The sequence below is a fragment of the Clostridium sp. AF22-10 genome (assembly GCF_003478725.1).
Classification (GTDB): Bacteria; Bacillota; Clostridia; order Lachnospirales; family Lachnospiraceae; genus Otoolea; species Otoolea fessa.
Window position 1 is genome coordinate 1 of record NZ_QUFZ01000020.1, and the last position, 53,321, is coordinate 53,321.

The window sequence follows — 53,321 nt, forward strand, 5'->3', positions numbered from 1 at the left end:
ATCATAAATATTTCCTTCGGTTTTCATACACAGAGGAAGTAAGCTTATCAAAAACAGATGTAAAAGAGCAGGTGATATGCAGCGTTGATTTAGGAATCAATACGGATGCAGTCTGCAGCATCATGCGTGCAGATGGCACTATCCTGGGACGTAAATTTATAAATTTCTCCAGTGATAAAGACCATTTGTATCATGTGCTTGGCAGAATCCGCCGTTTTCAGAGAGAACATTCCTCCAGACCGGTCCAACGCCGATGGAATTATGCAAAAAGGCTGAATATGGAGCTGTCCCGCAAAATAGCTGCGGAGATCACGAAATATGCCGCAGAGTATCAGGTAGATGTAATTGTGTTTGAGTATCTGGAAATGCAGGGAAAAATATCCGGAAAAAAGAAGCAAAAGCTTCATTTATGGAGAAAGCGGGATATTCAGAAACTGTGTGAACATCAGGCACATCGGAACAGAATTCGTGTGTTCAGGGTCAGTGCCCGGAACACCAGCAGGCTGGCCTGTGACGGAAGCGGAGTGGTAGTAAGAAACCAGGAGAACCATAGCCTATGTACCTTCCGGACCGGAAAACAGTATAACTGCGACCTGTCAGCATCCTATAATATCGGAGCGAGATATTTTATACGGGAACTTTTAAAACCCTTGCCGGAAACGGAAAGGTCTTCACTGGAGGCAAAAGTACCTGCAGTGAAGCGTAGAACCTCCTGTGTTTATGCAGATTTAAGAAAGCTTTATGTGGAAGTAAACAACTTAAAAGCGGCATAAACGCAGGCAGATATACAGCGGACTACCTGTAATGTGGAAACCAGCCGTATCCGGCATGGGAAAAGTGCGTATCCGCACAAATTCTAAGTTACTGGCGTATCCGCCGATATTTAGTCTTGCCGTTTAAAACGGCTGAGAAGCACGTGACTTTAGCCATGTGAGGTTCACTGTGGGATGGTTTAGATTTACGGCATATTTGGTGTCGGCGGTCAAGCGTCGCAGAAAAGATTATTTGCTCCAGCTTTATAAACGCAGCAGTATCGTACTGAAATAGTTGATCTCGCCCCGCTCGTTGTTCAGCACTTTCCGGGCTTTTTGAAATAGAATAGAACCCACCACCTTTACTGAAATTGACAACAGCCGCTCCAAACCGGAGCGGCTGCTATGCAAAGTTTTGACTGTACCAAGTATAACAGATATGGATTTACGGCGAAAGGGCAGGACTGTGCCAATGTAGAGACAATTTTGTGCCACCCATGTTTCTTTGAAACATTATAGCAGTGATTCCACCAGCTGATGGATGTCGGTAAATGGATTGACAGCAATTCCAAACGGTTTGCTGCTGTCATTTTGAAGATGGTATTCCACGGCTTTCCGGATCAGGCTGAGATAATCTGTTTCACCTCCGCTGGTGCGGCTTCCTACCACACGAATATCAATGTTTGTCTGACGGTTGCGGTAGTGTTAAAAATACTTAGGCTCAGTTTGAGAACCCTCCGTTACAATCAGAATGACAGGCTTTATTTTTCTGCGTCGCTGTCCACGCTTTTCAATTTTTCCACGTGCCATTTTACAGCCCTCCCTTGATAAAGGGGATCGCACCATAACGGCCAATCAGATAGCCCTTCTCCACCTTAGCATCCTTGCGGATGGAAAAATCGTAAAGGGAGAACAGATCGGTAGCTGCTGTTTGCTCGTCTTTTTCGGTAAACCAAATCTGATCTCTCCTCAGTACATCCAGGTCAAGAAGATTGGTGTTGTGTGATGTGAAAATCAACTGGGCTCCATTTGGATTGAACTCCACACTGTTAAAAAGCGAGACCAGATGCTTTGTCAGAAGAGGATGCAGATGAGCGTCCATCTCGTCAGCGACAAGAAGGGTTCCTTCATCCAGCACCTTTTTTACAACACCGATCAGTTTGAAATAACTGTTGGTGCCATCAGATTCCTCTGCCATGTTCAGCGGGTAGGAAGAAGTATTTCCCTCTGTATCCTGTACCGTGTGAATGGCCTCAATATTGGTAAAGATATCATTACGCTGAGAAGGAGCGGATTCTGCATCACGCATCTGAAGGGATTGTATGCCAAAATCTGCAACACGCAGCATAGAGGCGATCACATGCCGGTAGTCACCCTCTTTGAGTTGTTCTGCTTCAAGGCCGTAGGCGTCTGCAACAGAATGTTTCGTGATGATCTGGCAGGAAGCAAACCATTCCAGAACTGGAATCACTTTGGAATAGCTCCAGTTTGATGCGACAGACAGATAGAGCTTGTTGGCCGAAGTGCGATCCTTGAGAGTGTTTTGTTCATCGACATCAACGGTAAAGCGAAAATCTTTTGTGTCTTTTCGCTCAAAAATGAGTGCCTGCCTGCCATTGGATAGTAATACAGATATTCTTCGATAACAGCTTTGTCTGTTACAGAAAATCCATACGCATAGCGGATGCCATTTGTGGTGAAGATGACCTCAAAGCTGCTGGGGCGAGAGGGTGTTTCCCGGTCAAACTTGAAAGGCGAACGATCAATGGTTTTGTGGAGCTGCTGGTTATGCGAAGTCAGCACATAATTTACCATGAACCAAAACGCATTCAAGACATTGGACTTTCCAGAAGCATTGGCGCCGTAAATCACAGCAGACTTCAAATGCTTTTTGTTTCCGTCCACAATCAGGTGCTCTGGATGTTCGTTATCCTTACTGGCAAGCAGGGATAACACGACATTATCTTTGATAGAGAGAAAGTTCTCTACACTAAATTGAATCAGCATAAAACAACCTCATAAATCCTTGTTATAATATATTATATCCGCATTTTTGTGAAAAATCAACGCAAATGAAAAATAAAAATCTGTATAGAGGATTTAATAGAACAGCCGTGTGGAGAGGATATGCGGGGATCTCATCTTTCTTAGGAAGAAGCGGCTCTTTGATTTCTTCCTCGGAATTTCCGTTACTGGGCACGTATGCGTAAACAGTAACAGTACTCAATTTTGGGGATTGCCTATAAGCAGGAGAAAACGGTATAATTGAGGAAGGCAGTTGGGTATAAGGGGTACAAGTGGTGGAGATGAAAAATATTGTGAAGACGGAAAGAGGGGCGGTTGTCTGGGATATGGGATGATGCGGGTGATCGATGCGGTGCATCGCCGTTTACATAAATAGATAGAGGAAATACGATGGAACTGAATTTAAGCGAACCGGGACAGAGCCGGTATCTGAGAGTATATGAATATTACAAAGAATTGATCGTGTCCGGGCAGATGAAGCCGGGAGCGAAGCTGCCGTCGATCCGCAAATGTTCCCTGCAGCTGCAGCTTTCGCGGACGACGGTGGAGACGGCGTATATGCTGCTGGCGGCGGATGGCTATATCATTTCGCGTCCGCAGAGCGGGTTTTATGTAACGGATGCGGTGCTGGCGGCTGCAAACCGGGAGGAAATAGAGCACGGTGTGCCGCGTCAGGAGGAACGCCCGGAAATCCGGTATGATTTTGCGTCTTCAAATGTGGATCGGGAGAGCTTCCAGTTTGATTTATGGCGGCGCTATGTCAAGAGCGCCCTGCGCCAGGATGAGCGGCTGCTTTCTTATGGCGAACCGCAGGGAGAGCGGGAATTCCGGGAGGCACTCTGCGCGTATCTGGGGCGCCACCGCAATGTGATCTGTACGCCGGACAGTATCGTAGTAGGGGCGGGTGTGCAGAGTCTCTTGCATATTTTGTGCCCGATGCTGCGGGAGCGGGACAGCGCATGGTTTTTTAATCCGTCGTTCCGGCAGGGACGCCAGATTTTTGAGGATTATGGGTTTCGGACCGGGGATATAAGAGAGTATTGGGAAAATAATGATAGGAGGATTGAGTCCTCAAAAAAGGATTTGTGCGGAATAGAAAAGCCAGATGTATGTGCAAGAGAGATGAAACAGGGTTATCCGAACAGATGTCAGAGGCGATGAGACATACAGGGAAAAGTGTCTGCTATCTGACCCCATCGCAGATGACAGTCTGGGGCGAGGTCATGCCGGTGGGCGACCGGATGAAGCTTTTAAAGGATGCGGCGCGCGAGGATATGCTGATTATTGAGGACGATTACAACAGTGAGTTCCGCTATTATAACCGCCCGACACCGTCCTTGCAGGGGCTTTCCGGCGGGCGGGGCGTCGTGTATCTGGGGACATTTTCAAGGCTGCTTCTGCCATCGATCCGCATGAGCTACATGGTCCTGCCGCCGGATCTGCTGAAACGGTATCAGGAGCGGGGGCGTTTTTATAACCAGACGGCGTCCAAGGCAGAGCAGATTGCCCTCTGCCAGTTTATCCGGGACGGACATCTGGAAAGCCAGATCCGAAAGTCCAAGAAATTGTACGCGGCAAAGGCAAAGTGTCTGTGTGATGCGGTGCGGCGCATTTTTGGAGAAAAAGCGCGAACGCATCTGGGCGATGCCGGTTTTCTGGTTCTCATGGAGCTTGACAGCCCGCTTACATCGGCGGAAATTGCCTGGCGTGCGGCACAGGCAGGCGTCGCCGTCCGTCCGGTGGAGTCGGTCGGGAGTCTTTTGGAAAAACAGGAGCATCATTTTCAAGAGGGATATCCGAAGCTCCTGTTGTCCTGTGCCTCGATGGGGGCAGAGCGGTATGAGGAGGCGCTGGAGGTGCTGAAAGAGGTAGTGTATAAGAAAGAAAAATAGAAGATAGATATAGAAGTTAAAATGTCCGCATAAACCACAGCCAGTATCCGGAACCATCCGGGCAGTTGTGGGTATGCGGACATTTTATGCGACATTCTTACCCGTTTTTCTCCTCATGCGGCAGCCGGTTCCGGAGCAGCCGCTTTTTTAATTCACTCCAGTGAAATGGAATTAGCGGGTAAATATAACTTTTTCCGGCGATTGTCCGGTTAAAGACAAGGCAGCCGACGGCAATGAGTGTTCCGGCGATGAAGCCCCAGAGATTGAGGAAAAAGGTCAGAATCAGGAGCAGGACGCGCATGAATTTGAGCGCGTAGCCGAGTTCGAAGCTCGTCATCGAGTAGTTGGCGATCGTGACGAACGCCATATAGAGCATCGTCTCGCTGTTGAACCAGCCGGATTTGACCGAGTATTCCCCAAGCACGATACCGGCGATGACACTGAGCGGTGTCGTCAGCATGCTGGGGGTGTTGACTGCCGCGAGCCGCAGACCATCGATGGCAAATTCCAGGATCAGGAGCTGATAGATCAGCGCCACATGGATCTCGTCGGTGACACGGATAAAAGCGAGCCATTCCGGGATCCAGCCGGGATTCTGCATAAAAAGCAGCCACAGCGGTGTCAGAAATAAGGTCAGGAAAAAGATGACCGTCCGCGACAGGCGCAGATAGGTGCCGGTCAGCGGTGGAAAATAGTAGTCGTCGGCTTCCTCGATGATATCGAAAACAGAGGATGGCAGAATCATTGCGGATGGCGAATTGTCCACCAGAATGATGATATTTCCTTCCAGAATCGAGGCAGCGGAGGTATCCGGACGCTCTGAAAAACGAAATTTTGGGAACGGATTGAACCATTTGTGCGGATAAATACATTCGGCAAGGCTTTCCTGATTCATCGAGAGGGCATCGACATGCACTTTTTGAATCCGGGTGCGGATGCGGTTTAAAAGTTCGGTGTCCACCCGGTTTTCCATGTAGCAGATGGCGATATCGGTGTGCGAACTTTCCCCAATATTCATGATTTCCATCCGCAGCTTCGGATCGCGGATGCGCCGCCGGATCAGAGCCGTGTTGAACACAAGCGTTTCGACAAAACCATCGCGCGAGCCGCGCAATACCTTATCCTTTTCAGGCTCGCTGACTCCGCGGGCGGGATAGGTGCGGCAGTCTATCGTGAGTGCCTGTGCATATCCGTCGATCAGAAGAAAAGGAACACCGGAGAGAAGCTGGATAATCAGCGCGTCCGAATCTGTTTCCAGCCCGATTTCGCCGTAGGCGAGGTAGAGGGCGGCAAAATCGTTTGCATTGTCAGGCATCTGGCGGTTTCAATGCTGCTCATCGCCTGCAGCACTTTTAAAAGCGTATCGTCCTTGGTAAAACCATCAATACAGTAGAGGCAGGCATCGCGCCCGCCGATCATCAGGTTCCGATCTACGACATCAAAACTGATGTCCGGTCGGAGCTTTTTTTGAAAAAAGTCCGGTTATTTTCAATGGATGAAGAAATCTGCATCGTGTAAATCTCCTATCAGAGAAGCCAATATCAGTGACCGCGAAGGGACTGGAATGGAACAAAATGTTTACAGATGGAGTATGTGCGAAAAGGATAAAAATATACGAAATGAAGCAAACAGAAAAAAAATCTCAAAATATGTTTTTTTAAAAATTCATGGCAAGCGAGGCAATATCAGGGAAAAAGGCGGAAAAAATCGCTGCAAAATGAGACTTAACATGTGCTGAATGGAAAAAGAAATTTGCATGTTAGTTTTAGCAACTAAAAAACCAATGCTTTATTGAGAATAAAATTCAATTAAAAAATAGATAAAAATTCTCATTTTTAAATAGATTTAAATAATTGACAGATTTTATTAGATTAGTTTATACTAACCTCCTCGGTCACCTGAGTTAGGGATGCCTAATCTGGTGCGGAGAGTAAGATATTACAAAAGATTATATGGAGGAATATGTATGAAAGGTAAGGGAAGATCCCGGCAGGCAATTCTGGCGGCGGTGACCGTGTTAGCGGCGGCGCAGGCAGGTACTGCTTATGCTTCAACCGGACCGGCATCGGAGTCCGGAGTACAGACCGGTGCCTGGATTCAGGAAGGACAGGACTGGAAATATCAGGGAACGGACGGAACGCTTAAGACTGGATGGGTCAAGACCGAGAGCGGCTGGTATTATCTGGATCCGCAGACCGGACGGATGATGACTGGATGGATCACCGTCGATGGACGCCGGTACTATATGAACACAACAGCCGATGGCGTGGAAGGACAGATGCGCCGCGGCTGGTGGAAGGACAATGCAGGAAAATGGTATTTCTTCAGCACTGCATCCGATGGAACGGAAGGTATGACTGTGACCGGATGGCAGTGGATTGATGGAAAATGCTATTATTTTGATAACTTGAGTGCAGAAAACTATGGTCAGATGCACACCGAAGGTCGGACGCCGGACGGCTACAGCGTCAATGCGGATGGACAGTGGGTCAATGAAAATGGAGAGGTCCAGACCCGTGCGGATAGAGGTTACGCGAGCAGCCCGGCAGCAGACGGCAACGGAAGCAGCATATCAGGAGGCGGTTCAGGGAATTCTGGCAGTTCCGGCGGCAGCCATTCGGGGGGCTCTGGAAGCAACAGTAATTCTGGAAATAACAGTAATTCTGGAAATAACGGTAATTCCGGGAATGACGGAAATCAGAATGGCGGAAATGCCGGAGATAACGGAAACACTGAAAATCCAGACAAGCCGCAGATGGTTTCGCTGGTAGATGAGACGAAGACAAAGCTTACCGAAGTAAATTCCCTGGGCTGGTGGCTTCCGATCGCATTTGATGAGGGATACAATGCAGGCAATACGGTCGTTAAGGTCGATGGAAAAGATGTAACCAATCTTTTAACTCCGATCACAGATGACGGACGTATGGCAAAACTGGCGCTTCTTGGCACACCGGGCAAAGTAACCGTCAGCAGCAAAGAAGATGCAGCAAAGGAAGAGACGGTGGTTCTGAGCAATGAGAGCCAGGAAGATGCTGTATATGAGGAAAACGACGGCTATCTGCCTGAGAAGATTCTGACGCATGAGCCGGTTGCTTACTGGGACTATTATCTGACCAATTACGATGAAAACGGAAATGCCCGCATTTCTCCGAAAAAGACTACGTATAACTTGAATGAAGAGAAACAGACTCATCCGAGCTATTCGCCGGATGCGGTTCTTCCAAAAAATGGAAAAGCAGCCGTTACCATTCTGTTTAACTATAATACAGATGAGGAAAAAGAGTGGTTTGACGGCATCCGCAAACTGGAACTGGTTGAATACAATGAGCAGAAGAACACAATCAATTCGAGTCTCGTATTTGACAGTGAAAAGAATGTGGCGCACGGACAGGGACGCGTTGGACAGCTGACTATCCAGACAGGACAGAGCAATTTCTTTAATAATGGACGTTATTATGTGCGGGTTGTATCGTCGGCAGGCGGTTCCGCGCTCGTCCCGATTCATGTCGTCAATGAGACAGTACCGACACTGGAGCTTAAGGAAACACCGCAGTCCGGTAAGAATCTCCATTTTGCAGTCAGCGATCTGGTATACGCAATTGAGACACCGATCGAGCGTGTGACCCTGGAAGATCCGAACGGAACAGTAAGCGACCTTAAGATGCTCGATGACTGGTATCTCTACAGCCAGGATTTATTTGTTCTGTACAATGATAATACAGACCATCTGCCATACAAGGGCAATTACAAGATCACTGTATATGCAAATGGTTTCCGGTCATTCTCCAAGAGCTTCAAGGTGAAAACGGGCGCAGAGCCGGTAAAAGAGAAGGAACAGACCAATGGTCAGAAAATGGCGGCATACGGATTCGACGGTATCAGCACCGCATCGACTGGTTCCAGCGGAAGTGGAAGCTCCAGCGGCAGCAGCTCAGGAAGCTCTGCAATTTCTGCAAACCTGATTTTTGATTCAGATCTGCTTGTAAATGCACATCTCCTAGAACAGATCAAGATGGAAAATGATGCTTCTAAGGCCGTCATGAAATGGTGGGACAATGCGATTCCGGATGCAGTCTTTGATACTGGAGATGATGAGTTCTTCAGATGGACAGACTACGTAAATAAGAGCGAGAATCAGAAATACGAAGAGAACAGAATGCTTCCATTTGCAGATTACCGTGAAAATGGAGCATTGGATCCGAACCATCCGGCAACGGCAAAAGAGGTTCTCGAAGATGGTCTGCTCGGCGATATCCAGTACAATGGAAACTTCTCCCGTCAGGATGCACCGGCGATTACAGTTGTACAGAACAAAGAGGGCGAGCCGGTAGTCCTGCAGACAGAGGATACAGAGTATATCGAGGCGGTTCAGAGTATCGTTGTCAACGGAAACTGGCAGGCACTCAGCAAGACCAAATATTTCATCGATAAAGAAGCGAGCACCATTACCATTGATGCGGATGTATTCAAGGCTGGTGAGGAGTATAAGCTGACTGTCGATGCAACGGGATATAAGAGCCAGAGTATCGCATTTACATACGATAAGGTGCTGGAAAACGATTTATCGCTGACCGTTGATTATGCGGAAGATAAAGAGGCGTTTGCAGCTGAGAAAAAAGAAGATTCTAATAAGACTTACTATTTTGCAAATGCTGAATTTACCGTTAATGGCAGCAAGGGAGATTTCCTGAAGAACCTGAAATCTGTTACCCTGCTTTCTGACGAGGAAGATGCGGTTGAGAGAAATATCTACACGAAAGGCGTGTCCAGCAGCAACGATGTTTACTATGAAGTATCCGGGGATGGCAAGAAGCTGATTCTCCATCAGGTTCAGCCGGGAACTTATAAACTGACACTTCATTCGAATTACTACACAGAGACCCTGAGATGTGAATTTGTGGTGGAGAAGGAAAAGGAAGAGATTAAAGAAGAGATGCCAGCTCCAGAAGTGGTGAAGTTCAGCAAACATAAAGCCAGCTGGTCATTTGATCCGGATTTTGGCCGTGCTTCTTTTAAGAATTCAACAAAAACAAGTGTAAAAGATTATTTGACTAAGATTACGTCTGTGAAGGTTGGAAAAACAGAGTATACGAAAGCTTCTTACAGCCTTAGTTCGTATAAGCCTACATGGAAGATGTCGGATGCAGATGATCCAGATAACAATGTACAGAATTTTGATTGCATCGATTTCACCTTAGACGGTTTCAGCACCGAAGAAAGCACCGATGTAACGATCCAGGCAGAAGGATATGAAGAGCTTACATTTACAGTTACAAAGGATATGAAGTTAGCGGGTGACGAAGAGAAACTGCTTCCGGCACCGGAACTGACAGGCAGCACTACGGTTGATACGGGAGATCCGCTGGTTCTGACTGGTGATGAAGAGTATCTGAAAGCAATTAAGTCTGTAAAAGTAACTGGCAATGATGAGGAGGAAGATGCTGCACTTGAATTTAAAGTAAATGGTACAACATTGACAATTCAGACTGGCACACTGGATAGTGGATTGAATGAGGTTGTGATCGAAGCCAAAGGTTACGATAATCAGTCGATCACGGTTACAGTTGAGAGCCAGAAAGCAGATACAGAAATTGAGGTTTCCAGTGTTGTAAAAGAGCGTAGTTGGACAGGAGATTATTATTTACTGATTCGCTTCAATGGAGTTGAGGGAGAAAAGTTAAAAACCTTCTTAAAGGAGATTGATTCGGTTGCGGTAAATGGAACAGAGTATAGCAAGGCATCCGTTTCCTCGCTCCTTAGAAGTGGTGAGTTTGCACCGCATGCAACGGATACATCTTATAGCAATGATAATTATGATTGTTTAAAGGTTTCAGCGTCCGGATTGAGTGAAGAAGAGGATAATGAAATTCTTATCTACACTAAGAATAACGGAATGATTAAGTGCAAACTTGATAAAAAATGGAAATTAATCAAGGAATCCAAAACGCTTCTTGCCGACGAAGTCCTCCCAAGCGAGATCGTCACCACCCCAACCGAGGGAGTAACCACACCGGAGCAAACACCGGAAGAGCCGAAGACGAATGACGAAAACAAGGCAGATGTACCGGATGGCGATAAGAAGAACGAGACAGACGATGCGAACAAGGCCCCGGAAGTAGACGAGGACAAGAAAGAGGATTCGGACGAGTCCAAGGATACTTCGGATGAGAAGAAAGACGAAACTTCAGATAAAGGCGATGCTGACAAGGATGATTCGAAAGATGAATCCGGCGAAACTGGTGACGATTCCAAGAAGAATGAAACGGATGAATCTAAGGACAATGATTCCAAGAAGGATGAGACCGGTGACGTAAAAGATGATACTTCTGATAAGGAAGAATCCGACGGAGGTAAAGGCGATGCTTCTGAGAAAGAAGAGTCTGTTTCTGAAGAAGAGTAGTTGTATTTAAAGGAGTAAAAATTGAAACAGAAGTGGTGGATTTTATTAACCCTGCTGCTGTGTGGCTGCGGTGCTTCATCGCAGCCGGATCAAACGGGGACGGTCCAGAATGACCGTCCTCGTTTATCTGCGTCTACGGAAGAGACGGCAGAAAATGTGGCAGCAGTAGAAAAAAACGAAAATTTAGAGAAAAATCCCTCAAATTCGAACCAGAATCCGGGAGAAGGGCAGAATTGGACAGTGTTTGCGATGGATACTGTGATGCAGTTTGACGCCTACGGCGGAAGTGCAAATTTGCAGGAAAAAGTGAAACGGCGGGTGGAAGAGCTGGAAGGGGAGCTTTCGACAACGCAGGAAAACAGCGATATTTTTCATCTGAACCAGGAGAAAACGGCGGAACTTTCAGCGGATACGCGTTATCTGATGCAGGAGGCGCTGGCACTGGGAGCGGAAACAGATGGTGCACTCGATATTTCAATTTACCCGGTTGTGCAAAGCTGGGGATTTACAACGGGAAATTACCGGGTCCCCAGTGAGAGCGAGCGGGAAAGCCTGCTTAAATCGGTCGATTATCGTCTGGTCGGTTTAGAAGCAGATACGGCATCGATCGAGCCAGGAATGATGGTGGATCTAGGCGGTGTCGGAAAGGGATTTACCGGAGATGAGGTGGTAAAGGCTATGAAGGAGGATGGCGTGACGAGCGCACTGTTCAGTCTTGGAGGCAATATCCAGACGATCGGAACAAAATCGGATGGCGAGAAATGGTATGTCGGCATCAAGGATCCGGAGAGCGACGGCTATCTGGGCGGAGTCAAGGTGCAGGATGAGGCGGTCATTACCTCCGGCGGCTATGAGCGCTATTTCACGGATGATGACGGAACAATTTACTGGCATATCATGGATCCGTCCACTGGGGCGCCGGCGCATAGCGGGCTGATTTCTGTGACAATCATCGGACCGTGCGGGCTGCGCTGCGATGGGCTTTCGACCGCCCTGTTTGTCATGGGACGGGAAAAGGCAGCGGCACATTGGGCGGCGCATCAGGACTATGAGGCAGTCCTGGTTGACGAGAGCGGCACGATCTGGCTGACACCGGGCTTAAAAGACCGATTTATTCCGGTGGATCAGGGGGAGACGCGGGAGATTCGGATATTGTGATTCTGGAACAGATCTAGTATAATGAGCAGAGAAAAGTGCATGCGAGTCAGATTTACAATTTATAACGAAGAGGTCGAAAATACCGTGAATGATAGATTGAAAAAGAAGCTTCTTTGCTTTGAGCGCGCTCTCTCCACATTGGAAGGATACGAGGGCTGGATGATAGGCACAACTACACTTCATCTGGACTGGCAGCCCAAACAGGGGGAGAATGAGTTTTGCCATACCAAATTAACTCCAGAAATCATCAAAAAAGGCCGCTCGGCAATCCGGGTCCGCATAGCGGCAGCGGAGGAGGAAAAGGAACGGGAAAATGAGGAGATGGAAGTGCTGCTGGTAAAACCGCGCCAGAGCGTCCTTGTCCCGGAAAAAGAGAAAATGCCGCTCATGAAAGCAATTACGGAACTGGGCAGTGAGGATGATGATACGCTGGTATTTAGCCGCAGCCAGATGGAAGAATATCTCCGGGAGGCGGCAGATACCAATCCGATCCATCAGGGAGAAGCGGCAGTTTTGCCGGGGTTTCTTGTTATGAATGCCTGCCTGCTTCGTCTGTGGAAGAAGGGCTGGATGAAGAGACAGACCGCTCTGGAAGTACGTTTTCTTGCCCCACTTCGTCCTGATGAGGAGGTATATCTGTCGGATTCGGGGCAGGAGGGAAGAAACGCGGTGTATCTGAGAACGAAGCAAGAGGGAAAGGAAATTCTTTCGATTACAGAAAAATAGGGATGCCGATGATAAAGTGGGTGCAGAGGAGCTATGGATGCATATGTAAACCATCTATAAAAACAAGGTTGACAATCCTCTGAAATTCCGATATACTCTTTTCTAGCAAAGATTCTCTGTGTGTGATTCATAGGAAAATGCATTACACGGCTTAGAATTTTATCACTGAGGAGGTATATATAATGAGTTCAGAGACAAGTGCAGTGAACGTACACGGCGCATGGAGCGCGAAGCGGCTTACACTTTTGGCGATGATGCTGGCTCTTATCAGTGTGTCTTCGTATATTGCGATTCCGCTTCCGTTTTCGGATGCAAAGATCACAGCGCAGACGATGATTGTCAACCTGATCGGTCTGCTGATTGCACCACAGGATACCATTTTAGTTATGGCGAGCTGGCTGCTGTTAGGCTTATGCGGCGTGCCGGTATTCAGCGGCGGAAGCGCAGGACCGGGAAAACTGCTTGGACCGAGCGGCGGTTACTATATCGGATTTCTGGTTGTAGCGTTCCTGATTTCCCTGTTTTGCCGGAAATGGAAAAATGTTGCATTCCAGACAGCGTTCCTGATTGTAGTTGGTATTCCGGTGATTTACGCATTCGGTGCAGGCTGGATGAAACACGTGACCGGACAGCCGTGGGGTGCAGTTATCGTGCAGTCGATAATTCCGTTTATTCCGCTGGACATCGTTAAGTGTGTGGCAGCGGTAGCACTTGGAAAGGCGCTGAAGCGGACGGGCTTATTTGGAAATTAGATAGAAAATAAAGATGGGATGTGGTAGTGAACAGAATCAGCCTTTTAGTGCAGAAATGCAGCCAGGAGGCATGAGGAGTCCGTTGCCGCATCCCTTTAATTTTAATTAGGAATAGAAGAAAAACAGGAGAAAAGTATGAATCACGTATATATTCTGGGCGGTTTGCGCAGTTACATCGGGGTGAAAGATGGAATGTACCGTCATATCCCGGCGGAAAAGCTGGGGGCGGAGGTGCTGCGGGAGGTGGTTTCGCGATTTGAGCTTCCAACCGATGCGATCGACTATATAATAGGAGGAAATGCGGTCGGGGGAGGCGGCAATATCACGCGTCTGGCGGCACTTTCGGCAGGGTTTCCAGAGCGGATTCCGGCGGTTACTTTGGATCTGCAGTGCGGGTCGGCGCTGGAGGCGATCAGCGCGGCAGCAGCCAAGATTGAGAGCGGGATGGCGGATCTGGTCATTGCCGGGGGAATGGAGAGTTCTTCGGTACAGCCGTACCGCATGATGTCCCCGAACCATCCGGAGTATGACGGTGGAAAGGTGTATACGGTTGCACAGTTTGTGCCGGGAAAGCGCGGCGAGCAGGTTATGTTAGAGGGCGCGGAGGAGACTGCGATCCGGGAAAATGTCTCTAAGGAAGAGATGGACACCTGGGTGCTCCGGAGCCATAAGAGGGCGGCGCAGGCGCGCAAAGAGGGAATATTGGAGGATATAACGGTTTCCATCGACGGCAGCAGCCGGGATGAGGGAATCCGTCCGACAATGAGCCAGCGTCTGATCGACCGCCTGCCGTATCTGCTTCCAAATGGCACGAAAATCACGGCGGCAAATGCGTGCCTGATGCACGATGGCGCGGCATTTGTGGTACTTTGTTCGGAACGGTTTTTGCGGGAACAGGGACGGAAAGCAGAATGCCGTTTCCGGTTTGGTACAGCGATCGGGGATGATCCGATGATGAGTCCAAAATCAGCCGTCAGCGCTGCTAAGGCGATACTTGCAAAAACGGGGCATTCTTATCAGGAGATCGATGCTTTTGAGGTCAATGAAGCGTTTGCCGTTATTGATGTTCTATTTGAACGTGCATTTCCGGGGATTGAAGACCGTTATAATATCTGGGGCGGGGCACTTGCCTATGGGCATCCATATGGAGTCTCCGGCGCAATGATTCTGCTGCATCTGATGAAAGCACTGGAACATAAAAATGGGCATTTGGGAATGTGCTGCGTGGCAGCCGCCGGAGGGATCGGAAGCAGTATTCTGGTGGAGAAAGTAATGAAGTAGATGAAGACAGTGCTTGAATGATATAAAAAGTAAATGTGGTAAATTTAAAAGCTCAAATTGGTAAAAAGTTCTATATAAAAATAAGTAAAAGACAGGAATTAATCATGAAAGAAATACAGACACAACGTATAAATACATATCTGGATGCGCTCCGGGCATACCCGCCAGAGTGGGAAGCCCTGATCACGGAGAAAGAGCGCTATACGTTCGGGGAGCTCATCGAGGCGGCAGAACGTGTAAGGAAACATCCGAAAGAGATAGAAGAAAAACAGGGAAAACGTCACATCCACTGGATCCAGGAACCGACGATCGCGCATCAGCTTATTCAGTTTCTGGCATATGGAGACGGAAATACGGTTCCGGTGATTGCACCGTCCGATGTAAAAATTTCCGATGAATTGCGTGACGTGACACCTCCGGAAGGGGCATATATGGGTGTGATGACGTCGGGAACCTCCGGTCGTCAGAAAGTATTGTTCCGCTCCTTTGAAAGCTGGCACGATTTTTTTAAGCTTCAGAATAAAATTTTCAAAATGGGAGAGGGAAGCATTACGTTTATGCAGGGAAGCCTGGCGTTTACGGGCAACCTGAACCTTTATATGGCGCAGCTTGCGTCCGGCGGAAGCGTCGTTGCGGCGGATTCCTTTGATCCGCGCCTCTGGAAGCGGATGATCGAGGCAGAACAGGCGACCTGCGTCTATCTGATTCCTGTCAAGCTGCGGGCGCTGCGGCGTATCTATGAGCGGGAACAGGCGGTCAATTATCGGATTATTTCTTTTGTCAGCGGCTCCCAGAGTATGGGCGGTGCGGAGGCAGTGCAGTTTAAAAAGGCATTTCCCGAAGCGGAGATTACATTGTATTATGGCGCCAGCGAGCTGAACTATATTACCTATATCCGTGGAAGTGAGATGAAAGAAGATACGACGCTGGTTGGCCGTGCATTTCCAGAGGTGGATGTCTGGATTGAAAACGACCATTTTCATGTAAAAACGCGGTATGGAATCCTTGGAATTGGAAATGACGCGGTGATTGGGGATTGCGGTCACACAGATGCAGAGGGACTCTTCTATTTTGATGGGCGGGATGATGATATCTGCAACATAAATGGGAGAAAAGTGTCATCCTCCGGGTCGAAGAAGCGGTGCGGACATTTCCGGGAGTGGCAGAGACGGCAGTGAAGGCAGTCCATGAGCATGGGCGCGATTATCTGAAAGTGTGGATTGTGTGGGAGAAAGAAGCTGAAAGGGAAGAAATTGCCGGAAGTGACAGCGAAAAAAGTGGTTGTACCAATAGGGCAATTCGGGAATTTTTGGCAGGAAGACTGGCAGATTATGAGATTCCACGCGAATTTGTCTTTCTAAAGGAGTTTCCAAAGACTGAAAGCGGAAAGATTCGTAAAAAAGAACTGTGAAAATTGCTTTTTCTTGTCAAAAAAGAAAATGGCTTATTGTGCAAAATGACAAAAGAAAGACATAGGGGCAGCTTATGGAGATGCACTGATGGCAGCGATTGGAGTCGGATTCTACCAAGGTTTTCAGATTTGCGCCAAGTAATCCAAAAGAAATGTATTTATAAGCCGGATTTAGGACAATAAGCGGGAATCCTCGGCAATTCAATTACCGAGATGAAAGCGCAGGAGTGTGCATATCTGCACAATGCAAATAGTATAATAATTCTCATCCTTTGAAAAGGCTTTTTGACTGTAATCATTGATATTACAATTGAAAAGCTTTTTCATTTATAGGTTCCCGATAATGTGTAAAAATGAAATTCAATCAACCGGGCAGAATATATGTTCGAAATTCCGCACTTTCCTTGCAATGAAAACTGTGCTATGGTATACTGAAAAGAAGATTTGGAGGCATTTTGAAGCGTTCTTTTTTTAGTTTGAACCAGATCTTGAACCAGTGAGAAAAGAAAGGAATTTACCGTGATTTCGTATGTAAAAGGCATCCTGGCGGAGAAGGCAAAGGACCGTATCGTGGTCGAGTCCGGCATGATGGGGATCGGGATTTTTGTCCCGATGTCGGTGCTGGAAGTTTTACCGCCGCTCGGGGAAGAGGTAAAGATATATACGCACCTGCAGGTGCGGGAGGATGATATGAGCCTGTACGGCTTTTTAAGCCGTTCGGATCTGGAGATGTTCCGCCAGCTTCTGGGGGTCAACGGCATTGGTCCGAAGGGGGCACTTGGCATCTTGTCGGCGCTGCGTCCGGAGGATCTGCGTCTTGCGGTTATGACTGGGGATGCGAAGGCGATCTCCCGTGCACCGGGCGTTGGGGCAAAGACGGCACAGCGGATCATTCTCGATTTGAAGGATAAAGTACAGGCAGAGGATCTGCTGACACCGCTGTTAGATGGCAGTGCGGCGGTTTCGCCGGCTGCGGGAAACGGGCTTTCAGGCAATGCGGCGAAGGAAGCCGTGGAGGCGCTGGTGGCGCTGGGATATACGAATGCCGAGGCGGTGAAGGCGGTCAAGAGCGCCAATGTGACGGAAGAGATGGATTCCGAGGCGGTATTGAAGGCATCGCTGAAATATCTGGCGTTTTTGTAAAACAACCTATGTGTCGGACATTCGAAATTGCAGGATCATAAAAAATAGTGATGCTTGTGCGTCAGATGAAAATTTGGAATGTGTGGCAGATATGAGAAAATGGAACTGTCATGGCTTAATTGAATGAGAGAGAAAAACAGGAAAGACAGGAAACAAGTATGAGCAGAAGGACGATTACAACCGAGGTGACGGAGGAGGATAAGCGGATTGAGGGAAGTCTCCGCCCGCAGACCTTAGACGAATATATCGGTCAGGAGCGGATCAAATCGACGTTAAAGGTATTTATCCATGCGGCGAAATCCCGCGGCGAGGCGCTTGACCATGTTCTTTTCTATGGACCGCCGGGATTGGGAAAGACGACACTCAGCGGCATTATCGCCAATGAGATGGGAACCCGTATGAAGGTTACTTCCGGTCCGGCAATCGAGAAACCAGGGGAGATTGCGGCGATTCTCAACGGGCTCCAGGAGGGAGACGTCCTCTTTGTGGATGAGATTCACCGCTTAAACCGCCAGGTGGAAGAGGTGCTTTATCCGGCGATGGAGGACTATGCGATCGATATCATGTTGGGAAAAGATTCGACGGCGCGCTCGATTCGTCTGGATCTGCCGAAATTTACGCTGGTAGGCGCGACGACACGCGCGGGGCTTCTGACGGCGCCGCTGCGCGATCGCTTCGGCATCGTGCAGAAGATGGATTTTTATACGCCTGAAGAGCTGCAGACGATTGTCCTGCGGACGGCGGGAGTTCTGAATGTGGAGATTGATAAGACGGGCGCCTATGAGATTGCGAGACGTTCGAGAGGAACGCCGCGTCTGGCAAACCGCCTGTTAAAACGTGTGAGGGACTTTGCACAGGTCAAGTACAACGGCGTGATTACGAAAGAAGTCGCGGATTTTGCACTGGATATCCTTGATGTGGACAAGCTGGGACTTGACAACAACGACCGTGCGATCTTACATATGATTATCGACAAGTTTTCCGGCGGTCCGGTCGGGCTGGAGACGCTGGCGGCAGCGCTGGGCGAGGATGCTGGGACACTGGAAGATGTGTATGAACCGTATCTTCTGATGAACGGTCTGCTCAACCGGACTCCGCGTGGGCGGATGGCGACCGAAGCAGCGTATCGGCATCTCGGGTATGCCTGGAATCAAGCAAAAAACGGTATTTCTGAGATTTGATATTTGATTGATTTGAAGGTGGTATTTCTGTGTGGGTGACGTGACAACGTCGAACCATATTTATTAATAGATAGAAAGAAGAGAATGCGATGGCAAAACAGTATATAGATGTATTAATTGATGGAAAAGTGTATAGCCTGGGCGGCAGTGAGACGGAAGGATATGTACAGCGGATTGCCACGTATCTGAATGGGAAGATTTTCCAGCTCAAGGCGCAGCCGGGATTTTTGAAAATGCCGGAAGACTACCAGAGTATTATGACTTATCTGAATCTGGCGGATGATTATTTTAAAGAAAAAGAGAGTGCGAAGGCACTTGCATCCGACAAAGAGAGCATGGAAAAAGAGACATATCGTCTGAAACATGAGATGGTCAGCACCCAGATGAAACTCGAGAGTCTCCGCAATGAGCGCACCGTCAGCGAGGAAGAACTGGAGACAGCAAAGAAGGCGGCAAAAGAGGCAGCTGAGCAGGCGGAAGCTGCTAAAAATGAGGTACAGGCGCAGATTGAGCGTGTGAAAAAAGAAGCGCAGGAGCAGATCGAGGCTGTGAAGAAAACAGCACAGGAACAGGTTGAGTCTGCAAGAAAAGAAGCGCAGGAGCAGATTGAACGTGCGAAGAGAGAGGTACAGGATCGCGTGGAATCCGCGGAAAAAGCAGCCCAGGATCGCGCTGCCAGGGCGGAGCAGACAGCCCGGGAGCAGGCAGAAGCTGCAAAGAAAGAGGCATTGGAACAGATTGCGGATGCAAAGAAGGAAGCAAACGATTTCCGTGGAGAAGCAGAGGTTTGGAAACAGGAGGCAGAAGATCAGCGTCTGGCGGTCGAGTCATCCCAGAGTGAAATCGCTTCTTTGCAGGACAAGCTGGAGATTTTCAAACAACAGCTTGAAGAAGCAAGACAGGCGGCGACAGCTGTGCAGACGGAAAAATCGCAGCTGGAAGCACGTCTGATGCAGACGGAACAGGAAAAACAAAGTGTAAAAGAGCAGCTGAGCCAGCTGGAGCAGGAAAAACAGACGATAAAGAAAGATCTGGAAGAGAGCCTCCAGGAGGCAGGGGCAGCACGTGAGGAACTGGCAGCTGTCCGTCAGGCACAGGTGGAGGCATATATGAAGCGGAAGCCATTTCCCAAGAGACAGGGAACGGTGGAACTGAAAGATGCAATTCTGCGGTTATAATGGGTGAAATGATATGAAAAAAAAGGTGGAAATTCTGGCACCGGCGGGTTCCTTCGATAGCATGAAAGCGGCGGTTGCTGCGGGGGCGGACGCAGTCTATATGGGCGGCAGCCGTTTCGGAGCCAGGGCATATGCGGAAAATCCGGATGAAACGGGGATGCTGGAAGCGATCAACTACGTGCATCTGCATGGGCGCCAGCTTTATATGACGGTCAATACGCTGGTAAAGGAAGACGAGATGGATGACTTATACGACTATCTGCTTCCGTATTACCAGGCGGGACTGGATGCCGTGATCGTGCAGGACATGGGCGTATTTTCTTATATCCGGGAGCATTTTCCGGATTTGCCGGTTCATGCGAGCACACAGATGACGATTACCGGACCGGAGGGCGCGGCGCTTATGACTAGAATGGGCGCGGTCCGCATCGTCACAGCGCGTGAACTTTCATTGGAAGAGATACGCCGCATTTATCAGGAGACGGGCGTGGAGATAGAGAGCTTTGTTCACGGGGCTCTCTGTTACTGTTATTCGGGACAATGCCTGTTCAGCAGCCTGATCGGCGGCAGAAGCGGCAACCGGGGACGATGCGCTCAGACCTGCCGGCTTCCGTTTGATGTCCTTCGGCGGCTGGATGAGAACAACCCGAATGAAAACAAAAAACAAAAGAAAGAAAATGGCGTGTTAAATCCGGGCGATTCCAAGTATGTGCTCAGTCTCAAGGATCTTTGTACGCTGGATATTTTGCCGGATATTCTGGAAGCAGGCGTTTATTCCTTGAAAATCGAGGGACGCATGAAGAGTCCGCGCTATACGGCAGGCGTGGTGCGCCTGTACCGGAAATATGTAGATTTATATTTAAAGAATGGCAGAAAAGGTTACCGGGTTGACCCGAAAGACCGGAAGGAGCTGCTGGATCTGTTTGACCGCGGCGGTCAGACGTTAGGCTATTATACCGAGCACAATGGACGCGATATGGTGGTCTGCCATGAGAAACCGGCATTCCGCCAGGAAAACCGGGAACTTTACCAGTATCTGGACAAAACGTATGTGGAAGCAGAGGTGAAAGAACCGGTTCAGGGGTTTGCGCGTGTCTGTGAAGGCGAACCGCTGCAGCTGACGCTTCAATACGAAGATCCGCTGACGGGAGAAAGCCGGATGGCAGGCGGAATCGGAGCAGTTGTCCAGACGGCAGTGAAACAGCCGATGAGCAAGGAACGGATTGAGAAACAGCTCGGAAAAACGGGAAATACGCCGTATTATTTTGAAAATCTGGATGTGGAGACAGGCGGCAGCCCCTTTGTGCCGGTGCAGGAGTTAAATGAACTCCGCCGCTCTGCGTTTGAGCAGCTGACCGAGGAGATACTGCGTCCATACCGCCGGGAGATACCGGAAAATAGGGCGTGCGGGACAGGAAAAGGATGGCAAAATCCGGAAGAAAAGAATCTGGAAGAAAATAACCAGACAGGTTCGGAATCAGAAAAAACCAGCCCGGCTCAGGACGTTGAACTCACAGCAGATTTACCTGTACAGAGCCAGAAAACGCTGTTTGAGAATAAAAAAGGGAATAAAACAGCTCTGTACCACATCCACGTTTCGGTCGAACACCCGGCACAGTTAAAAGTGGCGTTATCCGTACCGGAAGTCGGCGCCATCTATCTGGATAGTGCTGAATTTGGCGTCGAACAGTGGAACGAATGGGTATCGCGCTGCCATGAGGCAGACAAGCAGTGTCTTTTGGTAATGCCGCATATTTTCCGCGATCGGGCAAAGGAATATTTTGAAACACATCGTTCCAGGCTGGAATCGGCGGGATTTGACGGTCTTGTCATCCGGGCATGGGAAGAGCTGGAACTGGTGCGCGAGTGGAAGATTTCCATCCCGCTTGTGATGGATTATGGTATTTATACGATGAATCACCGGGCGGAGGATTTTGTGCGGGAGATGGCGCCGGAGTTTTCGATGCGTTTTACCCTTCCGGTCGAGCTCAACAGCCGGGAGTTGGAGGCGCGCGACAGCCGGGAACGGGAACTTCTCGTATATGGTTCGATCCCGGTCATGGTAACCGCCCAGTGCATCCGGAAAACAGTGGAAGGATGCAGTAAATGTCCGGAATATCTGTATCTGCGGGATCGCAAAAAGAAGGTATTTCCGGTAAGGAACCAGTGCCGTTTCTGCTGCAATACGATCTACAATTCCAGCCCCCTGTCGCTTTTGAAGGATAAAAAGCAGATAGACCGCCTGCAGCCGGAGGTGCTGCGTCTGGCATTTACGTCGGAGAGTGCGGCACAGACCGGGGAAGTGCTGGATGCCTACGTGAAGACCTTCCTCCATCAGGAACCGGTGGAGCTGGAGGGCGAATTTACAAGAGGTCATTTTAAGAGGGGCGTAGAGTAGCGTGTGTACCGGGAATCTTCCGGGTACACATGAAAAGGAGGATCACCATGATAAATCTTGTGACAACGATGTCCAGGTATCTGATGATATTGCTGATACTGATTTATACATATTATAATTTCCGCTTTTTTTCACTGCCGGATGACGAGTCGAAACTCCGGCTCTGTCGTCTGCAGAATGTACCGCTGTTTTTGATATTTCTTCTGTCGGGTACGATCATTTATCTACAAACCGAGGATGAGGCAGTTGTGCTGTTTTTCGGCGCGCAGCTTGTCTTTTTTGTCCTGTACCAGCTCTTATACCGGCTGTTTTACCGGAATGCGTCGAGACTGTTGCTGAACAACACGTGTATGCTTCTGTGCACCAGTTTTATCATGCTGACGCGCATCTCGATGGACAAGGCGGTCCGCCAGTTTATCATCATGGCAGTTGCAGCGGTTATCACAATGATTATACCATATGTGATAGATAGAACCTGGCAGCTCGCTAAGATACCGTGGATGTACGGCCTGATAGGTCTGGCGCTGCTGCTGGTTGTCTGTGTGATCGGCAATACCAGCTTCGGCGCGCAGCTTTCGATCAGTATCGGCGGATTTTCGTTCCAGCCGTCCGAGTTTGTTAAGATCAGCTTTGTATTCTTCGTGGCGACGATGTTTTACCGCTCAACGGAGTTTAAAAATGTGGCGATCACGACCGGCGTGGCGGCGGCGCACGTGTTGATTCTGGTGTTATCCAAGGATCTGGGAAGTGCGCTGATTTTTTTCCTCGCCTATGTCCTGATGCTGTTTATTGCAACCTCCAACTGGCTGTATCTGTCAGGCGGTCTTGGAAGCGGCTGTGCGGCTGCGATGCTGGCGTATAAGCTGTTTTCGCATGTGCGTGTCCGAGTGGAAGCATGGCAGGATCCGTGGAGTGACATTGCAGGAAAAGGATATCAGGTTACGCAGGCGCTCTTTGCGATCGGCACAGGCGGCTGGTTTGGCATGGGACTTTACCAGGGGATGCCGAAGAAGATACCGGTTGTCGAGAAGGACTTCATTTTTGCGGCGATCTCGGAGGAGCTGGGCGGCATCTATGCGCTCTGTATTCTCCTGATCTGTCTGGGCTGCTTCATGCAGTTCATGCTGATTGCGACCCGGATGCAGGCATTATTTTACAAGCTGATCGCGTTTGGTCTGGGAATTGAGTACGTGGTGCAGGTGTTCCTGACGATCGGCGGCGTGACCAAGTTTATCCCGTCCACCGGCGTGACGCTGCCGCTTGTCAGTTACGGAGGCAGTTCAATTCTCAGCACATTTATCCTGTTTGGCGTGATACAGGGACTATATGTCCTGAAACGGAATGAGGAAGAAGAGGAGGAGCAGCAGTTTGATGAGGCAGAAGGATGAAATGGAAAGAACTGAAAATGCGAGAGCGCGTTCAAACCGTCATATTCTGTGGCTGACCTATGGGATTGCGGCGCTCTTTATCGCGATGGCCGTTTATTTTGGCTGGTTTATCCAGTTTAAGAGTGAAAATGTGATCGGCAGCTCTTATAATGCGAGACTCGATCTCCTCTCAGACCGGGTGACCCGCGGTTCGATTATGAGCAATGATAAAACGGTGCTGGCGCAGACGAACGTTGCAAGTGACGGAAGCGAGAAACGCTATTATCCGTATGATTATCTGTTTGTCCATTCGGTCGGATATTCCGGCAAAAATGGAAAAACAGGTCTGGAGTCGCTGGCGAATTTCTACCTGCTTTCCTCCCATGTGAATCTGATTGAGAAAACGATCAATGAATTTCAGGGGAAGAAAAATCTGGGCGACAATGTGATTACGACGCTCGATGTGGATCTGCAGCAGACGGCATCCGACGCGATCGGAAAACACCGGGGCGCGGTGATCGTTATGGAACCGGATACGGGAAAGATTTTAACGATGGTTTCCCAGCCGAATTTCAATGCGAATCTCGTCGATGAGCGCTGGGCAGAGTTGATATCGCCGGACAATACGAAGGCGCAGTTAGTCAACCGCGCGACGCAGGGCTTATATCCGCCGGGATCGACGTTCAAGATGCTGACGGTGCTGGAATATATGAAAGAGAACCCGAATACCTGGCAGGACTATGTGTATAATTGTAATGGCTCTTACCAGAATGGCGATTATACGATTAAATGTTACCACGGGACGGCACACGGGGCGCAGAACCTGATTCAGGCATTTGCCAATTCCTGCAACGGTGCGTTTGCGGAGATTGGAATGCAGATTAATTCAGAAAAATTCCGGGCGCTGGCAAATCAGATGCTCTTTAATTCGGAGCTTCCGTACACACTTCCGTACAACCAGAGCACATTTTCGCTCGACGGCAGTTCGGATGACTGGGAAAAGCTTCAGACCGCGATCGGACAGGGGAAAACCCAGATTACGCCGATGCATAACCTGATGATCGTATCGGCGATCGCCAACGGCGGCACGCTGATGAAGCCATATATGATCGATCATGTTGAAAATGTGGGTGGTCAGACGGTCAAGAAGTTCCTTCCGTCCGCCTATGGAACCCTGATGTCTGCGAATGACGCACAATTTCTGACGCATCTCATGAGCCAGGTGGTCGAGATTGGTACGGGTTCCGCGATGCGGGGGGCATCCTATACGGTGGCCGGAAAAACCGGTTCCGCCGAGTTTGAGACAGGTAAGGAGACACATTCCTGGTTTGTCGGTTTCGCTCCGGCAGACAAGCCGAAGGTGGCGATCTGCGTGCTGGCAGAAGAGTCTGGTTCCGGCGGTGCGGTCGCTGCGCCGATCGCAAGACAGGTGCTGGATCGGTATTTTGCGAAATATGGGCAGTAGGACAAAAGAAAAGGGCAGGAAAGCGATTTGAAGCTTTTCCTGCCCTTTTTGTCTCAAATATGCATAGTCACATTTTATTTACACAGCCGTTCCAGATCCCCATAGAATCCCGGATAGGAGATGTTCACGCAGTCTGCATCCAGAATTTCGGTCTCGCCGGAAGCGCCGAGTGCGGCAACGGCGAAGGTCATGGCGATGCGGTGATCCTTCTTGCTGTCGATCACAGCACCGTGCAGCGGCTTGCCGCCGTGGATGATCATGCCATCCTCGGTCTCGGTCACATCCGCGCCCATAGCAGTTAAATTCTCTACCATGACAGCAATGCGGTTTGACTCTTTTACCTTCAGTTCCGCGGCATCGCGTATGACGGTGGTTCCCTCGGCATAGCACGCCATCGCAGCGATCACCGGAAGCTCGTCGATGAGAGTCGGGATGATCGCACCCTCGATCGCGGTTCCAGTCAGCTTACCGGAGCGGACGAGCAGGTCGGCGGTCGGTTCGCCGGAGGCGGTGTTTACATTGAGAAGTTCGACGTCCGCGTTCATCGCCTTGCAGACGCGCAGGATGCCGTCGCGGGTCGGGTTGATACCGACATTTTTAATTAAGATTTCTGAATCCGGTACGATGAGTCCGGCTGCGATAAAAAAGGCAGCGGAGGAGATATCGCCCGGAACCTGAATTTTCTGTCCATAGAGCTGTTTGCCGGCTGTAAAATCGCGGTGGTTCCTTCTGTGTGGATGTCTGCGCCGAATGCGGACAGCATCCGTTCACTGTGATCGCGGGAGATGTACGGTTCGGTCACGCGGGTTTCTCCGTCGGCATACAGACCTGCCAGCAGAATCGAGGATTTGACCTGGGCGGAGGCAACCGGAGAATTATAATGGATGCCGTGCAGCGGTGAGCCGGTGATATGGAGCGGCGCGCAGCCATTTCCATTGACACTCTCGATCTTTGCGCCCATCTGAGAGAGAGGATCGATGATGCGCTTCATCGGACGTTTCTGGATGGAAGCGTCGCCGGTCAGTGTTGTGTCAAATTTCTGGGCCGAGAGAATGCCGGAGATCAGGCGCGTTGTGGTGCCGCTGTTGCCGCAGTCTAAAACGGAGTCTGGGGCAGTCAGCCCGTGCAGTCCACGTCCGTGGACGAGAACGGTCTCGCCTGATTTTCGATCGAGATTCCCATTTTGGAAAAACAGGAGATCGTGGAGAGACAGTCTGCGCCCTGCAGGAAGCCGTGGATTTCGGTCAGTCCGTCCGCAAGAGCGCCGAACATGACGCTGCGGTGGGAGATGGACTTGTCTCCCGGAACGGTCAGTTCGCCCCGGAGAGAAGATGTATGGGTAAATTTCATTGAGTTCATAGTTGTACCTGCCTAAACATTAATGTTGAAAGTTAAGTTTGAAACATACATTGCAGTCTACGCGAACAGCGTGTAATTGTATTTCTTCAAACGCGCCCACGCCGCTTCCATCGAAGCCTTGTCGTAGAAGCTGATCCGCAGCGCGCCCTCGCCATGCTCACGGTTGTGGCTGATGCCGATATTTTTGATACTGATTCCTTTACCGGAGAGGATCGAGGAAATGATGGAGATAGCACCTGGCTCGTCCACCACGTCGGCGGAGAAGGCGTATTCCGGCTGTATCGATCCTTTTGGAGTTTCTGCAAACGAATTCCGGTAGTCGCGGGAGGACTCAAACAGCTGGTAGATGGCTCTAGACTGGTGGTCGGACAGTTCTTCCCGCAATGTCGTCAGGGAATCAATGTAGCGATCCAGCACCTCAGTGATATTGCCTGTGTTCGTCATGCAGATCTGTTCCCACATGACCGGAGAAGAGGAGGCAATACGGGTGATATCCTTGAAACCTCCGGCAGCCAGCCGTTTCATCATCTGATCCTCGCTGTCGCAGTCGTGTACCAGGTTGACCAGGCTGGAGGCGATGAGGTGCGGCAGATGGCTGATCGCCGCGACAATGAAATCATGACGATGGTAATCCAGCACCAGGGGCAGCGCACCGATCGCCTTTGCCACATTCACCATACGGTCAGTGTGGGAAGCTGGGGTGTGCGGTGTCGGGGTAATGATATAGTATGCATTTTCCAGCAAATGGTCGGTTGAACTCTCGTAGCCGGTCTTTTCCGAGCCAGCCATCGGGTGTCCGCCGACGAAGCAGCTTTCCATGCCAAGCGCGGCAACGGTCTCATGAATGCTGGTCTTGGTGCTTCCGACGTCAGTCACAACCGCGCCTTCCTTTAAGAACGGCCGGATCTGGCGCAGATAGGATTCATTAAATTCAACCGGTGTGCACAGGAAAATGATGTCGCACTTGCTTAAATGCTCGTCCACGCCGTCCAGAATCAGGTCAACAATGCCGTCTGCATGTGCCTGTTCCAATTTTTCGCGAGTCCGCATATAAGCCATGATCTGAATATCCGGGGCGCTGCGTTTCAAACCTCTGGCGATAGAGCCGCCGATCAGACCGAGTCCGATGAAACCGGCGGTAAGATGATTAATCGGTGTATTCATAGCAATTACGCTCTCTTTCATAGGTAGTATAGTAAAAAATGAAACTAGAAATTATTGTAGAATAGAACAAGTCACTTGTCAACGATTTTACGCGTTGAAGTGAAAAAGAATTTTTTTTACATCTGTTTATTACTAAATTTGCGAAAATGCGATTGATTTCACCGCCTTTGAACAGGGAAATTGTCGCATTTTCAATGCTTTTCAAAATAAAACGAATAAATTTTGTATAAAGGTGTTGTTTTGCTTGAAATTTTCTCTATTTTCTTGTACAATATGAACAGAGGTTAAAATACAAGAAAAAAACATCAAAATAAATAGACGGGAGGACTTAACTATGAACGTGTATGGGACAAAACAAATCCGCAATGTAGTGTTACTGGGGCACGGCGGTGCCGGCAAGACAACGGTAGCAGAGGCGCTGGCACTGGTAACAGGTACTACCAAGAGAATGGGAAAAGTTCCGGAAGGAACCACCATCAGCGATTATGATAAAGAAGAAATCAAGAGACAGTTCTCTATCTCCACCACGCTGATTCCGTTGGAGTATCAGGGAGAAGATGGACCGATCAAGATTAACCTGTTAGATACCCCTGGCTATTTTGATTTTGTGGGAGAAGTAGAGGAAGCTATCAGTGTAGCAGATGCAGCAATCATCGTTGTAAACTGCAAGGCTGGCATCGAAGTCGGAACCGAGAAGGCATGGGAACTCTGTGAAGAGTACAACCTGCCGCGCCTGTTCTTCGTTACCAACATGGATGACGATCAGGCAAGCTTCCGTGAGCTGATCTTAAAACTGGAGAAACAGTTTGGCCGTAAGATCGCGCCGTTCCAGGTGCCGATCCGTGAAAATGAAAAATTTGTCGGCTTTGTCAATGCGGTAAAGATGGAAGGCCGCCGTTTCACCCATTTAAGCGAATATGAGAAATGCGAGATTCCGGAGTACACCAAGAAGAACCTCGGCATCATCCGTGATGCGCTGATCGAGGCAGTGGCAGAGACGAGTGAAGAATATATGGAGCGCTATTTCTCCGGTGAAGAATTTACACAGGAAGAGATCGCACAGGCGCTGCGTGAGCACGTAAGTGAGGGCAACATCGTTCCGGTTATGATGGGTTCCGGTGTCAATGCACAGGGCTTCGCATATTTGTTGCAGGCGATCGATAAATACTTCCCGTCACCGGACAAGTTCGAGTGTGTCGGTGTCGATGTATCGACCGCAGAGCGCTTTACCGCTAAATATAATGACGATGTATCCCTATCGGCACGTGTTTTCAAGACTGTGGTTGACCCGTTCATCGGCAAATACTCCCTGATGAAGATTTGTACCGGTACCTTAAAACCAGATACCGTTATCTACAATGTAAACAAAGATGCTGAAGAGAAAGTTCAGAAAGTATATGTTCTCCGCGGCAAGGATGTCATCGAGGTTCCGGAATTAAAGGCGGGCGATATCGGCGCGGTTGCCAAATTAAACGTTACTCAGACCGGCGATACCATCGCAGTCCGCACGGCTCCGATTGTATACCACAAACCGAAGATTTCTACCCCGTATACCTACATGGCATACGCAGCTAAGACCAAAGGCGATGAGGACAAGATCTCCAGTGCACTGGCGAAGATGATGGACGAAGATCTGACACTCAGAAGCGTCAGCGATACCGAGAACCGTCAGACCTTACTTTACGGCATCGGCGAGCAGCAGCTCGAAGTTGTTGTCAGCAAGTTGCAGGCAAGATATAAAGTAGACATTGTGCTCAGCAAACCGAAATTTGCATTCCGCGAGACACTTCGCAAGAAAGTAGAAGCACAGGGCAAATATAAGAAACAGTCTGGTGGACATGGACAGTACGGCGATGTTAAGATGTCCTTCGAGCCGTCCGGCGATCTGGAGACACCGTATGTATCGAAGAAAAGGTATTTGGCGGTGCCGTTCCAAAGAACTACTTCCCGGCAGTTGAGAAAGGTGTTCAGGAATGCGTACAGAAGGGTCCGTTGGCTGGATATCCGGTTGTCGGTGTGAAAGCAACCCTGTTAGATGGTTCCTATCATCCGGTTGATTCCTCCGAGATGGCATTCAAGATGGCAGCGACGCTGGCATTCAAGAAAGCGTTCATGGAAGCGAATCCAGTTCTCCTTGAGCCGATCGCATCTCTGAAAGTAACCGTTCCGGATAAATTCACCGGCGACGTTATGGGCGATCTGAACCGCAGAAGAGGTCGTGTTCTCGGTATGAACTCCAACCATCACGGCAAACAGATCATCGAGGCAGATATCCCGATGTCCGAGCTGTTTGGTTATAATACCGACCTTCGTTCCATGACCGGCGGTATCGGTGAATTCTCCTATGAGTTCAGCCGCTACGAGCAGGCTCCGGGCGATGTACAGAAGAGAGAAGTGGAGGCGAGAGCAGCAGAAGCTGAATAATGGCAGATGAAGCGCTTACCGTTTCGGTCAGAAATATGATATTCTTATATAAATAAGCAGAAAACCGCCGCAGGCGGCTGAGTGGATCGATACCGATTCATCAAGGCTGTCAGCGGCGGCTTTCTCTTTCTGTAAGGTCTTTCGGATCGATATGGTTATAGGCTGTGCTTGAATTGAACAAAGCGCTGCGAATGTTATCGATGGGACAGGCGAGAAGTTAAGGCAGTGAATGCGGATGCCAAATTGCTACGAATTGCGTTCTTTTGCAATTTTCAAAAAGAAGGCTATAAATTGTAAGAAAATAGAAAAGACTACCCACCTGTAAAAAGGTATAATGTTGCAAAGAGAACAACTTATACAGACAGGTGGGTGGCCTTTTTATGATAGAGAAAAATGAGAAAAGCGGGGAACTCATGGAAGTAAAAGAACAGGCAAAAACAGTTCGGAAACATCCGGAGCGGATGATCGTGCGTATCTGGCTGGTGCTGGCGCTTATTTGTCTGCTGGCGGGTCTGATCGCCCAGTATACGTTCCGGCTGAAAGAACCGCTGTTTCTGCACTACAGCCAGTCGGCCTATCTGGGCTGTGGGCTGGACGGAGTAGAAACTTCGGAGGATGGAATCGTTCCATCTGTGTCAAGTGAGGCGCTTGAAGAAGAAAGTACCGATTCCGATGTGAAAGTTGGAGTTTTAGACAAAGGTGTGAAAGACCTGAATGCGAATATGGAATTGGAGAATACAGTGTCCTTATATGCACTAGGGGAAGAAAGTGTGGATGAGACAGATGAAACTTCGGATGTATGGTATACACAGGTAAATTTTGCCTATCTGACGGATGTGACGGATGAGATCTGTGTGAGAGAAATTCGTTTTTCAGAGTTGCCTGAACTTCAAATGCAGGAAATGCGGGAGACAGTCCAGTCAGCGGGACAGTATGCGCTTCATCGCCTGGATGCTACGCTTTCGATTGAAGATCCGCAGCATAACGGGATCCGTCAGTGGAGAATCCTGACGCGGGCGCAGGTGCTCTATTCAGATGGAAACACAGCGGACGTAAAAATTGGTAATCTGGTACTGATTGCAAATCCGGAGGGCGGGAGCGCCCTGGAAAATCCAAGTTCCAGCGCCAATTCAGATGGAACGGCCACACAGGTTTACACCGTTCAGAAAGATGGAACCATCGAAGTAAAAGGCTGCATTGCGTCAGCCGGGGAGATGGAAAATTTTTCGATGACCTTAAATGGAGAGCCCATCCCAGCCCAAAAAGAAGGGGAAGAGCCGAAACGGATGACAGTAAAAACGGGTGATGTGCTGACGTTCCAGAGCCATTGGATTGGCAAAGAGGAAGACCAGTCGCCGCAGGTATTTCATTCAGGAGTTGCAGTGCTTTCATATATCGGCAAAGATGGCGGGGAGCAGGTTCTTTCATTTGAAAATGAATACAGGAAGAGAAGGGAGCTTCGCTTTATTGATGTGTGGAAATATCTGCTGAAAGAGGAGGCATTTAAGTGAAAACGGGAGATCATAAGATTTTAGCCGGTCTGATTCTTGCTTCGATTCATATTAATCTGTTCCATGTGATGCTGCTGCCGCCCTGCATCGGGTTTCTGATTTTATATATCGGGATTCTCCAGAAAGAGCGGCAGGCGGGATTTTTCCAGATGGATGTAAAAGAGATGAGAGTGTACCGGGCAGCAGGGGCGGCGCTTGTGCTGGTGACTGCTTTTTCTAGCTTCCTGTCCATGTTCTGGAGGCGGCCGGACGGAACCATCTGGTCGCTGATTCCGTGTATGCTGGAATATGTGGTGCTCTATGGACTGATGGAAAGCTACACCGCAGGTTCGCCCAGACATTCCTATCACTCCGAACTGTGCTGTGGATATGCTATGGTAATGGGAGCAGCACTGTGTGGGTACGCAGTCAGCCTGATTCTGCATATCGCGCTGTGGCAGCTCTTTGCGTCTATGATTATTCTGGTCTGCCGGTTTATGGTGGTTATGGTTGTTATAGGGGCGAAGAAAGAGGCATAAAAAATAAAAAGCCGTAATCAGATATACTCGCCCATGGGATTAAACTCATGAGCGAAAGTATAAGGTTACGGCTTTTCTATGTTGAAAATTCTGGTTTTCAAATAATCAAAGATAACATGGAATGTTGATGTTTCGGTTCCGATGTATCTTTCCAATTTTTATTTAAAATTCTCCTCCGCATACCGGCGCAGCTCATCACGGAAATCCGGGTGTGCGATGGCGATCATGGCATCCGCTCGTTCTTTTAAGGTAAGCCCGGTCAGTTTTGCGATACCGTATTCGGTCGCCACGTACTGAATCATGGTACGCGGTGCAGATACGGTGCTGCCGCCCGGAATGAACGGTACGATGTTGGATTTTAAGGAGCCATCTTTTTTCTTGTGGGTGGAAGCAAGGCAGATAAAGCCCTTGCCTCCCTCGGAGCGGAATGCGCCCTCCAGGAAATCCATCTGTCCGCCGATACCGGAGAGCTGTCGGGTGCCGGCAGACTCGGCATTTTCCTGTCCCATCAGATCCAGCTCGACACCACCGTTGATACTGATGACATTTTTCATCTCACCGATGCGGTACGGGGAGTGGACGTAATCGACGTCAGCCGGATGGAAGAGCTGCGGCTCATTATCCAGCCAGTCATATAATTCCTGAGAGCCATGGCAAGGTTCCAGGTAGAATAACCGTTGTCAATTTCCTTCTTCTTGTTGGTCAGCTTGCCAGCCTTATGGAGGGCTAAAAAAGCATCGCTGATGGTGCCGGTGTGGCAGCCGAGGTCGGTTTTGTCGGACTGTGCCAGCATATTGGCAACGGTAAACGGAACGCCGCCGACGCCCAGGGAAAGGACAGCGCCGTCCGGGATCTCCTCAACGACACGTTTGGCAATCTCAATATCAATGGCGCTCGGATCGCGGTAGGTGCGGATCGGAAGCGGCTCATGCTCGCCCTCGACGATGAAATCTGCCTCTGAGAGGTGGACACGGTGGGAACCATCGACGCCCTGTAAGCGCGGGAGGCGCTCATTGATCTCGAAGATGACGGTGCGCGCATTCTCAAAGATGGTGCGCCATGCATAGTTGGAAATACCCAGTCCGCAGCAGCCGTCCGCATCCGGTCTGGAAACCGGTACAAAGGCAACATCCACGCGAATGTGGTGGCGGTACATTTCCGGCAGGGAACGCAGCATCATCGGCATAAACTTGCAGAGCCCACGGGTCTGCAGCTTGCGCTCATAATCGCCGATGTGCCAGCTGTAGTAGCTGAATGCTTTCTGATCCGGGTCGCTTTCGACAACCTCGATGCGCGGGCGGATGACTAAACCACCGCGGATCTTGACATCGGTCAGCTCATCCCTGCGTGCTGCCAGCGCACGGTCGAGAAGCTCCGGAAATCCAGCGCCAAATCCATAATCCACCCAGTCGCCCGGTTGAACGGCCTTGACGGCGGTCTCAGCACTTACAAATTTGCCTGCGTAATTGTTAGACATAGTAAAAATCCTCCATCGGTATGAAATTCATAATTTTCTAGTTTCCATCATATCCCAGAAAGCGCTTTTTTGCAACTTCCAAAGACAATTCCAAAAGACAATTTTTAAGCTGGGTTTTAAGATAAGTTTAATACGGAAATAGTTGACAAAATAGGTGTTTATGATAAAATTAAGTGTTTATAATTAAGAGTTGGTCTTTTACACAGCAGGCAGAAGTGCCTGTATTTTTATGTAATAGGAAATTCCTTGGAATCCCCTATTACACAAAAAGGCACTAACGTGCCAATGATGTGCACTTGCGCGAAGCAGAAACATGTCGCAAGCGACCGCGCTCGGCGCGAGAATGTGACTGTAAAGAATACAACAAATATAGAAAGAGAGGAGTTACGACAAATGAAAACAAATACGGATTTATTTGAAAAAACACCCGTACCGAAGGCGGTCGCAACCATGGCGGTTCCGACCATGATTTCCATGCTGGTGGTTGTTATCTATAACATGGCGGATACATTTTTCATCGGTCAGACGAAGGATCCGCTGCAGGTGGCGGCAGTTTCGCTGGCAACGCCGGTCTTTATGATTTTTATGGCATTAGGCCATCTGTTCGGTATCGGCGGCAGCTCAGCGATATCGAGAGCACTGGGAGAACGCCATAAAGATCGGGCATGTCATATCAGTTCATTCTGCTGCTATGGATCCCTGGGGCTGGGCGTCATAGTGGCTATCCTGTCTGTACTTGGAATGGAAACCATTCTGCATCTCATCGGTGCCAGTGTAAATACGATCGGTTTTGCGAGACAGTACCTGGCGATTATTGCAATCGCGCGCCGTTTATTATGTTTTCAACTGCATTTGCGAATATTCTGCGGGGAGAAGGCGCATCGAGAGAATCGATGGTCGGAAACCTGATAGGTACCGTAGTAAATATTATTTTGGATCCGATCATGATCCTGGTGCTTGGCTGGGGAGTGACCGGTGCAGCGCTTGCGACGATCATCGGCAATATTGCGGCCTGTCTTTACTATATTGCTTATTATCTACGGGGAAAATCGACACTGTCGATTCATTTTCGTGATTTTAAGATGGGAGATGGAATCGCTTCCGGCGTGGCAGGGATCGGTATTCCGGCTTCCTTAAATAACATCCTGATGAGCTTTGCCAATATTATCCTGAACCAGGCGCTGGTCGGCTACGGTGACACACCGGTAGCGGCGATGGGGGTTGCGATGAAATCCAATATGCTTGTTGTCCTGCTGCAGATTGGTCTCTGCGTGGGAATCCAGCCGCTGGTCGGTTATAATTATGGAGCGCGCAACAAGAAACGCCTGATGTCGGTATTCAAATTTACAGGACTTGTATCGGTTATTATGGGAACGATTCTGACATTGATTATGATTGTCGCAAGAAAGACAATGATTCAGATGTTTATTAATGATGCGGAAGTTGTCCAGTATGGTATTCAGATGGTGGTTGCCCTGCAGCTTTCTGCGCCACTCCTTGGTATCTTATTCCTCTGCATCAATACGATCCAGGGAATGGGAAAAGCGCTTCCGTCGCTGATTCTTACGATCTGCCGCCAGGGACTGATTTTTATTCCGCTGATTTTCGTGCTGAATGCGATGTTTGGCCTGGATGGAGTTATCTATGCACAGCCGGCGGCGGATTATCTGTCGATTGTGGTGGCGATTTTGATTTGCACACATCTGTTCCGGACGATGGATCATAGAGAAGAGAAAGCAGAAGGCTGAGAAGATTCAATAGATTCAATAAGGAAAAATATGCTTAAAGAAAATAAAAGAGAAGAAATCACAAAGAACATAGAGAAGGGGGAAGCCCTTGTAGAACAGGTGGCAGATGGAATCTGGCGGATCGGTGTGGAATTGCCGCAGAATCCTTTGCGGGAACTCAACAGTTACCTGATCAAGGGGAAAGAAAACGGGCGCGACCTTCTGATTGACACCGGATTTCGGCGCGAGGAATGCCGGGAGGCGCTGTTTGCCGGGCTTCGGGCACTTGGCAGCAGTCCGGAGCGGCTGGATATTCTTCTGACACACCTGCACTCGGATCACACAGGACTTGCCAGGGAGGCGGCAGGGACGGACAGCCACATCTATATCAGCGGAACCGATCTGGCAATCTTAAAGGACGGTTTTACACCAGAGCGTCCGCTTCGGCTGGCGGAGCAATTCCGTGCCGGGGGATTTCCGGAGGATGAAATGAAGAAAACGCAGGCGCTCAATCCGGCAGTCCGCTATAAGCTGGATCAGGTTGATGACCGTTTTGTTCCGATTGAGGCAGGCTGGAAATACACGGTAGGAGATTACACGCTGGAAATGATCTCCGTGCCGGGGCATACGCCGGGCAATGCGATGTTCTGGGCAAAGAAACAGGGCATCATGTTCACGGGCGATCATATCCTGTTTGATATATCGCCGAATATTACTTCCTGGCTGGAATCGGAGGATTCATTAGGTGATTATCTCGATAGCCTGCGCCTCGCCAGAAAATATCCGGTCCGCCTTGCCTTGCCGGGACACCGGAAGACGGGCGATTATGCAGCGCGCATCGAGGCGCTGCTGGCACACCATGAGCGGCGTCTGGCGGAGACGGAGGCGCTGCTTGCCGAACATCCGGGTATGACGGCATATGAGACGGCTGGAAAGATGCGCTGGAAGATCCGTGCCGCCAGCTGGGAAGAATTTCCACCGTCCCAGAAGTGGTTTGCGGTGGGCGAGTGCATGGCGCATCTGGACTACCTCCGCCTGCGCGGCAGAATCCGCCGGGAGATGGACGGAGAAGTGTGGAGATGGTTCACGGTAACGGCTAAATACTGTTAGAATTAACTAACAATTATTACTATTGACTAACAATAGTCTGACTGCATATAATAATAGTAAAGAAAGCAGTAACTGTTCAGTAGGTCTGCGCATTTACTGCGCTGACCGTACGAAAACATGGACCAGCAGACAAAAATCCCATTGCCGTAGGCAATTTTTAATGGATTTTTGCGCGTGACTGTGAAGGTACTGAACAGTTACAGAAAGCGGAATATCAGTCAGGAGGTCGTTGTATGCAGTCGTTGGCAAAGGTGCAGGCGGGAGAGTCCTGTGAAATCAAGTGGATGTTTGGAAATGCGGATGTGATGAACTTTTTGGAGCGCTATGGAATCAAAGAAGGAAGCCGTATCCGGGTCCTTGGACGTGTGCTGGATGGTCTGATCATCGGAAATGGAAAGGTTCGGCTGGCACTGGGCGATGAAGTGGCAGAGCGGATTCAGGTGTAGGTTTGACGGTGATTGAAAGATTGTCGAAAATGTCATGTATTGAAAGAACGTCGAATCTGTCACGTGCAAGTTTGAGAAGGTCACGTTACTTGACATTTCTTCCCATTTATGCTATTCTACCAGATAGCACAAATGCAATGAACGGAAGTAGTAAGCCGCGAAATTTCTACAGAGAGCTGCCGGATGGTGTGAGGCAGCGGAAGGAAGCCGCCGAACTGGTCCGGGAGCAGCCTGTTGAAAGAAGTGTTTTTGAATACCCGAGTAGACAGAGCCGGTCATCCGCCGTTACAGGACGATGAGGAGCACACGGATTCCGTGTGAAATAGAGTGGTACCGCGCAGTTGGAATTTTCGCCCTGCGTCTCTATACAGGTAATGTAGAGACGCAGGGCGTTTTTGACGTTACCGGATTGAAAGAATGTCCGCAAGGGTTGGATGTTATGCAACTGCCAACGGATCAGTCGATTGCAATAATGAATCATCATTTTAGAGACTGGAGCCGGATTTTGACAGGAAATAGCAAAAAATCAGCGTGGGTTAAGCAGAAAACAGGAGGAACAAAGATGTCACAGTACAATCATACCGCCATTGAGAAAAAATGGCGCGAGAACTGGGAAAAACATCCCATCAATGTAAACGATGGAAAGAAAGAAAAATATTACTGCCTGGATATGTTCCCATATCCGTCCGGAAGTGGTCTGCACGTTGGTCACTGGAGAGGCTACGTTATTTCAGATGTATGGAGCCGTTATCAGCTGCTGCGCGGCAAATACGTGATCCATCCGATGGGCTGGGACGCATTTGGTCTGCCGGCAGAGAACTACGCGATCAAGATGGGCGTACACCCGGCTATCTCGACCGAGTCCAACATTAAAAATATTAAACGTCAGATCAACGAGATCGCAGCCATCTATGACTGGGATATGGAAGTAAATACCACAGATCCGGCATTCTACAAATGGACCCAGTGGATCTTCGTCCAGATGTTCAAAAAAGGCCTGGCATACGAGAAAGAATTCCCGATCAACTGGTGCCCGTCCTGTAAGACAGGTCTGGCAAACGAGGAAGTTGTCAACGGCTGCTGTGAGCGCTGCGGTACCCCGGTTACCAAGAAAAACCTGCGTCAGTGGATGCTCAAGATTACCGCGTACGCAGACCGCCTCTTAAATGATCTGGACAAACTGGACTGGCCGGAGAAGGTTAAAAAGATGCAGACTGACTGGATCGGTAAATCTTACGGTGCAGAGGTTGATTTCGGCGTAGAGGGACGCGATGAGAAGATCACCGTTTACACCACCCGCCCGGACACCCTGTACGGTGCAACTTTCATGGTACTGGCTCCGGAGCACGCGATGGCAAAGAGCCTGGCAACCGATGAGACCCGCGAGGCAGTTGAGAAATACATTTTCGATTCCTCCATGCGTTCCAACGTAGACCGTCTGCAGGATAAGGAAAAGACCGGCGTATTTACCGGAACTTATGCAATCAACCCGATCAACGGTGCGAAGGTTCCGATCTGGCTGTCTGATTATGTATTAGCTGACTACGGTACAGGCGCTATCATGTGCGTACCGGCACACGATGACCGTGACTTCGAGTTTGCAAAGAAATTTAATATCCCGATCATCCAGGTTATCGCAAAAGATGGCAAAGAGATCGAGAACATGACTGAGGCGTATACCGAGGCATCCGGCACGATGATCAACTCTGGCGAGTGGAATGGTATGGAATCTTCCGTACTGAAAAAAGAAGCGCCGGAAATGATTGAGAAGAGAGGTATCGGTCACAAGAGAGTCAATTATAAGCTGCGTGACTGGGTATTCTCCCGTCAGCGTTACTGGGGCGAGCCGATCCCGATCGTACACTGCCCGAAGTGCGGCAATGTACCGGTTCCGGAGGATCAGCTTCCGTTAAAACTTCCGGAGGTAGAAAGCTATCAGCCGACTGGTACCGGCGAATCCCCGCTGGCAGCCATCGACGAGTGGGTCAACACCACCTGCCCGTGCTGCGGCGCTCCGGCAAAACGTGAGACAAACACCATGCCGCAGTGGGCGGGATCTTCCTGGTACTTCCTGCGCTATGTAGATAACAAGAACGATAAAGAACTGGTATCCCGTGAGAAAGCAGACAAATATCTGCCGGTTGATATGTACATCGGCGGTGTTGAACATGCAGTACTGCATCTGCTGTATTCCCGTTTCTACACCAAGTTCCTGTGCGATATCGGTGTTATTGACTTCGACGAGCCGTTCAAGAAGCTGTTCAACCAGGGTATGATCACTGGTAAGAATGGTATCAAAATGAGTAAGTCGAAAGGAAATGTCGTATCCCCGGACGATCTGGTACGCGACTACGGCTGCGATTCCCTGCGTCTCTATGAGCTTTTCGTAGGACCGCCGGAACTGGATGCAGAGTGGGATGACCGCGGTATCGAGGGCGTATCCCGTTTCCTGAACCGTTTCTACAACCTGGTTATGACCAGCAAGGACAAAGATATCAAAGAAACTAAGGAAATGGTTAAACTGCGCCACAAACTGGTATTCGACATTGAGCAGCGTTTCGAGCAGTTCAGCCTGAATACCGTTATCTCCGGTTTCATGGAGTACAACAACAAGCTCATCGATCTGGCAAAGAAAGAGGGCGGCATCGACAAAGAAACCCTCAAGACCTTTACCATCCTTCTGGCACCGTTCGCACCGCATCTGGGCGAGGAGCTGTGGCAGGAGCTCGGCGGAACCGACAGTGTCTTCCACGCTTCCTGGCCGGAGTGTGATGCGGAGAAGATGAAGGATGACGAGAAAGAGGTAGCCGTTCAGATCAACGGCAGAGTCCGCGCGACCATTACCGTACCGGCAGACATCTCCAAAGAAGATGCCATCGCCGCTGGTAAGGAGGCTATCAAGGACAAGCTGACAGGAAATATCGTAAAAGAAATTTACGTTCCGGGACGGATTGTGAATATTGTTATGAAATAAATAAAAACGGCATGGGAAGAAGCAGAAGAATCTGTGACTTTTCTGTGCAGATAAGGTCAGCGGCCATACAGGGGAGAAAAACTGTGTGGTCGCTGTTTTTTGCCCGCTCCTTTTTCGCGTGCCTGCTATTTGATTTCCTAAATGATAAAATAAAATTATGTGATTTCAGAAGGGATAGGTGAATATGGGAATGTTTGTCAACCCGGACAATTCGGCATTTCAATCAGCCCTGAATGCAAAAAGCATTCTTGATGAGGAAAAACTCATTTGGAATGCTTTTTTGCTGTCTATACGAAACATTCCACATGAAGCTTCTGGGAGGAAGCGAAGGTGTGGAGTGCTATCGTTCAATAAAATTGTCTAAAAAGTCTACCAATTCAAAAGATAAATTTTATATCATAAATGCAACATAATAGCTTGTAGCTAGAAAAATCAGAATAAAAAATTTCGCAGATATCTAGTTCTGCGAAAATAAAAGGTTTTATATGCAGAACCCAAATGCCGTATTGACAAAAACTTCAAAAGCAAAGGGAAATATTATATGAGAATTTCAGAAATTTTTGTTCAGAAATGATGACTTAATAATTTCATAAGAGATTCTTGGGAGAAACTTCTATTGAATTAACCTTGAAAGTATCGTATAATGATTGAAGATTTTCGCAGAACTAGATATTCTGCGAAAATCGCAAACATGAAAGGGAGAACGCCTGTATGTGGTACGTGGTGCAGACACCTGTGGGACGCGAGGCAGAAGCGGCAGAAAAACTGAATCATTTTTATCGGGATAAGGCTGAAAAGCCTTGTTTTGTGTTGTCCAAAGAACGGACCTGGCGGATGGGCGGTGTCTACTATGTAGATACGGAAGTCATGTTTCCGGGCTATGTGTTTGTGGACACGGCGGATGAGCCGGTTTTGGAAGACGGAGTGAAATGTCTGGCGGGGCTGGGTCGATTTCTGAATGCTGGTTCGGAAGCGCATCCATATGGAACGGCAGTCCCCCTAAAAAAAGAGGAAGAGAAATTTCTGAAAGAACTTCTTCGGGAGGATTCTTCTCACACCGTCCGGCGGTTTTTGGTGCGGGCAAATGACGCGGGGGAGATCGAATGGGCGGAAGGAGTGCTTGGTGAGATGCTGCCAAAGATCATCCGGAAGCGGCTGCGGAAACGAATCGTGACGATTCAGGCAGAACTGCTGAACGAAGCACGACAGGTAGAGCTGGCAATCCGGATGGAAGATGATCCGGAGGCAGTTTTCCCAAAGAAAGGACCCCTGAACCCTAAAAATCTTTCAGGAGATTTCCAGGAAAACGATTTTAGCCGGGTATCGGTCTCTGGAAAGAACCCATCAAAAAAGATAACAAGATTACATGGAGCGGAGAACGATGGAACAAAGCTGGCAGCAGAATAATGAGTATGAGTGTATGAAATATTCGGTTCTGATGCCGGTATATCACAAAGAAAATCCAGCGTATTTCTATCAGGCGACAGCCAGCATGATGAATCAGACGATTCCTCCAGATGAATTTGTCCTGGTATGCGATGGACCATTGACACCAGTGCTGGATGAAACGATCCAGACGATTGATCGGGAATGGCCGGGAGTTCTGCAGGTGCTTCGCCTTCCCGTATGCGGCGGAATCGCACGGGCGCTGGCAGCAGGTGTAGAAGCGTGCCGAAATGAATGGATCGCCCGCATGGACAGTGATGATATTGCCTGTCCGGATCGCTGTGAAAAGCAGCTGAGACGATATGCAGAAGAAGCAGTGGGCAAATCGCTGGGAAAGAAAGCAGAACAGGGAAAACTCGGATTTCTGAGCGGAAAAATTGCAGAATTTGCCGCAGCAGAAGTGCCAGAACAGGAAAATGTAGATAACCTAAATGCGCCAGATAGAGGTGAAATTGGAAGTGGGATGAATGGAAAATTGTTTCCGCCGGGCAGAATCACTGGAATTCGGTCACTTCCCTGCCAATATAAAGAAATTTTAACGTTTGCCAGAAAGCGCAATCCGATGAACCATATGGCCGTCATGATGCGGCGTTCAGCTGTGCTGGCGGTGGGAAACTATTATCCGGTTCCGGGGGCGGAGGACTATGAATTGTGGGTCCGTCTTTTGCAGGCAGGATATAAAGCAGAAAATCTTTCGGATATTCTGGTGTATGCGAGGACGGACAATGGGATGATCAAACGCCGCGGCGGTCTGTCCTATGCCAGGGCCGCTCTGAATCTGCAGAAAACGTTTTTTAAAAGTGGATTTTTAAATAGAAGAGAGTATCTGCGAAACTGCGTGATCCGCGTTACTGCAAGTCTGATTCCGGCATCCGTGCGTGGAATACTCTATCAGAAAAAATTGAGAGGAACGCTTTCTGAGGATGCTTAGTGTTCCTATAAAAAGAAACAGGCAGATTACCTGGAATAGAATTACACGTTGGGTTCTGTGGAGTTCGGCCTGAATAAAAACAAAAAGAAGAGGAACTATTTTGAGACAATATGAACCATTCAAACGACTGTTCCGTCTGATAGGTGCGCTGCTCCTGATGGGGGCAGAAGTTGGCGCTTATGGATATGTCTGGAACGGATATTTCAACAAAATGATCGAATTTCCGTTCTGGAGAAGAGGAAACTGGCTGATGATTGCCCTGTATGCGGGACTATTACTATTTTTCCTGCTGACTTACGGGGGATTCCGGATCGGATACCTGAAAAAAGGAAATCTGCTCTGTTCTCAGATCCTTTCGATCGGACTTTTAAATCTGATTACGTATATTCAGATTTCTCTGTTAGATAAAAAATTTCATGATCCCCGGATACTGCTTGGGATGACGGTTGTCCAGCTTTTGATTGCACTGATCTGGACGTTCCTGTTTCAGCAGATATACAGGATTCTGTTTCCGCCAAGAAGGATGCTTTTGGTATGCGGAGACCGTCCGGCCTTTCACCTGATGGAAAAGATTCATTCCAGAGAGGACAAGTATTATCTGGAAACGGCGATTCATATCGGCGTCGGCATAAAAGCCATTCTCGAAGAGGCGAAAAAATATGATGCCCTGATTATCGGAGATATTCCGGCGAAGGATCGAAATGCGCTTTTAAAGAAATGTTTTGAGCAGGATATCCGGACCTACACGGTGCCGAAATTATCGGACATTCTGATCCGGACTTCCCAGGAATTAGATATCTTTGACAGTCCTCTGCTATTATCGAGAAATGATGGCATATCGGATCTTCAGCGATTTATTAAGCGGGCGATGGATTTCATCTGTTCGAGCATCGGAATCGTGGTATTATCCCCATTCTTTCTTCTGGTGGCGCTGTCGATCTACCTGACCGACCGCGGTCCGGTCTTTTACAAGCAGACCCGTCTCACAGAGGGCGGAAAAGAATTTCAGATCTGCAAATTTCGGACGATGATCCAGAACGCGGAGGCAAAAACCGGGGCGAGACTGGCAGCGGAACACGATGACCGGATCCTGCCGGTGGGACATTTTCTTCGGAGAACCCGCCTGGACGAGCTGCCGCAGCTTTTCAATATCTGGAAAGGTGAAATGTCGATCGTAGGACCGCGTCCGGAACGCCCGGAGCTGGCGGCGGAGATCGAGAAAGAAATCCCGGAATTCTGCTACCGCTTAAAGATGAAAGCCGGACTGACCGGATATGCGCAGGTCTATGGAAAATACAATACAACGTCCTATGACAAACTGAAACTGGATTTGACTTACATACGAAATTACTCTCTGCTTCTTGACCTGAAGCTCATCCTGATGACACCGAAGATCATGATGCTCAAAGAGAGTACGGAAGGAGTCGCAGACAATGGAAAAGCTTCTGACAGTCGTCATCCCGGCGTATAACGCAGAAAAATATATCACATATACCCTGGATTCACTGTGCGCAGGGTGCAGAGACCGGAATTTGAAAAAGAAAAATCAGAGCAGGACAGGAAATGAAACGGAATCAAGCATTCAAACCGTATCAGCAAGAATGTCTGATTTTCAACCAGGTATGGATTGGTCCGGATACCTGGAAATATTGATTATAGACGATGGATCAAGGGATCAAACCGGTGCGATTGCCGATCAATATGCGGAGCGCTATCCGACCGTTGTCCGTGTCATTCATAAAGAAAATGGCGGTCATGGATCTGGGATCAACTGCGGCATCCAGAATGCATCGGGGCGATATATGAAAGTAGTCGATGCCGATGACTGGGTGGATCCGGAGGCATTGGATCATCTGATTGCTGCGCTGAAAAACTGTCGGGATGATGTGCTGGTCAGCGGTTTCTACTGGCGGTTTGACAACGGAAGCGGAGAGGAAAGTTCCTTTCCGAAAAAAGCAGAAATTCCAGAACCATTTTCAGGGGTGAAATATGGGATTTCCTATGGATTCGATGGAATCGCAGACCAGATTTACATGAAAATGCATGGAATCACATGGAAAACAGAGATCCTGCGGAAGATGCCGCTTTCCATCGATGAACACTGCTATTACGTTGATGCCGAATACATCCTGTATCCGATTCCGTGGGTCAAGACCGTATCCTTTATCCCGGACTTTGTCTATCAGTACCGGATCGGCCGGGAAGGACAGAGTGTCAGCCCGGAGAAGATGATCAGGAATAAGGAAAATTATGACCGGGTGATGGAATCCCTGCTGTCATTTTATCGTCTGTATCAGGGTGGAACACTTACCGGAAAAGACGGAAAGAAGCTTCCATGCAGTCAGGAAAAGCTACAGTATCTTGAAAATGGAATTGCCAGGGTGGCAGCTGGGAGAGTGAAGATACTTCTGAGCCTTCCGGCAGGCAAGGAAGTAAAGCATGCATTGATGCAGTTTGAAGATGAATTACTTCGGGACTATCCGGAGATTTACCATGCGAACCGAAATAAGGCGGTGAAGCTGCTGCGGGTAAGCCGGTATGGGCTGTATCGGGCGGCGGTGTGGGCGCTTAGTAAGATGAATAGGAGCTTTTAAAAATGGGTCGATTGGGACAAAGATTAAATGGATTATATAGCTATAGAAATCTTTTGCAGCAATTAGTTGAACGAGATGTCAAACTGAAATATCGAAGAAGTTTTTTGGGGTATTTGTGGAGTATTTTAAATCCCTTAATGATCATGATGATTATGGTAATTGTTTTTTCCAATATGTTCCGCTTTGATATTCAGGATTATCCGGTTTATCTGATTATTGGTCAGACTGTATTTAATTTCGTATCAGAATCAACCAATCAGGCAATGTGGTCTATCACAGGCAATGCATCACTGCTGAAAAAGACATATGTGCCTAAATATATTTTTACACTTTCTAAAGTCACGAGTTCCTGTGTGAATATGCTGTTTTCATTGGGAGCTATGCTGATTGTCCTGCTTGTATGCAGAGTTCCTTTAAATTGGTATATGCTTTTTATTCCGGTCATTATTTTACAGGTATATGTATTTAGTACAGGAATTGGTTTGTTTTTGTCGCAGGCAACCGTGTTTTTCAGAGATGTTCAGTATATATATGCAGCTTTTATGACGGGATGGATGTATCTGACACCTATTTTTTATCCGATCAATCAGCTTCCGGAAGGAATACGGTGGGGGATTATGACATTTAATCCTCTTTATTCGTATATCACCCAGTTTAGAACGGTTGTATTGATGCAGCAGCTGCCGGAATGGGGGATGATACTGCAGGGGAGTCTGGTTGCCTTGGGCGTTTTGATTGTCGGAACCCTGTGTTTTATGAAAAATCAGGATCGTTTTATACTGTATATTTAACTGCTTGAAATAGGAGAAACCTATATGGATATGAATAACTGTGCTGTAAAAGCGGAACATGTAGTAATTCGCTTTAATATGGCGTCGGAAAAAATCGATAATTTGAAGGAATATTTTATCAAACTTGTAAAGCATGAGCTGATGTTTAAAGAGTTTCTGGCGCTGAACGATGTTTCGTTTGAAGTAAAAAAAGGAGAAGCTGGGGAATCATTGGAGTCAATGGTTCTGGAAAATCGACCCTTTTAAAAGCAATTTGCGGGATTCTGAAACCGTATAAAGGGAAAATCACTGTCAACGGAAGCATCGCACCGCTGATTGAGCTGGGAGCTGGATTTGATGGGGATCTGACAGCCAGAGAGAATATATTTCTGAACGGTGCTGTATTGGGTCATGATAAGAAATTTATGGAACAGCATTTCGATGAAATTGTTGAGTTTGCAGAACTGCGGGATTTTCTGGATATGCCGATTAAGAACTATTCTTCCGGTATGGCGGCGAGACTTGGATTTGCAATCGCTACGATTGTGAAGCCGGATATTTTGATTTGTGATGAAGTCCTTTCGGTTGGAGATTATGCATTTCAGAAAAAGTGCGAGAAACGGATGAATGAGATGCGGGCAGCAGGAACAACGCTGCTTTATGTTTCACATTCGATTGAATCGGTTCAAAAGATTTGTGATCATGCGCTGTGGCTTCAAAAAGGCATAGTGAAAGGCGCAGGAAATGTGGATGAGATAGCGAAACAATACATGGACAGTTTGGCATAAAGATAAGAGGAATAGAGAAAAATTCAATGAGTAATATAAAAATTCTCATAGCGTGTCATAAAGATACGGCCCTGCTGGACAGTAAAATTTTGATTCCAATCCAGGTGGGGGCAGCTGGATCAGCAAGACGATTTGAACAAATGCTTTCAGATGATACAGGGGATCAGATATCTGCGAAAAATCCAATGTATTGTGAATTGACAGCGCAGTACTGGGCCTGGAAAAATCTGGAGGCAGACTATTACGGATTTTTTCATTATCGCAGATACTTAAGTTTTTCAGAACAAAAATATCGGGAAGATCGTTGGGGAAATGTGCGGGAAGATACATTCTCTGATGCAATAAAAGAAAAATATGGGCTCTCGGATAAACAGATAGAGAAAGTGGTTACTTCCTATGATTTGCTCATATCAGAAGAGAAAAACGTAGCATCCATGCCTGGAAAGGCGACGAATGTCTATGAACAGTATCAATACGGGGATTCTCTTCATATAGAAGACCTGGACTGCATCGTTTCGATTGTACAGGAAAAACATCCGGAATATGTACAAGATCTGAAAGAATATCTGAACGGAAAATATACTTGTTTTTGCAATATGTATATCATGAAAAAGGAGTTATTTCATGAATATATGGAGTGGCTGTTTGATATCTTGTCAGAATTTGAAAAACGCTCCAATCTGCACGATTATTCCATAGAAGGCCGAAGAACACCAGGGCATCTGGGAGAACGCCTTTTGACGCTTTACTATCTGCATCTTAAGAGAACCCGACAAATAAAAATAAAAAGTTTACAAACAGTTATCCTGTTTCATACAGAGCCTGCCTTGCAGGGAAATGTATCTCCAGCGTTCGAGAAAAATAATATTGCAATCGCAGCTGCCTGCAACGAAAAATTTGTTCCATATATGGCAGTCCTCCTGCAAAGTATTTGCGAACAGGCGGAGCAGAAAAATAATTATGACATCCTTGTACTGACACAAGATATATCGGAAAAAAGTAAAAAAATTCTTTCACTCATAATAGGGGATAAAAGTAATTTTAAAATCCGCTATCTCAATCCGACGCCGTATATACAGGGATGTTCTTTTTATATCAGAGGGCATTTTAGTATAGAAACCTATTTCAGACTGGTTCTTCCGGAGTTGCTGCCAGATTATAAAAAAATTTTGTATCTTGATTCGGACATGGTTGTACTGGACGATGTTGCAAAATTGTATAACGAATCAATTGACGGCTATCTGCTGGGAGCGTGTTACGATGCAGATACAGCCGGGCTCTATAACGGTTATGAGCCAAATAAAAAAGCATACATGGATCAGGTGCTGCAATTAAAACATCCTTATCAGTATTTTCAGGCCGGAACGTTGCTAATAAACCTGGAAACGTTTCGGGCAACCTATACGGTAGAGAAAAAGCTTCAATATGCAGCATCCAGGAAATTTCAGCTCTTGGATCAGGATATCTTGAACAAACTCTGCGAGGGCAGAGTCCGCTATATAGATATGTCCTGGAACATGATGGTCGATTATGCCGGAATACGAAAAGAGCAGATTATAACAAAAGCGCCGGCATGGTTAAATGAAATGTATCTGGAAGCCAGAAAACATCCGAAAATCATTCATTATGCAGGCTCAGAAAAACCATGGAAGCATCCAGAGATGGATTTTGGAAGTGTATTTTGGCAGTATGCCAGACGCACACCGTATTATGAAACACTTCTTAGAGATATGACGCTTGCTTCGATTCAGGAAAAAGAAGAAAAGCGGAAGTGGAGCAGAAAAATTCTGGGAGGTATCCAGTGCGTCAGAGATCATGGGATTGGGTATACGTTGTGGTATTTGAAAAAAAGTGGAGGTCGTAAATGAAAGTATTATCGATATCAATTGCAGCTTATAATGTTGAATCTACGTTAAAAGAATGTTTAGATCCTTTTTTAAAATCTACAGTATTGGATGAATTGGATATTATGATTGTAGATGATGGTTCGGGTGATCATACGACAGCTATTGCACAAGAATATCAAGAATTGTATCCGGATACTTTTCGATTAATAAAGAAGAAAAACGGGGGATGGGGTTCTACTGTAAATAGTGGTATCAAAGAAGCAAGAGGAGTGTATTTTAAACAATTAGATGGTGATGATTATTATGAGCCAGAAGCTTTAAATAAATTTATCCAATATTTAAAAAGTGAGCCTAGTGATTTAGTTATTTCTCCATATATTACATATGATAGTGAGACGGGAAAAATTATTACAACAGAAGATTGTAATCCTGGTTGTGACTTATTGAAAAAATATCTGATAAAAGATATTCCTGAATTTGCTCCATTTATGCACAGTCTTTCAATAAAAACAAAATTACTTCAAAAAGGAGGAGTAAAAGTAACAGAACATTGCTTTTACACAGATACAGAATTTGTTTTGAAAGCATGTAATCAGGCTGATTCGATATCATTTTTTGATAAACCAATTTATTACTATCGCCGTGCAGCTGTGGGACAGAGTATGAGCCTTAGTGGTTTTGAGAAACATTATATGGAACAGTATAAAGTAATAGAGGTTTCGTTGGATTATTTACAGAAGAATGTTTCACGACCGGAGATTAAGAAAATTTATGACAAATTATTATTAGGAACATGCTTTTGGCAATATTTAATTATGTTTTACATATCGGTTAGTAAAGAACATAAAAATAATTTGATTAAATATGATCTTATGTTAAAAGAAAAAGCACCGTTTTATTACAATCAAATTCATTTTAAAGAATTGGATATTTTGAGAAAGACACATTTTTGGGGATATTCAATTTTAGCGTCGTATAAAAAGAAAAAGGATAATCGATTCACAAAAGATGGAAAGTTGACAAATTAAGATGAAAGAAAATCAACCCCTTATTAGTGCTATTATGCCAATATATAAGACACCAGAACCCTTTTTAAGAAGTTCGATTGAAAGTGTACTGGGACAGACTTTAAAAGATTTTGAATTAATTTTGGTAGAAGATGGATCACCAGATAATTGCGGAGAGATATGTGATGAATATAGGCTGAGAGATGAACGGGTAAAAGTAATTCATCAAAAAAACTCAGGAGTTAGTGCGGCAAGAAATACTGGATTAGCTCAAGTTCAAGGAAAATATTTAACATTTATTGATTCGGATGATAGATTAGTTTCAAATGCATGGGAAATAGCCTTAAAAAAAATACAAAAGTCGGAAGCTGATTGTATTGTGTTTGGATGGAAAGATTTTACAGCCGAAGGAGAAATAACGGATCATCAAGTGACAAATAAGGATATAACATTGGATGCTTCTGAAATGGCATTTCAAATAGCATCGGATAATTTTTTGTGTGGTGGAGGGTATCCATGGAATAAAATATGGAATGCAGAAAAAATAAGAAGAGAATATGGAAACATTGTAAAATTTACAGATAGAGTTTATACATACGAAGACAAATTGTGGATTATTGAAGTGCTTGAAAAAATGGATCGAATTATCTTGATACCGGATGTGTTATATGAATACCGGTACCTTCCGTCCAGTTTAACACAAAGTCCTGAAAAATGGGAGAAACGTCAATTTAATGCATATGATGCATATGATATTATATTGGACAAACTGCGAGGAAAGAATGAAAAGGCATATAGAGGTGCTTTAAAGTTTTATTTTGGTTTTAATTTTACTGATTTGCGAAATATGTATCCATATCGAAAAGATGATATTGAGAGATTTAAAAAAACAAAAAGAAGGTTATGGAAGTTAAGCAAGAGAATAAAAATGGGAGAATTGCCTAATTTTAAGTACAATTTAGCATGGCTGTATTTTTTGCTTTTAGGATGGTTGTAAAAGCGGATAGTATTAGAAAGAGAGTGAACTATGGTTGAATATAAAAACGAGGAAAATTTTTTATTAAAAGAAATAGAAGATTCTGATAAGTTTTGTACAGGATGTGCGGCATGTGATAACGTATGTCCTGTTGGGGCAATTGAGATGATACCTGGTGAACTCGGTTTTGTAAGTCCATTCATTAATAATACATTATGCATCCAATGTGATATGTGCAGAAAAGCTTGTCCGGTACTGAACTTACCGGAGAAAGAAGATAAGATTCTTAAATGCTATGCTGTACAAGCAAATGATGAAGTAAGAAAAAAGAGTTCTTCAGGAGGTGCATTTACTCTTTTTGCGGAGGAAATTTTAAGATGTGGTGGTGCTGTTGTTGGAGCAGCGATGGGAGATGATTGTAAAGTATCCCATATAGAAATAGAAAGTATAGAAGAATTAGGACGATTGAGAAAATCTAAGTATGTTCAAAGCGATATAGGAAAAGTTTATAGACAAGTTAAAAAACTAAGAGCAGAGAATAGGTTGGTGTTATTTAGTGGCACACCCTGCCAGGCTGCGGCTTTGAAAAATGTGTTAGATAAAGATGAGGGTGAAGGAGTTTTTATAATAGACACGTTGTGCCATGGAGTTCCATCATATCAAATGCTTCGGGATTATATTGATGCTTCTCAAAAAAAAGAAGTTGAATCAGTAGAATTTAGAACGAAAGAAAAAGGGTGGAGAAATAGTTCTAGGAATATGTTCTTGAATTATAAAGATAATACAAGAATAATGGAAAAATATGAACTGAATGAGTATGAGCAAGGATTTCACAGTGAATTGATATTAAGAAATTGTTGCTATGAGTGTCAGTTTGCAGAATTACCACATGTGTCTGATATTACGTTAGGAGATTATTGGGGAATACGAGAACGAGATGCGATGCTCGATGATGATGGTGGAACCAGTGCAGTTATCATTAATAGTTTAAAAGGTTATCAATTGTTTGAAAAAATATTAAAAAATATTTCTTTGTATCGTGAAACACCGGTTGAATGGCTTGTTGATAACCGAATTCATGATGAAATAAAAGGAAATATTAGTAGAAGATATTTTGAGCATCTATATAAGAAAGGCGATTTTATTAATGCTGTCAAATGTGCGCTTGCACATAAATACCAAATAGGAATCGTGGGTCCTTGGATGAATATAAACTGTGGAGGTGCATTGACTTATTATGCACTTTACAGGACATTGGTTAATATGGGATATTTTCCAGTTATGTTATCGCAACCGAAAGGAAGTGAATGGGATCCGACGTACAAATATTGTAGATATAAAGAAATACCATATCCGGAATATGCTATTTTACCTGCGAAGAATGGATATCCTGGACAAAGAGAATTTAATAATTATTGTGACACTTTCATTGTGGGTTCGGATCAATTATTTACTGGAGAAATGTTTCAGCTTCTGGATGGGTATGCAGACTTAGAATGGGTAAATAATAATAAAAGAAAAATTGCTTATGCAGCCTCATTTGCAAAAGACCATTTTTCTGGAAGTCAGGAACAGAAAGAAAGACTTTCTTATTTTTGCAAAAGTTTGATTGTTTTTCTGTGAGAGAAAAAACAGGGATAAAATTAGCAAAAGAGGAATTTGGTGTATCAGCTGAGTGGGTTTTGGATCCGGTCTTTTTATGTGATAAAAAGAGCTGGGAGGATTTGCTTGAAAAAGGAAAAGAAAGATTAAATAAGAATCCGTCTATTTTTGGATATATTCTTGATCCGAATGATGAGAAAGAAAAGTTGATGCATTTGGCTGAAAAAATATTAAATTTAAAAAGTTATGCAGCTTCAGATGTATGGAACGAGGAAGATACATTAAAATGGATGTGGAATATACCAACATTAAGCAATTTAGGAAATGAAGAGTTGCTGGCGCATATAAAAAATTGTGAATTTGTAATGACGGATTCATTCCATGGAGTTTGCTTTGCAATTATTTTTAATAAACCATTTGCGGTATATATAAATAAAGACAGAGGAGCCAGTCGTTTCTATTCGTTATTAAAATTATTGCATTTAGAAGAGCGGATTATAGATTCAGAAGAGAAACTAGAAGTACTTTTGCTAAAAAATAAAGAGATTTCTTATGAAAATGTAAATGTTTTACTTGAAAAAGAGAAAGAACGGTGCATAAGCTGGTTAAAAAATGCAATAGAGAATCCGATTCCAAAACGCGAAGTTTCAGATTATGATATGGCATGTACTTATAGCGATCGATTAGAGAAAATGCAAAAAAAACGTAGGAAGTTTGAGTATGACAGTTTAAACGGAAGGATCGATTGGCTGATAGGACATGTGGACAATGATTTAATGGTGACGGATCAAAAACAATGGGAGCAATTAGAAGATCATAGATTGCGATTGGATGGATTGGATTCATATATAAAACGCTTAGAAGAAAATTTGATGGAAACAAACAAAAAACAGTGGGAGCAACTAGAAGATCATAGGCTTCGATTGGATGGATTGAATTCATATATAAAGTACTTAGAAGAGAAACAGCAAGAATATTTAAAAAGAATAGAACAATATGAGATTGAATCTTCGTGGAGTTATAAAATTGGGAAGATGATTACATTTTTTCCGAGAATAATTATGAAGAAAATAATATGTAGAAGGAGGAATAAATAAGTGTGAACTTATTGAAAATGATGAGATGAAAGAAAAATATAAATATTATATTGATGTTTTAAATGTTATCTCTTGTTTGTCTGTGGTTATTCTTCATACTAATAATGCATTTTGGAAATTTAGTTATGAATCATACTGGATTTCTGCCAATTTTATTGAGTGTATTTTTTACTTTGCTGTTCCAGTGTTTTTTATGATTACTGGTGTTACTACAATTGATTACAGAGAAAAATATGGAACAAGAGTGTTTCTCAAAAAAAGAATACAAAAATCTTTAATTCCTTTTGTTTTGTGGAGCATGATTGCTACTTTGTATTTTGCGATATTTAAAAGAATGGAGCAAGATACATCTTCTGTTGTTGCAATAATAGATGGTATAATAAACACAAAATTATGTATCAATATATTTGGTTTTTATTGGACT

The 53,321-nt window shown here is 46.8% G+C and carries 39 protein-coding genes, 5 pseudogenes and 1 other annotated feature; of the genes and pseudogenes, 36 read left to right on the top strand and 8 right to left on the bottom strand.

Annotated elements, in window-relative coordinates; all coding sequences use genetic code 11:
• Positions 1-773: IS200/IS605 family accessory protein TnpB-related protein (locus DWX91_RS17550; protein WP_243099056.1), on the top strand; the 773-nt coding region annotated here is incomplete at its 5' end.
• Positions 774-1,457: 684 nt separating this feature from the next.
• Here DWX91_RS17550 and DWX91_RS17555 read toward each other — a convergent pair.
• From DWX91_RS17555 to DWX91_RS18205, 3 genes and pseudogenes are all read right to left on the bottom strand, one after another.
• A complete protein-coding gene (locus DWX91_RS17555; RefSeq protein WP_243017801.1) occupies positions 1,458-1,562 on the bottom strand; it encodes an RloB family protein in 105 nt (34 codons plus the stop codon).
• 1 nt (position 1,563) lies between these two features.
• Positions 1,564-2,421, bottom strand: a complete 858-nt coding sequence (locus DWX91_RS12845; protein ID WP_412693909.1) for an ATP-binding protein — start codon at positions 2,419-2,421, stop codon at positions 1,564-1,566.
• A pseudogene (locus tag DWX91_RS18205) lies at positions 2,403-2,759 on the bottom strand (AAA family ATPase); the annotation flags it as partial. The pseudogene DWX91_RS18205 and the gene DWX91_RS12845, both read right to left, overlap by 19 nt.
• Positions 2,760-3,167: 408 nt before the next feature.
• On the opposite strand from DWX91_RS18205, the gene DWX91_RS12850 reads away from it, so the two are divergent.
• Both DWX91_RS12850 and DWX91_RS12855 read left to right on the top strand, forming a co-directional pair.
• Entirely contained in the window at positions 3,168-3,938 is a 771-nt protein-coding gene (locus tag DWX91_RS12850) for an aminotransferase class I/II-fold pyridoxal phosphate-dependent enzyme (RefSeq protein WP_118492022.1), read from the top strand.
• On the top strand, positions 3,935-4,669 hold the full coding sequence (locus tag DWX91_RS12855) for a PLP-dependent aminotransferase family protein (protein WP_147354404.1): 735 nt from the start codon (positions 3,935-3,937) through the stop codon (positions 4,667-4,669). Before DWX91_RS12850 ends, DWX91_RS12855 begins: the two co-directional genes overlap by 4 nt.
• A 97-nt stretch (positions 4,670-4,766) precedes the next feature.
• Here the strand turns inward: DWX91_RS12855 and DWX91_RS12860 are convergent.
• Positions 4,767-6,180, bottom strand: a pseudogene (locus DWX91_RS12860) (spore germination protein).
• A 455-nt stretch (positions 6,181-6,635) separates the two neighbouring features.
• On the opposite strand from DWX91_RS12860, the gene DWX91_RS12865 reads away from it, so the two are divergent.
• The 13 genes from DWX91_RS12865 to DWX91_RS12925 all read left to right on the top strand — a co-directional run bounded on the left by DWX91_RS12865 (position 6,636) and on the right by DWX91_RS12925 (position 25,129).
• On the top strand, positions 6,636-11,069 hold the full coding sequence (locus tag DWX91_RS12865) for a hemoblobin-interacting domain-containing protein (protein WP_147354405.1): 4,434 nt from the start codon (positions 6,636-6,638) through the stop codon (positions 11,067-11,069).
• A 21-nt stretch (positions 11,070-11,090) separates the two neighbouring features.
• Positions 11,091-12,227 carry an FAD:protein FMN transferase gene (locus DWX91_RS12870; RefSeq protein WP_243099057.1) on the top strand — a complete coding sequence of 379 codons (1,137 nt, stop codon included), beginning with the start codon at positions 11,091-11,093 and terminating at the stop codon, positions 12,225-12,227.
• A 39-nt stretch (positions 12,228-12,266) separates the two neighbouring features.
• A complete protein-coding gene (locus DWX91_RS12875) occupies positions 12,267-12,953 on the top strand; it encodes a hypothetical protein (protein ID WP_118539117.1) in 687 nt (228 codons plus the stop codon).
• Positions 12,954-13,135: 182 nt separating this feature from the next.
• A complete protein-coding gene (locus DWX91_RS12880; protein WP_022360190.1) occupies positions 13,136-13,705 on the top strand; it encodes a biotin transporter BioY in 570 nt (189 codons plus the stop codon).
• 135 nt (positions 13,706-13,840) lie between these two features.
• On the top strand, positions 13,841-14,986 hold the full coding sequence (locus DWX91_RS12885; RefSeq protein ID WP_107001661.1) for an acetyl-CoA C-acyltransferase: 1,146 nt from the start codon (positions 13,841-13,843) through the stop codon (positions 14,984-14,986).
• 104 nt (positions 14,987-15,090) lie between these two features.
• Complete coding sequence (locus DWX91_RS12890) at positions 15,091-16,164, top strand: AMP-binding protein (RefSeq protein WP_118539119.1); 1,074 nt, start codon at positions 15,091-15,093, stop codon at positions 16,162-16,164.
• On the top strand, positions 16,146-16,397 hold the full coding sequence (locus tag DWX91_RS12895; RefSeq protein WP_182435083.1) for an AMP-binding enzyme: 252 nt from the start codon (positions 16,146-16,148) through the stop codon (positions 16,395-16,397). The genes DWX91_RS12890 and DWX91_RS12895 overlap by 19 nt, the downstream gene beginning before the upstream one ends.
• A 519-nt stretch (positions 16,398-16,916) precedes the next feature.
• Positions 16,917-17,540 carry a Holliday junction branch migration protein RuvA gene (ruvA, locus tag DWX91_RS12900; protein ID WP_118524488.1) on the top strand — a complete coding sequence of 208 codons (624 nt, stop codon included), beginning with the start codon at positions 16,917-16,919 and terminating at the stop codon, positions 17,538-17,540.
• A gap of 158 nt (positions 17,541-17,698) precedes the next feature.
• The gene (gene ruvB, locus DWX91_RS12905; protein WP_107001650.1) at positions 17,699-18,721 is read left to right on the top strand and encodes a Holliday junction branch migration DNA helicase RuvB; all 1,023 of its coding nucleotides are present in this window, start codon (positions 17,699-17,701) and stop codon (positions 18,719-18,721) included.
• A gap of 89 nt (positions 18,722-18,810) precedes the next feature.
• Complete coding sequence (gene zapA, locus DWX91_RS16680; protein WP_182435084.1) at positions 18,811-19,899, top strand: cell division protein ZapA; 1,089 nt, start codon at positions 18,811-18,813, stop codon at positions 19,897-19,899.
• Between the two features lie 13 nt (positions 19,900-19,912).
• On the top strand, positions 19,913-22,297 hold the full coding sequence (locus tag DWX91_RS12915) for a U32 family peptidase (protein WP_118539123.1): 2,385 nt from the start codon (positions 19,913-19,915) through the stop codon (positions 22,295-22,297).
• 47 nt (positions 22,298-22,344) lie between these two features.
• Entirely contained in the window at positions 22,345-23,685 is a 1,341-nt protein-coding gene (locus DWX91_RS12920; protein WP_118539125.1) for an FtsW/RodA/SpoVE family cell cycle protein, read from the top strand.
• Positions 23,669-25,129, top strand: coding sequence for a peptidoglycan D,D-transpeptidase FtsI family protein (locus tag DWX91_RS12925; RefSeq protein ID WP_118539127.1), 1,461 nt, complete (start codon positions 23,669-23,671; stop codon positions 25,127-25,129). The genes DWX91_RS12920 and DWX91_RS12925 overlap by 17 nt, the downstream gene beginning before the upstream one ends.
• Before the next feature lie 74 nt (positions 25,130-25,203).
• Here DWX91_RS12925 and aroA read toward each other — a convergent pair.
• Positions 25,204-26,479 (bottom strand): annotated as a pseudogene (gene aroA, locus DWX91_RS12930) (3-phosphoshikimate 1-carboxyvinyltransferase).
• A 66-nt stretch (positions 26,480-26,545) separates the two neighbouring features.
• A complete protein-coding gene (locus DWX91_RS12935; RefSeq protein ID WP_118539129.1) occupies positions 26,546-27,652 on the bottom strand; it encodes a prephenate dehydrogenase in 1,107 nt (368 codons plus the stop codon).
• Between the two features lie 334 nt (positions 27,653-27,986).
• Here DWX91_RS12935 and DWX91_RS12940 point away from each other — a divergent pair.
• The 3 genes and pseudogenes from DWX91_RS12940 (at position 27,987) to DWX91_RS12950 (ending at position 32,105) form a co-directional block, all read left to right on the top strand.
• Positions 27,987-30,076, top strand: a pseudogene (locus tag DWX91_RS12940) (elongation factor G).
• 380 nt (positions 30,077-30,456) lie between these two features.
• Positions 30,457-31,587, top strand: a complete 1,131-nt coding sequence (locus DWX91_RS12945; protein ID WP_118539131.1) for a hypothetical protein — start codon at positions 30,457-30,459, stop codon at positions 31,585-31,587.
• The gene (locus tag DWX91_RS12950) at positions 31,584-32,105 is read left to right on the top strand and encodes a hypothetical protein (protein ID WP_107001643.1); all 522 of its coding nucleotides are present in this window, start codon (positions 31,584-31,586) and stop codon (positions 32,103-32,105) included. Before DWX91_RS12945 ends, DWX91_RS12950 begins: the two co-directional genes overlap by 4 nt.
• Positions 32,106-32,263: 158 nt before the next feature.
• Here DWX91_RS12950 and DWX91_RS17570 read toward each other — a convergent pair whose 3' ends face one another.
• Complete coding sequence (locus DWX91_RS17570) at positions 32,264-32,770, bottom strand: acetyl-CoA hydrolase/transferase C-terminal domain-containing protein (RefSeq protein WP_412693910.1); 507 nt, start codon at positions 32,768-32,770, stop codon at positions 32,264-32,266.
• Positions 32,656-33,582, bottom strand: a complete 927-nt coding sequence (locus DWX91_RS12955) for a hypothetical protein (RefSeq protein ID WP_243099058.1) — start codon at positions 33,580-33,582, stop codon at positions 32,656-32,658. The genes DWX91_RS17570 and DWX91_RS12955 overlap by 115 nt, the downstream gene beginning before the upstream one ends.
• Before the next feature lie 393 nt (positions 33,583-33,975).
• Between DWX91_RS12955 and DWX91_RS17575 the strand changes: the two genes are divergently transcribed.
• From DWX91_RS17575 to DWX91_RS13040, 17 genes and pseudogenes are all read left to right on the top strand, one after another.
• Positions 33,976-34,491, top strand: a complete 516-nt coding sequence (locus tag DWX91_RS17575) for an MATE family efflux transporter (RefSeq protein ID WP_243015210.1) — start codon at positions 33,976-33,978, stop codon at positions 34,489-34,491.
• Positions 34,419-35,330 (top strand): MATE family efflux transporter, encoded by a 912-nt coding sequence (locus DWX91_RS12960; protein WP_243099059.1) that lies wholly within the window; start codon positions 34,419-34,421, stop codon positions 35,328-35,330. Before DWX91_RS17575 ends, DWX91_RS12960 begins: the two co-directional genes overlap by 73 nt.
• 30 nt (positions 35,331-35,360) lie before the next feature.
• On the top strand, positions 35,361-36,419 hold the full coding sequence (locus tag DWX91_RS12965) for an MBL fold metallo-hydrolase (RefSeq protein WP_118472426.1): 1,059 nt from the start codon (positions 35,361-35,363) through the stop codon (positions 36,417-36,419).
• A gap of 233 nt (positions 36,420-36,652) precedes the next feature.
• Entirely contained in the window at positions 36,653-36,865 is a 213-nt protein-coding gene (locus tag DWX91_RS12970; protein ID WP_022360163.1) for a FeoA family protein, read from the top strand.
• 128 nt (positions 36,866-36,993) lie between these two features.
• Positions 36,994-37,232: a binding site (T-box leader), on the top strand.
• Positions 37,233-37,427: 195 nt separating this feature from the next.
• A complete protein-coding gene (gene leuS, locus DWX91_RS12975; RefSeq protein WP_022360162.1) occupies positions 37,428-39,839 on the top strand; it encodes a leucine--tRNA ligase in 2,412 nt (803 codons plus the stop codon).
• 711 nt (positions 39,840-40,550) lie between these two features.
• On the top strand, positions 40,551-41,246 hold the full coding sequence (locus DWX91_RS12985) for a transcription termination/antitermination NusG family protein (RefSeq protein ID WP_118539133.1): 696 nt from the start codon (positions 40,551-40,553) through the stop codon (positions 41,244-41,246).
• Positions 41,221-42,216, top strand: coding sequence for a glycosyltransferase (locus DWX91_RS12990; RefSeq protein ID WP_182435085.1), 996 nt, complete (start codon positions 41,221-41,223; stop codon positions 42,214-42,216). The genes DWX91_RS12985 and DWX91_RS12990 overlap by 26 nt, the downstream gene beginning before the upstream one ends.
• A gap of 100 nt (positions 42,217-42,316) precedes the next feature.
• On the top strand, positions 42,317-43,687 hold the full coding sequence (locus tag DWX91_RS12995; protein WP_107001637.1) for an exopolysaccharide biosynthesis polyprenyl glycosylphosphotransferase: 1,371 nt from the start codon (positions 42,317-42,319) through the stop codon (positions 43,685-43,687).
• Between the two features lie 151 nt (positions 43,688-43,838).
• Entirely contained in the window at positions 43,839-44,810 is a 972-nt protein-coding gene (locus DWX91_RS13000; RefSeq protein ID WP_412693908.1) for a glycosyltransferase, read from the top strand.
• 2 nt (positions 44,811-44,812) lie between these two features.
• Positions 44,813-45,601 (top strand): ABC transporter permease, encoded by a 789-nt coding sequence (locus DWX91_RS13005; protein WP_107001635.1) that lies wholly within the window; start codon positions 44,813-44,815, stop codon positions 45,599-45,601.
• 30 nt (positions 45,602-45,631) lie between these two features.
• A pseudogene (locus tag DWX91_RS13010) lies at positions 45,632-46,368 on the top strand (ABC transporter ATP-binding protein).
• Between the two features lie 26 nt (positions 46,369-46,394).
• Positions 46,395-48,236, top strand: a complete 1,842-nt coding sequence (locus DWX91_RS13015) for a DUF4422 domain-containing protein (protein WP_118539139.1) — start codon at positions 46,395-46,397, stop codon at positions 48,234-48,236.
• A complete protein-coding gene (locus DWX91_RS13020; protein ID WP_118539141.1) occupies positions 48,233-49,243 on the top strand; it encodes a glycosyltransferase family 2 protein in 1,011 nt (336 codons plus the stop codon). The genes DWX91_RS13015 and DWX91_RS13020 overlap by 4 nt, the downstream gene beginning before the upstream one ends.
• A 1-nt stretch (position 49,244) precedes the next feature.
• Positions 49,245-50,219 (top strand): glycosyltransferase family 2 protein, encoded by a 975-nt coding sequence (locus DWX91_RS13025; RefSeq protein WP_118539143.1) that lies wholly within the window; start codon positions 49,245-49,247, stop codon positions 50,217-50,219.
• A gap of 30 nt (positions 50,220-50,249) precedes the next feature.
• The gene (locus DWX91_RS13030) at positions 50,250-51,821 is read left to right on the top strand and encodes a Coenzyme F420 hydrogenase/dehydrogenase, beta subunit C-terminal domain (protein WP_118539145.1); all 1,572 of its coding nucleotides are present in this window, start codon (positions 50,250-50,252) and stop codon (positions 51,819-51,821) included.
• Positions 51,794-52,897: a polysaccharide pyruvyl transferase family protein gene (locus DWX91_RS13035; RefSeq protein ID WP_243099060.1), complete on the top strand. Its 1,104-nt coding sequence runs from the start codon at positions 51,794-51,796 to the stop codon at positions 52,895-52,897. Before DWX91_RS13030 ends, DWX91_RS13035 begins: the two co-directional genes overlap by 28 nt.
• Before the next feature lie 25 nt (positions 52,898-52,922).
• Positions 52,923-53,321: acyltransferase family protein (locus tag DWX91_RS13040; protein ID WP_147354406.1), on the top strand; the 399-nt coding region annotated here is incomplete at its 3' end.

Excerpts from the sequence above, each read along its gene's own strand:
- DWX91_RS17555 (WP_243017801.1), bottom strand. The coding sequence starts at position 1,562 with ATGGCACGTGGAAAAATTGAAAAGCGTGGACAGCGACGCAGAAAAATA.
- DWX91_RS12850 (WP_118492022.1), top strand. The coding sequence starts at position 3,168 with ATGGAACTGAATTTAAGCGAACCGGGACAGAGCCGGTATCTGAGAGTA.
- DWX91_RS12855 (WP_147354404.1), top strand. The coding sequence starts at position 3,935 with ATGAGACATACAGGGAAAAGTGTCTGCTATCTGACCCCATCGCAGATG.
- DWX91_RS12865 (WP_147354405.1), top strand. The coding sequence starts at position 6,636 with ATGAAAGGTAAGGGAAGATCCCGGCAGGCAATTCTGGCGGCGGTGACC.
- DWX91_RS12875 (WP_118539117.1), top strand. The coding sequence starts at position 12,267 with ATGCGAGTCAGATTTACAATTTATAACGAAGAGGTCGAAAATACCGTG.
- DWX91_RS12880 (WP_022360190.1), top strand. The coding sequence starts at position 13,136 with ATGAGTTCAGAGACAAGTGCAGTGAACGTACACGGCGCATGGAGCGCG.
- DWX91_RS12885 (WP_107001661.1), top strand. The coding sequence starts at position 13,841 with ATGAATCACGTATATATTCTGGGCGGTTTGCGCAGTTACATCGGGGTG.
- DWX91_RS12890 (WP_118539119.1), top strand. The coding sequence starts at position 15,091 with ATGAAAGAAATACAGACACAACGTATAAATACATATCTGGATGCGCTC.
- ruvB (WP_107001650.1), top strand. The coding sequence starts at position 17,699 with ATGAGCAGAAGGACGATTACAACCGAGGTGACGGAGGAGGATAAGCGG.
- zapA (WP_182435084.1), top strand. The coding sequence starts at position 18,811 with ATGGCAAAACAGTATATAGATGTATTAATTGATGGAAAAGTGTATAGC.
- DWX91_RS12915 (WP_118539123.1), top strand. The coding sequence starts at position 19,913 with ATGAAAAAAAAGGTGGAAATTCTGGCACCGGCGGGTTCCTTCGATAGC.
- DWX91_RS12920 (WP_118539125.1), top strand. The coding sequence starts at position 22,345 with ATGATAAATCTTGTGACAACGATGTCCAGGTATCTGATGATATTGCTG.
- DWX91_RS12925 (WP_118539127.1), top strand. The coding sequence starts at position 23,669 with ATGAGGCAGAAGGATGAAATGGAAAGAACTGAAAATGCGAGAGCGCGT.
- DWX91_RS12935 (WP_118539129.1), bottom strand. The coding sequence starts at position 27,652 with ATGAATACACCGATTAATCATCTTACCGCCGGTTTCATCGGACTCGGT.
- DWX91_RS12945 (WP_118539131.1), top strand. The coding sequence starts at position 30,457 with ATGATAGAGAAAAATGAGAAAAGCGGGGAACTCATGGAAGTAAAAGAA.
- DWX91_RS12955 (WP_243099058.1), bottom strand. The coding sequence starts at position 33,582 with ATGTCTAACAATTACGCAGGCAAATTTGTAAGTGCTGAGACCGCCGTC.
- DWX91_RS17575 (WP_243015210.1), top strand. The coding sequence starts at position 33,976 with ATGAAAACAAATACGGATTTATTTGAAAAAACACCCGTACCGAAGGCG.
- DWX91_RS12960 (WP_243099059.1), top strand. The coding sequence starts at position 34,419 with ATGTTTTCAACTGCATTTGCGAATATTCTGCGGGGAGAAGGCGCATCG.
- DWX91_RS12965 (WP_118472426.1), top strand. The coding sequence starts at position 35,361 with ATGCTTAAAGAAAATAAAAGAGAAGAAATCACAAAGAACATAGAGAAG.
- DWX91_RS12970 (WP_022360163.1), top strand. The coding sequence starts at position 36,653 with ATGCAGTCGTTGGCAAAGGTGCAGGCGGGAGAGTCCTGTGAAATCAAG.
- leuS (WP_022360162.1), top strand. The coding sequence starts at position 37,428 with ATGTCACAGTACAATCATACCGCCATTGAGAAAAAATGGCGCGAGAAC.
- DWX91_RS12985 (WP_118539133.1), top strand. The coding sequence starts at position 40,551 with ATGTGGTACGTGGTGCAGACACCTGTGGGACGCGAGGCAGAAGCGGCA.
- DWX91_RS12990 (WP_182435085.1), top strand. The coding sequence starts at position 41,221 with ATGGAACAAAGCTGGCAGCAGAATAATGAGTATGAGTGTATGAAATAT.
- DWX91_RS13000 (WP_412693908.1), top strand. The coding sequence starts at position 43,839 with ATGGATTGGTCCGGATACCTGGAAATATTGATTATAGACGATGGATCA.
- DWX91_RS13005 (WP_107001635.1), top strand. The coding sequence starts at position 44,813 with ATGGGTCGATTGGGACAAAGATTAAATGGATTATATAGCTATAGAAAT.
- DWX91_RS13015 (WP_118539139.1), top strand. The coding sequence starts at position 46,395 with ATGAGTAATATAAAAATTCTCATAGCGTGTCATAAAGATACGGCCCTG.
- DWX91_RS13020 (WP_118539141.1), top strand. The coding sequence starts at position 48,233 with ATGAAAGTATTATCGATATCAATTGCAGCTTATAATGTTGAATCTACG.
- DWX91_RS13025 (WP_118539143.1), top strand. The coding sequence starts at position 49,245 with ATGAAAGAAAATCAACCCCTTATTAGTGCTATTATGCCAATATATAAG.
- DWX91_RS13030 (WP_118539145.1), top strand. The coding sequence starts at position 50,250 with ATGGTTGAATATAAAAACGAGGAAAATTTTTTATTAAAAGAAATAGAA.